Genomic DNA, 57671 nt, shown 5'->3' with positions numbered 1-57671 from the left:
GTGGCGGCGGGCTGACGGGCGGGCGGATCGCGCTAGGCGAGGCGCGCCCATTGCCGCAACCCCGGTGGTGGCGGCTTCCAAGCGGTTCCCGGTGGGTTCCTCTGTCCCCCAGCCGGGAGGAACCTTCGGCGACCGCCCAGGGCGGGCACCACATCGGCTGCGGTTCGCGGCGGGTGCCTCGGTAGACGCGCCCCGACTCCTTCCCCGCCCGGTCCGCGCACGCGAAAGGCCCCCGGCGGTCCGAGGACCGGCCGGGGGCCGGGGCGCGGGCGTGGCCCGCAGCCGGGGTTCGCCGCTCGCCTAGGCTTCGGCGTCCACGGTGATCTCGTCCTGCTTGCTGTGCTGGCCCTTGTCGTCGAAGCCGTAGATCTGGAAGGTCGCCGAGGTGACGTTGCCGTCCTCGTCGAAGTTGATCGGACCGCTTACACCCTGGTAGTCGATGTCCTCGCCGTCGGCGAGCAGGTCCTTGCACTCCTGGAAGCTCGAGCACTCGGTGCCTTCACGCGAGACCGCGCGGACCTCGTCGACGAACACGGCGGGGTCGTTGGTCTCGGCCTGCTGGGCGGCCAGGGCGGTGACGATCGCGCAGTCGTAGACCTGCCCGGAGAACTGGAACACCTCCAGATCCGGAGCGAAGGACTGCAGGCCCTCCATGAACTTCTGCTCGCCGTTGTCGGGCGCGGTGCCCTGGAAGCCGGAGATGCTGCCGGGGTTCTGGGCGTCGACCTTCTCGGCCAGCGTCTCGTCGTTGAGGCCGTCGGTGCCATACATCTGGTCGGCGCCGACGCCGGCCTCGATCAGGCCGGTGATGATCTGCACGCCCTCCTCGAAGGAGACCAGGACCACCGCGTCGGCGTCGGCGTCGGCGACGTCGCTGACGACCGAGTCGAAGTTGGCGGTGTTGGGGTCGTAGCCCTCGTTGAAGGCGACATCGATGCCGTTCTGCTTCAGCGCCTCGGCCGTCGCGTTGGCCAGGCCCTCGCCGTAGTCGTCGGCGCGGTAGGTGATCGCGACGCTCTGGTGGCCGTCGGAGGCGATCTTCTGGGCGAGGACCGGCCCCTGCATCGTGTCGCTGGGCGCGGTGCGCCAGTAGTAGCCCGTGTCGTCCTCGGAGGCCAGGCCCGGCGCGGTGTTGGAGCCCGAGCACTCGACGACCTCGGCGCCGGTGACGGTGTCCATGATCGCCTGGGTCATGCCCGAGGCCGCAGCGCCCAGGATGATGTCGGCGTCCTGGTCGACCAGGCGCTTGGCGGCGTCGTTGGCCTGGGCCGCGTCGTTGGCCTCGTCCCCGCTGAGAATGGCGGGCACCTCGGCGCCGTTGACCCCGCCGGCCTTGTTGATCTCCGACAGCGCGTATTTGGCGGCCTGGATCTGCGGCGGCCCGAGGTGGGAGAGGTCCCCCGTCTCGGGGAAGACGTATCCGAACTGGAGCGGATCGTCACCGCCTCCGCCTTCTGCTCCGCCTCCGCCGCCGCAGGCGGTCAACCCAAGGGTGAGGGCCGCGGCCGCCGCGGTGAGGCTGAGGGCCTTCTTGCTTGGCATTGAGGTCTCTCCGTTCAACCGGCTGGGTAGCGCTGGGGGACGCCCTGGCCGTGGCGAGGGTGATCGCGCTTAACCACGGGCGTTAGCGGAGCTTAATCACACGCGTTCACGTTCCGGTAGATCGGATCTCATGTCGGTGCCGAGTCGGATTCATGCCGTTATCTCTCCGTAGTCATACGCCGGAGGGAAATCCGCTGATCAAAGCCGCTTTTCACGATTCGCGCCGTAACAATAGCCCTCGGTGACCACGCCCTGTATGCGGCGGCGCGGCGCCGAGATGCCTGCGGCACCGCTGCGGTCGGCGGTCGTGAGAAGTGGGGGCGGCGAGCGGGGGCAGCGGGTCGGCCGCCGCGGCGCGCCGGTCCCGGCGGCCGCGGACCCGCCCGGGGGCGGGTGCGTACACGCGTCCGCCCGGGCGCGAGTCGCGGCGCGCCCCGCGCCCGGGCGGACACAGGGTGGTGCGGAGGTTCGGCTCAGGCGTCCCGCAGCGCGCAGGTCAACCGCGACGTGCACACCCGGCGCCCCTGGTCGTCGGAGACGACGATGTCCCAGGTGGCCAGCGTGCGGCCGAGGTGCACCGGGGTGGCCACGCCGGTGATGTGGCCCTGCGTCGCGCTGCGGTGGTGGGTCGCGTTGATCTCGATGCCCATCGCGATCCGCCCCTCACCCGCGTGGATCATGGACCCGACCGACCCCAGGGTCTCGGCCAGCACGCAGGAGGCGCCCCCGTGCAGCAGGCCGTAGGGCTGGGTGTTGCCCTCCACGGGCATCCGCCCGACCACCCGCTCGGTCGAGGCCTCCAGCATCTCCAGCCCGAGGCGCTCACCGAGGGTGCCGCCCATGTTCCCGCCGCCCGTGATCGCGGCCAGTCCGTCCGCGTCGATCGCCATGCTCTCTTCCGCCTCCTGTGTGAAGCCGGGGCCGGCGCCTCCGGCGCCCTGCGCCGGGCGCCCCGCGCCCCTCCCGTCGCTGCCGCCGGCCGTGCCGGCCCTGCGGACCGCCGCGGCCCCGACCGGCGGGAACCGATGGCCCGCCTGTATGCCGCAACGCGCGAATGTCCGCACGGCATCCTAGGATTCACCTGTGGCGACGACACAGCAGACCCCCGGACAGAACGGCACCTCCCCGGCGCAGCAGGCGCCGCCCGAGTGCGGGCGGCTGCTCCTGCTGGACGGGCACTCCATGGCCTTCCGCGCGTTCTTCGCGCTGCCGGTCGAGAAGTTCACCACCAGCACGGGCCAGTCCACCAACGCCGTATACGGCTTCACCTCGATGCTGATCAAGCTGCTGCGCGACGAGCAGCCCACCCACATCGCGGTGGCCTGGGACCTCTCCGGCCCCACGTTCCGCGACGAGATCTACACCGACTACAAGGCCGGGCGCGCCGACACCCCCCCGGAGTTCCCCGCCCAGGTGGAGTTCGTCCAGGAACTGCTGAAGATGCTGGGCATCACCAGCGTCTCCGCCCCCGGCTACGAGGCCGACGACGTCATCGCCACCCTCACCGCCCGCGGCCGCGAGGAGGGCATGGAGATCCTCATCGCGTCCGGCGACCGCGACGCCTTCCAGCTCGTCGACGACACCTGCACGGTCCTCTACCCGGGCCGGAGCATCTCCGAGCTCACCCGCATGACCCCCGAGGCCGTCGAGTCCAAGTACGGCGTGCCGCCCGAGCGCTACCGCGATCTCGCCGCCCTCGTCGGCGAGAAGGCCGACAACCTGCCCGGAGTGCCCGGGGTGGGCCCCAAGACCGCCGCCAAGTGGATCACCAAGTACGGGTCGCTGGAGGAGCTGGTCGCCCGCGCCGACGAGCTGACCGGCAAGGCCGGCCAGAACCTCCGCGACCACCTCGACCAGGTGCTGCGCAACCAGCAGCTGAACCGCCTGGACCCCGACGTCGAGCTGGAGCGGTCCGTCGGCGAGCTCACGCGCACCGACGCCGACCGCTCCGGCGTGCACGCCCTCTTCGACAACCTGGAGTTCGCCTCCACCCTGCGCGACCGCCTCTTCGCCGTGCTCGGCGACGACGAGGGAGCGCCCGAGGCCGTCGAGGAGGAGTTCACCGTCGAGCTGACGGTGCCCGCACCCGGCGGACTCGGTGCCTGGCTCGCGGCCCACGCCGCCGACGGCGCCCGCTGCGGCGTCGCGCTCGCGGGCTCCTGGGGGGCCGGCACCGGCCGGATCACCGGCCTGGCGATCGCCGCCGCGAGCGGGCCCGCCGCGTTCGTCGACCCCGCAGAACTCGGCGCCGAGGACACGTCCGCCCTGGCCGCCTGGCTCGCCGACCCCGACCGCCCCAAGGCCCTGCACGACGCCAAGGGCCCCCTGCTGGCGCTGTGGGCCCACGGCTTCGAGCTGCGCGGGCTCACCAGCGACACCGCACTGGCCGCCTACCTCGTGCAGCCGGGCGGGCGCAAGTTCGAGCTGGGCGACCTGTGCCGCCGCTTCCTCAACCGCGAGCTCGGCGAGCAGCAGAGCGACTCCGGACAGCTCTCGCTCGACATCGCCGGCGACGGCGCGGACGATCCCCGCACCGCCGAGCGCACGGAGCTGGCGGTGCGCGCCCGCGCCACCCTCGACCTCGCCGCGGGGCTCGACCAGGACCTCGACAAGCGCGGCGGAGCCGCCCTGCTGCGCGACCTCGAACTGCCGCTGCTGCGGGTGCTGGCGAGCATGGAGCGCACCGGTATCGCCGCCGACCGCGCCTACCTCGACTCGCTGGAGGAGGAGTTCGCCGCCGCCGTGCGCCAGGCGGTCGACGAGGCCCACCGCGTGGTGGGCCGCGAGTTCAACCTCGGCTCGCCCAAGCAGCTCCAGCAGATCCTCTTCGACGAGCTCGAACTGCCCAGGACCAAGAAGATCAAGACCGGCTACACCACCGACGCCGACGCGCTGGCGTGGCTGGCCGAGCGCACCGACAACGAGCTGCCCGTCATCCTGCTGCGCCACCGCGACCAGACCCGCCTGCGCACCACGGTCGAAGGCCTGATCAAGACCATCGCCGAGGACGGCCGCATCCACACCACCTACAACCAGACCGTGGCGGCCACCGGCCGGCTCAGCTCGGTCGAGCCCAACCTGCAGAACATCCCCGTGCGCACCGACGCCGGGCGGCGCATCCGCCGTGCGTTCGTGGTCGGCGAGGGCTACCGCGACCTCCTCACCGCCGACTACAGCCAGATCGAGCTGCGGATCATGGCCCACCTCTCCGAGGACGCGGCGCTCATCGAGGCCTTCCAGACCGGCCACGACTTCCACGCCGAGATCGCCGCGCGGGTCTTCGACATCGGCGTCGGCGAGGTCGGCCCCGAGGCCCGCGCCCGGATCAAGGCGATGAACTACGGACTGGCCTACGGGCTCAGCGAGTTCGGCCTCTCCCAGCAGCTGGGGATCACGCCCAAGGAGGCCAAGTCCCTCATGGACGACTACTTCGTCCAGTTCGGCGGGGTCCGCGACTACCTGCGCGCGGTGGTCGAGCGCGCCCGCCGCGACGGCTACACCGAGACCATGCTGGGCCGCCGCCGCTACCTGCCCGACCTCACCAGCGACAACCGCCAGCGCCGCGACATGGCCGAGCGCATGGCGCTCAACGCGCCCATCCAGGGATCGGCCGCCGACATCATCAAGGTCGCCATGCTGGACGTCGAGGCCGGGCTGCGCGAGGGCGGCTACCGCTCCCGGATGCTGCTGCAGGTGCACGACGAGCTCGTGCTGGAGGTCACCGACGACGAGATCGACGCCGTGCGAAAACTGGTGTCGGAGAAGATGGCGGGCGCCTATGATCTCCGGGTGCCGCTGGCCGTCTCGGTGGGCGTGGGGCGCGACTGGCACGACGCCGCGCACTAGGCGCTCACCGGGCGACCGCACCCCCTGCGGCGCAGGCGTGTCGCCCGCGGCGACGGCGGGCAGGCGCACACCAGAGCAGGGAGCGGACCGGCGGCGCCGGCGGCCGGTCCCATCCGGTCGGAGCGGGAAGGAGGGCCACGCCATGGCCGAACCCCGGAGCGGGCCCGGCGGCCCGCGGCGCGCTGGACCCCCGGTCCGGTTGCGCGAAGGCGAGCTGGCCTGGCGGTTCTCCCGCTCGGGCGGACCGGGCGGCCAGCACGCCAACACGGCTGACACGCGGGTCTCGCTGTCTGTGGACGTCGCCGCCACCGAGTCGCTGACCGCCGAGCAGCGCGAGCGCGCTCTGCGGCGGCTGTCGGGGCGGCTCAGCGGCACCGTGCTCACCGTCACCGTCGAGGAGCACCGCTCCCAGGCCCGCAACCGCGATCTCGCCCGCGAGCGCCTGGCGGGCCTGCTGTCCTGGGCCGTCGCCCCCGGTCCCCGGTCGCGGCGGCCCACGCGCCCCACGCGCGGCGCGACCGAGCGCAGGATCGCCGCGAAGAAGCGCCGTTCGCAGGTGAAGCGGATGCGCGGGCGCGGCGGCGCGGAGGAGTGATCCGCCCCGGGGCGCCCGCAGGGCGGCGACGGGCACCGGGCGCGGGGCGTGTCGCGCGGCGGCCGGATCCGGCCCCCGCGGAGGGGGCGCGCGGGCGCCCGAGTACCATGCGCAGGTTGTGCTTCAAGCCGGTATGTCGGGCCGCTTCCGATTGACCTGGAGGGCCGCGTCTCATATTGTGGCAAGAGCGTTGTGGACTCGCGTGCGCAACTCGACCTCGGAGATCGTGCCGGTGTGACAGCCAGATCGCATACTCGACTCGACCCCCCGGGGACTTCGGGGGGCGTTACGGCTGGTCGGCACCCTGGGATTCGCGATACGGCCCAAGCTGCGGCTTGGGTCCGACGTCGTCTCGGACGGTGGTGATTCGGCCGCGTGATTCCGCGGCGCGCCTATTCTGCCAATGTCCGTATCCGGAGTCCACCCACACATGACGAGCAGCACAGAGGTAACCTCGACACCCCAGGTAGCGGTCAACGACATCGGGTCCGAGGAAGCCTTCCTCGCGGCGATCGACGAGACCATCAAGTACTTCAACGACGGTGACATTGTCGAAGGCACCATCGTGAAGGTCGATCGAGACGAGGTCTTGCTCGATATCGGCTACAAGACCGAGGGTGTTATCCCGTCCCGGGAACTGTCGATCAAGCACGACGTCGACCCAGGCGAGGTCGTGACCGTCGGCGACCACGTCGAGGCCCTCGTCCTCCAGAAGGAGGACAAGGAAGGCCGCCTCATCCTGTCCAAGAAGCGCGCCCAGTACGAGCGCGCCTGGGGCACGATCGAGAAGATCAAGGAGGAGGACGGCGTCGTCACCGGTACGGTGATCGAGGTCGTCAAGGGCGGTCTGATCCTCGACATCGGACTCCGCGGCTTCCTCCCGGCCTCGCTGGTGGAGATGCGCCGCGTGCGCGACCTCCAGCCCTACGTGGGCCGCGAGCTCGAGGCCAAGATCATCGAGCTCGACAAGAACCGCAACAACGTCGTGCTCTCCCGCCGCGCCTGGCTGGAGCAGACCCAGTCCGAGGTCCGCCAGACCTTCCTGAACACCCTGCAGAAGGGCCAGATCCGCAAGGGCGTCGTGTCCTCCATCGTCAACTTCGGCGCATTCGTCGACCTCGGCGGTGTCGACGGCCTGGTGCACGTGTCGGAGCTGTCCTGGAAGCACATCGACCACCCGAGCGAGGTCGTCGAGGTCGGCCAGGAGGTCACCGTCGAGGTCCTCGACGTCGACATGGAGCGCGAGCGCGTCTCCCTGTCCCTCAAGGCCACCCAGGAAGACCCCTGGCAGCAGTTCGCCCGCACGCACCAGATCGGCCAGGTCGTTCCCGGCAAGGTCACCAAGCTGGTCCCCTTCGGCGCGTTCGTCCGCGTCGAGGAGGGCATCGAGGGCCTGGTGCACATCTCCGAGCTGGCCGAGCGCCACGTGGAGATCCCCGAGCAGGTCGTCCAGGTCGGCACCGAGATCTTCGTCAAGATCATCGACATCGACCTCGACCGCCGCCGCATCAGCCTCTCGCTGAAGCAGGCCAACGAGAGCGTCTCGCCCGACCAGGTCGACTTCGACCCGACGCTCTACGGCATGGCGGCTGACTACGACGAGCAGGGCAACTACAAGTACCCCGAGGGCTTCGACCCCGAGAGCGGCGAGTGGCTCGAGGGCTACGAGGCCCAGCGCGACGAGTGGGAGCGCCAGTACGCGCTGGCCCAGGCCCGCTTCGAGGCGCACCGCAAGCAGGTCGAGGAGGCCCAGGCGGCCGAGGCCGAGGCCGGGACCGAGGCGCCCTACGAGGGCGGCGAAGCCCCCGCCGCGCCGAGCGCGCCCGCTGCCGAGCCGGCGGACACCGGCGGCGCCCTCGCCTCCGACGAGGCGCTGGCGGCGCTGCGCGAGAAGCTGGCGGGCGGCTCCGAGGGCTGAGGCCCCGCCGGAGATCCGGCACGCGAATCGCCAAGGGCCGCTCCCGGCAACGGGGGCGGCCCTTCGCTATGCTCGCCGCAGCCGCGTCCACCGAACCCACCACGGGAGCCGCGATGCGCACTGCGCCCGAGCCGGTCGTCGCCGCCGCCGCGGCCGAGGACGCCGGCGAGATCTGGACGCTGCAACGGGCGGCGTTCGTCGACGAGGCCCAGCTCTACGGCGATCCGTTCGTGCTGCCGCTGGCCGAGACCCTCGACAACATCCGGCGCGGCATCGAATCGGGCGGGTGCGTGCTCAAGGCCCTCGCCGGGCACCGGATCGTCGGCGCCGTGCGCGGCCGGGTCGAGGACGGCACCGGGCTGGTGAACCGGCTCTGCGTCGCCCCCGACCAGCGCCGCCGGGGCATCGCCCGCGCGCTGATGCGCGCCCTGGAGGAGCGCCTGGCCGAGGCCCATCCCGACCTCGCCGAGCTCCGCGTCTTCACCGGCCAGCAGAGCGAGCCCAACCTGCGGCTGTACCGGAGCCTGGGCTACGCCGAGACCAGCCGCGAGCGCATGTCCGACCACCTGGCGCTGGTGCACATGCGCAAGGCGGTCCCCGGCCGCGCGGCCCGTCCGGCGGCCCTCTAGAGTCGCCGGCATGCTGCGAGTAGGACTCACCGGAGGGATCGGATCCGGCAAGAGCGCGGTGGCCCGGCGGTTGGCCGACCACGGCGCCCTGATCATCGACGCCGACCGGATCGCCCGCGAGGTGGTGGAGCCGGGCACGTCCGGCCTGGAGGAGATCGTCGCCGAGTTCGGCACCGAGGTGCTGACCGACGACGGCCGGCTGGACCGGCCCCGACTGGGGGAGATCGTCTTCTCCGACTCCGCGCGGCTGGCCAAGCTCAACGCGATCGTCCACCCGCGCGTGGGCAAGCGCACCGAGGAGCTGATGGCGCGGGCCTCGGCCGACGCGGTGGTCGTCTACGACGTGCCGCTGCTGGTGGAGAACGACCTCGGCGGGCTCTACGACGTGGTCGTGGTGGTCGACGTCGGCGAGGAGGAGCAGGTGGCGCGCGTGGTGCGCGACCGCGGCATGCCCGAGGACCAGGTCCGTGCCCGCATCCGCGCCCAGGCCACCCGCGCCCAGCGCTGCGCCGCCGCCGACATCGTCATCGACAACTCCGGCACCCCCGAGGAGCTGGACGCCAAGGTCGCCGAGGTCTGGGAGCAACTGCGCAAGCGGGCGTGAAGTGCCCCCGGCGGCGGCGAGGGTCCGGAATACTTCGAGCATGCGCACGATGACCGCGGCGGAGGCCTCCCGCCGCTTCGCCGACGCCGTCCCCGACGACATCGCCGACGCCCTCGCGGCGGTCGCCGACAAGCTCGATCCTCCCGAGGGCTACCGGGGGGGGAGATCGTCGACGGCAATGGGGCTGTGATGCGCGAATCCCGCCCGTCACCCGCCACCGCCCCTAACGGAGGCGCTGCGCGCCGCGAGCTCATCGTGCCCGTCACCCGCCACCGCCCCTAACGGAGGCGCTGCGCGCCGCGAGCTCATCGTGCCCGTCACCCGCCACCGCCCCTAACGGAGGCGCTGCGCGCCGCGAGCTCATCGTGCCCGTCACCCGCCACCGCCCCTAACGGAGGCGCTGCGCGCCACGTACCTATTCAGAGCCGGCTTGCCGCCGAGCGGAGGTGCACCTTCGCATCAGTGGCTCGCCATCGGTGGCACGGCTCCGCCCGGTAAGTTCCGCGTGCGCTCGGCGGCAAGCTGCGACCGCGCTACGCGAAGCGCGCCCATTGCCGCAGCCTCGGTGGTGGCGGCTTCCTTGCGGTTCCCGGTGAGTTCCTCGGTCTTGGCGACCGGGAGGCACCCACCGGTAACCATTCGGGGTCAGTTGCCACAGAGGTTGCGGCAATGGGGCTGTGGTGTGCGAAGCGCTGTGCGCCGGCTTGCCGCCGAGCGCACGGTGCACTTTTGCGCTGGAGGCCCGCCATCGGTGGTGCGGCTCTATCTGGCGGGGAGCGCGTGCGTTCGGCGGCAAGCTGCGGCTGCGCTTCGCGGGGCGCGCCCATTGCCGCAGCCTCGGTGGTGGCGGCTTCCCTGCGGTTCCCGGTGGGTTCCTGGGCCCTGGCGACCGGGAGGCGCCCACCGGTAACCATTCGGGGTCAGTTGCCACAGAGGTTGCGGCAATGGGGCTGTGATGCGCGAAGCGCTGTGCGCCGGCTTGCCGCCGAGCGCACGGTGCACTTTTGCGCTGGAGGCCCGCCATCGGTGGTGCGGCTCTATCTGGCGGGGACCGCGTGCGTTCGGCGGCAAGCTGCGGCTGCGCTTCGCGAGGCGCGCCCATTGCCGCAGCCTCGGTGGCGGCGGCTTCCTTGCGGTTCCCGGTGGGTTCCTCGGTCTTGGCGACCGGAGGGTTCCTGGAACGTCGGCCCGGCCGGTCTCACGGTGACGCGGCCGGGGGAGCGGTGAGGTGGGCCTGGGCGGCCTTGCGGAACGCCGCGACGAGGCGGTTGGTGTCGCCCGCGCGCGTGGCCAGGGCGACGTGGCTCGGTTCGACGCCCTCCAGCGGGACGGTGGTGAGGTCGGGGCGCAGGCCGGTGATCCCCGAGCAGATCGGGACGACGGCCACCGCCTGGCCGCCGGCGACCAGCTCGAACTTGTCCTCCACGGAAGCCATGAGAGGGCCGTCCGGGGCGCGGCTGCCGTCGGGCCGGGGGTCGATCCGCCAGAAGGCGTCCCATTCGGGGTCGGGCGCCCGCGGCAGGGGCTCGTCGGCGATGTCGTCGAGGGTGACGGACTCCTTGCCCGCCAGGCGGTGGTCGAGAGGTACCAGCAGCTCGCGGGGCTCGTCGTAGAGGACCACTACGGCCAAGCCGTCCGTGGGGAACGGCAGTCTGGCCACCGCGGCGTCCACGCGGTATTCGAGCAGCGCCGCCGACACTTCGCTCCAACCCAGGTGCCGGGTGCGCACGTCGGCGTCGGGATGGCGGCGCCGGAGTTCGCGCACCGCCGGCGTGACGATCAGGTTCGCGGCGTAGCCGACGGTGATGCCGCTGGGCCGGGCCGCCGCCCGAGTGCGCGCGGCGGCCCGGTCAGCCGAGCGCAGCAGCGACTCGGCGAGTGGGAGGAAGACCTTGCCGGCCTCGGTGAGCCGGCTGCCCTGGGGCGTGCGGTCCAGTAGGCGCGCGCCCAGCCGGTGCTCGAGGCTGCCGATCTGCCGGCTCAGCGACGACTGCGTCGTGTGCAGGGCGGCGGCCGCCCGGCCGAAGTGCAGGTGCTCGGCGACGACGGTGAAGCACCGCACCAGCCGCAGATCCAGGTCCGCCGGGGGCGGTGGCGAGTCGGACATGGTCCAACAGTAGTCGGCGAGCGGTCGGCGCCGACGCCGCACACCCGCCGAGGGAGGCCGACGACCTGGTGTGATGCGGAATCCGGGATGCGCTTGGCGAAACAATCATTGGACCGCGGGCGCCGCGCGGCCGCAGGCTGGACGCACCGGCCGGACACCGCGGGGTGCCGGGCCGGGCTCCCACCACCTGCATCGAATGGAGTACGCCATGCGCGTGTTCGTCACCGGCGCGTCCGGGTTCGTCGGTAGCGCTGTCGTCCGCGACCTGCTGGACGCGGGCCACGAGGTCCTCGGCCTCGCCCGCTCCGATGCCTCCGCCGCCGCCGTCTCGGCGGCCGGGGCCGCGGTGCACCGCGGATCCCTGGAGGACCCGGACGCCCTGCGTGCCGGGGCGGCCGCCGCGGACGGCGTGGTCCACACCGCCTTCGTCCACGACTTCTCCGGCTACGCGGCCGCCGGCGAGCTGGACCGGCGCGCGATCGAGGCGCTGGGCGAGGAGCTCGCGGGCTCCCAGCGGCCCTTCGTCGTCACCTCGGGCATCCTCGCCCGCACACCCGGCCGGCCCGCGACCGAGGAGGACTCCGCCGACCCCGGCTTCCCCCGCGTCTCCGAGGAGGCCCTTGCGCTCGCCGGGCGCGGCGTGCGGGTGTCGGTGGTGCGGCTCGCGCCGACGGTGCACGGCGAGGGCGACCGCGGCTTCGTGCCGCACCTGATCGCCGCCGCCCGAAGCGCGGGCGTCTCGGTGTATCCGGGCGACGGCGCCGACCGCTGGCCCTCGGTGCACGTCCTCGACGCCGCCCCGCTGTTCCGGCTGGCCCTGGAGCAGGCGCCCGCGGGCGCGCGGCTGCACGGGGTCGACGAAGAGGGGGTGCCGGTCCGCGAGATCGCCGAGGCCATCGGCGGGCGCCTGGGCGTGCCGGCGATGTCCGTCCCCCCGGAGGAGGCGGCACAGCGGCTCGGCTTCGTCGGGAGCATCATGGCCATGGACATTCCGGCCTCCAGCGAGCTCACCCGCAAGCGCTTCGACTGGCACCCCGCCCGACCCGGCCTCATCGCCGACATCGAGGCCGGCCCCTACTTCGCCGAATAGCCCGACCGGCGCCGCGCCGGCCCGGTCCGCCCGGCGGGGCGCCGCGCAGATCGGCTCAGCCCGGCCGAACGTCGGGCCGGCACGGACGGTCGTCTTCCGTTGCGGGTGCCGGTGGTGTCACCCTGCGGCGTGCAGTCCCGCTTCACCGGGCCCGTCGACACGGCACGGGCCGACTGACCCCCCGCCGAACGCGTGGTCGACGCGGATCCGCTCGGCCGAGGGCGTCGGTGGCGCCGCAGACACCGGCGAGGGCCGCACCGCAGTCACCCCCGGCACCTGCGATACACCCCCTGACCTGGGAATCCGCCGCGGGCGGGCGATGTTGTCACCGGCGGGTTATAGCGTGGGGGAGACGTCGGCAAACGCGAGGGGAGCTGAGGCGACGTGCGGCCGGTGACCGATATCCAGCGCAAGAAGGCGCCGTTCGAGGTGGTCTCGGACATGACCCCCGCCGGCGACCAGCCTTCGGCCATCGCCGAGCTGACCCGGCGGGTGCAGGCCGGCGACCCCGACACCGTGCTGCTGGGCGCCACCGGTACCGGCAAGACCGCCACGGTGGCCTGGCTGGCCGAGCAGGTGCAGCGGCCGATGCTGGTGATGCAACCCAACAAGACCCTGGCCGCGCAGTTCGCCAACGAGCTGCGCGAGATGCTGCCCAACAACGCGGTCGAGTACTTCGTCTCCTACTACGACTACTACCAGCCCGAGGCCTACGTCCCCCAGACCGACACCTACATCGAGAAGGACTCCTCGATCAACGACGAGGTCGAGCGGCTGCGCCACTCGGCCACCAACTCGCTGCTCACCCGGCGCGACACGGTCGTGGTCTCCTCGGTCTCCTGCATCTACGGCCTGGGCACGCCCCAGGAGTACGTCGACCGCATGGCCGAGCTGGAGGTCGGCATGCAGGTCGACCGCGACGAACTGCTGCGCAAGCTCGTCGAGATGCAGTACACCCGCAACGACATGGCCTTCACCCGGGGCACCTTCCGGGTGCGCGGCGACACCGTCGAGATCATCCCGGTGTATGAGGAGCTGGCCGTCCGCATCGAGATGTTCGGCGACGAGATCGAGCGGCTGCAGACCCTGCACCCGCTGACCGGCGAGGTGCTGGGCGAGGACGAGCACGTCTACCTGTTCCCCGCCTCCCACTACGTCGCCGGGCCCGAGCGCATGGAGCGCGCCATCGCCGCCATCGAGGCCGAGCTGGCCGAGCGGCTGAGCGAGATGGAGGACCAGGGCAAGCTGCTGGAGGCCCAGCGGCTGCGCATGCGCACCACCTACGACCTGGAGATGCTGCGGCAGGTGGGCAGCTGCTCGGGCATCGAGAACTACTCGCGCCACTTCGACGACCGCGCGCCCGGCAGCGCCCCCAACACCCTGCTCGACTACTTCCCCGAGGACTTCCTGCTGGTGGTCGACGAGTCCCACGTGACCGTGCCGCAGATCGGCGGCATGTACGAGGGCGACGCCTCCCGCAAGCGCACCCTGGTCGACCACGGCTTCCGGCTGCCCTCGGCGCTGGACAACCGCCCGCTGAAGTGGGAGGAGTTCACCGAGCGCATCGGGCAGACGGTCTACCTCTCGGCCACGCCCGGCCCCTACGAGCTGCGCCAGAGCGGCGGCGACGTTGTCGAGCAGGTCATCCGCCCCACCGGCCTGGTCGACCCCGAGGTGGTGGTCAAGCCCACCGAGGGCCAGATCGACGACCTCGTGCACGAGATCCGCGAGCGCGCCGAGCGCCAGGAGCGCGTGCTGGTCACCACGCTGACCAAGAAGATGGCCGAGGACCTCACCGACTACTTCGCCGAGCTGGGCGTCCGCGTGCGCTACCTGCACAGCGAGGTCGACACGCTGCGCCGCGTCGAGCTGCTGCGCGAGCTGCGCGTGGGCGAGTACGACGTGCTGGTGGGCATCAACCTGCTGCGTGAGGGGCTCGACCTGCCCGAGGTGTCGCTGGTGTCCATCCTCGACGCCGACAAGGAGGGCTTCCTGCGCTCCTCCAGCGCGCTGATCCAGACCATCGGGCGTGCGGCGCGCAACGTGGCCGGCCAGGTGCACATGTACGCCGACAACGTCACCGACTCCATGCGCAGCGCCATCGACGAGACCAACCGGCGCCGCGCCAAGCAGCTCGCCTACAACGAGGAACACGGCATCGACCCGCAGCCGCTGCGCAAGAAGATCGCCGACATCCTCGACTCGCTGGCGCGCGAGGACGTCGACACCGAGGAGCTGATCGGCTCGGGCTACCGGCAGGGCGGTGCGAACAAGGCCCCGGTGCCCAAGCTCGGCGCGGCCGGCTCGGAGCGCTCCGAGGACATCTCCCAGATGCCCAGGGCCGACCTCGCCCAGCTCATCGACCAGCTCGGCGAGCAGATGCACCAGGCGGCCGCCGACCTGCAGTTCGAGCTCGCGGCCCGGCTCCGCGACGAGATCAAGGAGCTCAAGCGCGAACTCCGCGGCATGGACGCCGCCGGGGTGAGCTGAGGCGTGTCGAAGGACGGCGGGGGCGCGGGGGCGCGGCTTTCCAGGAACCCGCCGGGTAAATGGGTGCGGTTCGCGTAGCGCGGCCCGCCCGTCAGCCCGCCGCCACCCCATCGGAGACGCCGCGCGTCACGTGTTTCCTTGCCGCCGAGCGCACGCTGAACGTGTCAGGTGGAGCCGTGCCACCGGTGGCGGGCCTTTGACGTGAAGGTGCACCGCCGCTCGGCGGCAAGCTGGCGCACAGCTACGCGCAAACCAGCCCCATTGCCGCAGCTTCCGTGGTGACCGACCACTCATACACACCGCAGGCGTGTTCAGGAACAGCGGTGGTGCCGCTTTCCAGTAACCCGCCGGGTACCGCCTGGGGTGGGCCACCGTCGGGGTTGCGGCAATGGGCGCGTCTCGCGTAGCGCGGCCCGCCCGTCAGCCCGGCGCCACCCCATCGGAGACGCCGCGCGTCACGTGTTTCCTTACCGTCGAGCGCACGCTGAACTTGTCGGCCGGAGCCGTGCCAAACAGCGGTGGTGCCCGGTGGGTGCCTGACTGCCCGGGTGGAGGCAGGAAGCTCCCCCTGGACCCGTGCCGGCGTGCCGCGCGCGCATGCCGCGCCTTCCTGCCGAGGCCCGCCGCCTCAGCGGAGGACGCCGCGCAGGCGTCCCGCGACGGCGAACACGGCTTTCGGGCGTCGTCACCCGGCGTGCACGCGTCCCCTGCACGGCCGTCTGCATGTGCGGACGGTAACGCAACTGCTGCGACGCAAAACATCATCGCAGGCCAGAGTGCATTTCGGGAGGAACCGCCCCGCATGCCCTCACACGCGGCGAATCCGCTACGGTTGGACCTACCGGGCTTTGCCGCCCTGAAATTGCATAGCGACAATTTCAAAACGATCAGGGAAATTCTCGTCGCAATCGCCAGCGAAGTGACTCCTGAGGCGCTACGGTCTTCGTGTCCGTGTTGCGACGTTACGTGACCACTGATCGGCCGCCGACAGCCGCGCCGGCGAGCCGAGGGCGGGTGAGTGCGGGTATGCGCGGCCCTGGGAGGTGGGATGGGCGGTTATGTCACCCGGGTGCGGAACGACGAGCTGCCCGGCAGCGGCGCGGAGTTCGACCTGCTCGTCGAGTCCGTCGCCGCGCGCTGGCGCGAAGTCGACCATCTGCTGCCGGCGCCGACGCGCCCGCGCAAGAGCACCTATCCGCTGCTGACGGTCAGCGACGAGGCCGGGCGGCCGGTCGCCACGGGCACCATGCGCTACTCCTGGTACCAGCCCGGCGAGGTCGGCCGGACCTGGGGCATGCCCGACCAGCACTGGCTGACGCCCATCGTCGGCGGCCCCGACCCCGGACGCGCGCTGGACTCGCTGCTGTCGAGCTGGCGCGACCAGTTGCAGCAGCTGCCCACAGGCACCGGTTCGGAGTCGGCCGCGCAGCTCACCTGGCCCGCGCGCGACGTCGTGGGCGTGCCCGCGCTGCAGGCGCACGGCCTGCAGCCCTACAGCGTGCTGGCCGCGCGCGAGCGGCGCCGCGGGGTGCCCCCCTCGCTTCCGCCGCGCGACGTGGCCATCCGGCTGGCCGACTCCCAGGACCTCACCCAGATCGTGGGCCTGCTCATGGAGGAGCACCGCTACGAGGAGTTCTTCGGCGGCGTGTTCATCCAGCCCGAGACCCCTGAGCAGACCCGCCGCGTCGCGGCGCGCGCCCTGGCCCGCTCGCCTTCGTGGGTGTGGCTGGCCGAGCGGCGCGGCCGGCCGGTCGGCCTGATCTGGGTCTCCCCGCCCGACCGCGCCCGCTGGGCCGCGCCGCTCGTGCGCACCGCGCCCACCGCCCACATCGGCTACGGCGTGGTGGCCGAGGAGGAGCGCGGCCGCGGCATCGGCACGGCCCTGGTCAACGAGGCCCACCAGGCCCTGGACGCCCACAACGTCCAGGTGACCGTGCTGAACTACGCCATGATGAACCCGCTGTCCGGGCCCTTCTGGAACCGCATGGGCTACCGCCCGGTGTGGACGACCTGGGAGGCCCGCCCCTCGCTGGCACTGCGCTGAGCGCGGGACGGGGGCGGCGCGTGCCCCCGCTGCGGGCGGCGCTCGGAGAACCCTGCGAGCCCGGGGCCGCGGCCGCGGGGATGGGATGATCCCCTCCCGCTGCCGGTCGGTGCGCAGGGCCCCGACTATCCTGGGCTGTGCGGGCGCGCCTGCACGGGCGCGCGGCACGCGCGTGCGCACCCGGGACGCCCCGGCGCCGGCGGCGCACCGCCGAACGCAGTCGTCGCAACGGGGAGAGGCGCAATGGCCGCGCAGCAGGTGGAGATCGTCGAGGTCGGACCGCGCGACGGGCTGCAGAACGAGCAGACCCCGCTGTCGGTGGACCAGAAGGTCGAACTGATCGAGCGCCTGATCGCCGCGGGCGCCCGCCGCATCGAGGCGGTCAGCTTCGTCAACCCGCGCCGGGTGCCGCAGATGGCCGGCGCCGAGGAGGTCATGGCCGCCGTCCCGCGCCGCGAGGACGTGTCCTACATCGGCCTGGCGCTCAACCGCAGGGGCCTGGACCGCGCGCTGGAGGCGGGCGTCGACGAGGTCAACGTCGCCCTCCCCGCCACCGACGGATTCTGCCGGCGCAACCAGGGCTGCTCCGTCGACGAGATGACCGATGCGTTCGCCGGCATCGCCGCGGCCGCCGCCGAGGCGGGCATGCCGGTCAGCGCGACCGTCTCCACCGCCTTCGGCTGCCCCTTCGACGGCGAGACCGCCCCCGACCGGGTGGTCGAGGTCGCCCGGCGCGCGGTCGACGCGGGGGCCGTGGAGATCGCCCTGGCCGACACCATCGGCGTGGGCGTGCCGCGCCAGGTGGCCGACCTGGTCGAGCGGGTCCGCAAGGTGGCCGGCGGCGTGCGGCTGCGGTGCCATTTCCACAACACCCGCAACACCGGCTACGCCAATGCCCACACCGCGACCGAGCACGGCGTCACCGTGCTCGACGCCAGCGTCGGCGGTTTCGGCGGCTGCCCCTTCGCCCCGGGCGCGGCCGGGAACATCGCCACCGAGGACCTGGTCTTCCAACTGGAGCGCAGCGGCATGTCCACGGGCGTCGACGTCGCCGAGACCGCCCGCACGGGCATCTGGCTGGGGTCGGCCCTGGGGACGCCTCCGACGGCCCTCCTGGGCCGCGCCGGCGGCTTTCCGGCCGGAGGCTAGCCCGGTGGTCGCGGCGGTGGAAGCCCCCGTCCGTCCGGCCCGGGTGTTTGGATCCGGTCCCGGCCGGTGCGGTGCGCCGCGGCCGCTGCGCCGGGGCGCGGTGTCCTGATCGTTCTGCCGCGCGGGAATGCGGGAGGCGGCGGCGCGCCGGGGTTCCCGCCGCGTTCGGCGGCGCCGCGTCCGCCGTCGCAGCAGCGCAGCGCCCGCATCCGGCGGCTCCGGCCGATCGGGCGGGTACCGGCGCGGGTGCCGGGCACTGTTATCCTGGTGGCCCGTGGAGTCCGAGGTCGCGGACGGGGTTCAGCCCCCTCCGGCGCCGGGCACCGCACGGGCCTCCGAGCCGAACCGGGCGCCCGTCGCCGTACGACCACGGGAGCAACCTTTGGCAACCGCCGCGAGCACCAAACACCTCTTCGTCACTGGCGGGGTCGCCTCCAGCCTGGGCAAGGGCCTGACCGCCTCCAGCCTCGGGCGGCTGCTGAAGTCGCGCGGCCTCCGCGTCACCATGCAGAAGCTCGACCCCTACCTCAACGTCGACCCCGGCACGATGAACCCCTTCCAGCACGGCGAGGTGTTCGTCACCGACGACGGGGCCGAGACCGACCTCGACATCGGCCACTACGAGCGCTTCCTCGACACCGAGCTGTCGGCGTCGGCCAACGTCACCACCGGCCAGGTCTACTCCAGCGTCATCGCCAAGGAGCGCCAGGGCGCCTACCTCGGCGACACCGTGCAGGTCATCCCGCACATCACCAACGAGATCAAGGCGCGCATCTACGCGATGGACGCCGCCGACGTCGACGTGGTCATCACCGAGATCGGCGGCACCGTCGGCGACATCGAGTCCCAACCGTTCCTGGAGGCCGTGCGCCAGATCCGGCACGAGATCGGCCGCGACAACTGCTTCTTCCTGCACGTCTCGCTGCTGCCGTTCCTGGGCCCCTCCGGCGAGCTGAAGACCAAGCCCACCCAGCACTCGGTGGCCGCCCTGCGCAACATCGGCATCCAGGCCGACGCGATCGTCTGCCGCTCCGACCGGCCCATACCGCAGAGCCTGAAGAGCAAGATCAGCCTGATGTGCGACGTCGACGAGGGCGGCGTGGTCTCCACCCCCGACGCCCCCTCGATCTACGACATCCCCAAGGTGCTGCACCGCGAGGGCCTGGACGCCTACGTCGTGCGCCGCCTGGGCCTGGCCTTCCGCGACGTGGACTGGACCGAGTGGGACAACCTGCTGCGACGCGTGCACCAGCCCGACCACGAGGTGACGATCGCGCTGGTGGGCAAGTACATCGACCTGCCCGACGCCTACCTGTCGGTGACCGAGGCGCTGCGCGCCGGCGGGTTCGCCGAGAACACCCGCATCGACCTGCGCTGGGTCGCCAGCGACGACTGCGCCACCCCCGAGGGCGCCGAGCGTGAACTGGGCGGTGCCGACGGCGTGCTGATCCCCGGCGGCTTCGGGGTGCGCGGGATCGAGGGCAAGCTCGGCGCGATCCGCTACGCGCGCGAGAACCGCATCCCGCTGCTGGGCATCTGCCTGGGCCTGCAGTGCATGGTCATCGAGTACGCCCGCAACGCCGCCGGCCTGGTCGGCGCCAACAGCTCCGAGTTCGACGACAAGGCCGAGCACGCGGTCATCTCCACCATGGCCGACCAGACCGACGTCGTCGCCGGCGAGCGCGACATGGGCGGCACGATGCGGCTGGGCCTGTACCCGGCCGAACTCGCCGAGGACTCCCTCGCCCGCGACCTCTACGGCGGCGACCGCGCCTACGAGCGCCACCGGCACCGCTACGAGGTGAGCAACGCCTACCGCGGGCGGCTGGAGGACGCCGGGATGGTCTTCTCGGGGCTCTCACCCGACGGGCGGCTGGTGGAGTACGTGGAGCTGCCCCGCGACCGGCACCCCTTCTTCATCGCCACCCAGGCCCACCCTGAGCTGCGCTCCCGGCCCACCCGCGCCAACCCCCTGTTCCGCGGGCTGATCTCGGCCGCGCTGGGCCACGCCGCCGCGGCCGGCGCCGTGCCGGCGGCGGCCGCGGCCGCCGAGCCCGCGGGTGAGGCCGCATCCGCCGACGCCGCCGAGCGCGCATGAGCCGGGCGCAGCGGCCGGGGGAGCCGACCCCGTTCGAGACCGATCCCGCCGGCGAGGTCGCCGACCGCCCCGAGACCTGGAAGGTGGAGCACAGCGCCGAGGCCTACCGCGGCGCGAAGACCGCCACCCGCGTCGACCACGTGCACATGCCCGGACCCGACGGCGACGAGGTCGTGGCCCGGGAGTTCCTCGACCACCCCGGCGCGGTCGCCGCACTGGCGCTGGACGAGCGCGACCGCGTGCTCATGGTCAGCCAGTACCGCCACCCCGTGGGCCACCGGCTGTGGGAGCTGCCGGCCGGAGTGCGCGACGAGGAGGGCGAGCCGCCCCTGGCCACCGCCCAGCGCGAACTGCGCGAGGAGGCCGGCTTCCGGGCGGAGCGCTGGTACGAGCTGGCCGACTTCTTCCCCTCGCCCGGCTTCTCCAGCGAGCGCATCCACATCTTCCTGGGACGCGGCCTGACCCGGCTGGACGAGGCCGAGGTCGGCTTCGACCGCGTCCACGAGGAGACCGACATGGTGCTGCGGTGGGTGCCGCTGGAGGAGGCGGCCGAGGCCGCACTGGCCGGCCGGCTGCACAACGGAGCTGCGGTCGTGGGCGTCCTCGCCGCCGCGAAGGCCGCCGCCGACTCCTTCGCCTCCCTGCGGCCGGCCGTCGCCTGACGGCTCCCGCGTCGGCGCCGCGGCAGGCGCCGACGCCGGGACCGGCGGCGCGGGCGGGTTGTCGGCGGTGCGCCCCTTGCCCGTGCTGCCGGCGGTATCGCCGTGTCGGCCGCCGGATGTCGGCGGGGTGTGGCATGATCGCCCCGAAATCCCCCCGGATGCGGCGGAAGGCGGGTGATCCCCCCGGTGGCCACAGAGCACGAGACCGCCCGCACGCAGCCGGGCGCCGCCTTGGGTTCGGCGCTCGCGGGCTATCTGGACCACCTGGCGGTCGAGCGCGGCCTGGCCGCCAACACGCTCTCCTCCTACCGCCGCGACCTCCGCCGCTACCTCGAATTCCTGGCCGGGCGCGGGGTCGGCTCGCTGGCCGAGGTCGCCGAGTCCGACGTCACCGAGTTCCTGCGCCGGCTGCGCGAGGGCGACGGCGACCACCCGCCGCTGGGCGGAAACTCCGCGGGGCGCGCCGTGGTCGCCGTGCGGGGGCTGCACCGCTTCGCCCTGCGCGAGGGGCTGGCCGCGACCGACCCGGCGGGCGGGGTGCGTCCGCCCACGCCCGCGCGGCGGCTGCCCAAGGCGGTGTCGCTGGAGGCCATCGAGTCGCTGCTGGGCGCCGTGCCCGCCGGAGGCGACGCCCGCGGCCTGCGCGACCGCGCTCTGCTGGAGCTGCTGTACGGCACCGGAGCGCGCATCTCCGAGGCCGTGGGCCTGGACGTCGACGACATCACCCGCCTCACCCCCGAACCCGCCGATGCCGCCGCCGATCCGGCCCCCGACTCCCCGGACGGCGGTGTGGCCGCGGTCCGCTTCCGCGGCAAGGGCGGCAAGGAGCGGCTGGTGCCCATCGGGCGGTTCGCCCGCGCCGCCCTCGACGCCTACCTGGTGCGGGCCCGGCCGGTCCTGGCCGCCTCGGGCCGGGGCGCGCCCGCGCTGTTCCTCAACGCCCGCGGAGGCCGGCTCACCCGCCAGGGCGCCTGGGCGGTCCTGCGCGCCGCCGCCGAACGCGCCGGACTGAACGACGTCTCACCGCACACCCTGCGCCACTCCTTCGCCACCCATCTGCTCGACGGCGGCGCCGACGTCCGCGTGGTGCAGGAGCTGCTGGGCCATGCCTCGGTGACCACCACGCAGGTCTACACCATGGTCACCGTCGACCGGCTGCGCGAGGTCTACGCGGCCAGCCACCCGCGGGCCAACACCGCCGGGTGAGCCCCGCGACGACCGGGGGCGGTCCCGCCGGAGCAGCCCCGCGACCCCGTAGAGTGTCGCGTTGAACGATTGTGCGCGGACGTTCTAGAGTCGCGGCACGACGGTTCGTTGCTGTCGACATATTGAGTTTTTCCGACGGCCGGAACGCCGGCGGGCGCCGCTGCGCTCGGCGGGGCCGGTCCGTAGGGAGGTCAAGGGTTGTGAGCTGGTCGGAGTACGACGATGCGGAGCCGGGCGGCCCCATCGACGAGAACGTGCCGGACTCCCCGGCGAGCAACCCATGGGGGGAAACGCGCAGCACGGGGGCTGAACTGCAAGCGAACAGACCTAAACCGGACTATCCGGAACCCGAGCCGTTGGACAGCCACGGTCCGGCACGGATTGTAGCACTGTGTAACCAGAAGGGCGGGGTCGGTAAGACCACCACGACGATCAACCTCGGCGCCGCGATAGCCGAGTACGGCAGGCGGGTGCTGCTCGTCGACTTCGACCCCCAGGGGGCGCTGTCGGTGGGCCTGGGGCGGCTCGATCCGCGCGAGCTCGACCTGACCGTCTACAACCTGCTCATGCAGCGCGACGTCGCCGTCGAGGACGTGCTGCTCAAGACCGACATCGACGGCCTCGACCTGATACCGAGCAACATCGACCTGTCCGCGGCCGAAGTGCAGCTGGTGGGGGAGGTCGCGCGGGAGCAGATGCTCGCGCGGGCCCTGCGCCCGGTCGTCCAGGACTACGACGTCGTGCTCATCGACTGCCAGCCCTCGCTGGGGCTGCTCACGGTCAACGCGCTGACCGCGGCCGACGGGGTCATCGTGCCGCTGGAGTGCGAGTTCTTCGCGCTGCGCGGTGTCGCGCTGCTCATGGACACCATCCAGAAGGTGCAGGAGCGCCTCAACGAGGACCTGGTCATCGACGGGTTCCTGGGCACCATGTACGACCCGCGCACCCTGCACGCGCGCGAGGTGCTGGCCACCATCATCGACGGATTCGGCGACAAGGTCTACGGCACCGTCATCAACCGCACCATCCGCTTCCCCGACGCCACGGTGGCGGGCGAGCCGATAACGCGGTTCGACACCACGTCGGCCGGTGCCAACGCCTACCGAGACCTGGCGAAGGAGGTGCTGGCCCGGTGGCCAAACAGCGGTCACGGCGCGTGACCCTGCCCGGGGCCGACGAGCTGTTCTTCCGCTCCTCCGGCCCTGACGAGCCCGAACCCGAGCCCGCACACTCCACCGCGACGACAGAGCGGCCGCCCGCACCGCAGCCGGCGGCCCGGCAGAGCGCGTCCGGCGCCGCGCCGCCCGCGCAGGCGCAGCGGGGTCTGCAACCGACCCCGCCCCAGCCCAGCGGCAGGCAGCGCCACGACGAGAAGATCACCGTCTACATCTCCGCACCCGAGCTGCTCGCCTTGGAGCAGGCCCGGCTGGCGCTGCGCGGCAACCACGGGCTGGCCGCCGACCGCGGCCGGATCGTGCGCGAAGCCGTGGCGGTGCTGCTCGCCGACTTCGAGGAGCGCGGGGAGTCGAGCCTGCTCGTCCAGCGCCTGCACGACAACTGAACCGGCCGCCGCCTCGGCGGCCGCCCCGGCGGGGCCGAGTGCCACCGCAGGAGCGCGGACATCGAGCCCCCGCAGCCGGCGCGGCTGCGGGGGGCCTCGTCGCCCGACCCCGACCCCGGCCGCCGGCACGGGCGGGCGCGAAACACATTCGGCTCGCGGCCGCGCAGCGCAGGCGTGCCGCAGTAGTCTTGACCCGTTCCCAAGGCGTGTCACGAAGGGCCACCCGTGCAGATCGACGACCCCTCCGGGGAGAGTCCGCACGACCCCGGAGCGGACGGCGAGAACCCGGCCGACCAGGGGTTCCAGGTCCACCTGGACAACTTCGAGGGGCCGTTCGACCTGCTGCTGGGGCTGATCTCCAAGCACAAGCTGGATATCACCGAGGTCTCCCTGTCCAAGGTCACCGACGAGTTCATGGCCTACATCCGGGCCCACGGCGACACCTGGGACCTGGACCAGGCCAGCCACTTCCTGCTGGTCGCGGCCACGCTGCTGGATCTGAAGGCGGCCCGGCTGCTGCCGCGCGGGGAGATCGAGGACGAGGCCGACCTCGCGCTGCTGGAGGCCCGCGACCTGCTGTTCGCGCGGCTGCTGCAGTACCGCGCCTACAAGGAGGTCGCCGCCGTGCTGGCCGAGCGGCTCGCCGCCCAGGGGCGCCGCTTCCCGCGCGCGGTCCCGCTGGAGGAGCGCTTCGCCGACGCGCGCCCCGACGTCCTCATCAAGCTCGGCCCGCAGGAGTTCGCGATGCTGGCGGCGCGGGTGTTCACCCCGCGCGAGCCGCCGAGCGTCCCCGTCACCCACATCCACCAGACGCGCACCTCGGTGCGCGAGCAGGCCGACATCGTCGTGCGCGCGCTGCGGGAGAGCGGCACCCTCACCTTCACCGAGCTGACGGCCGACTGCACCGGTACCTTCGAGATCGTCGCGCGGTTTCTGGCGCTGCTGGAGCTCTACCGCGCCGGCGGCGTCGGCTTCGAGCAGCCCGAGCCGCTCGCGGAGCTGACGGTGACCTGGACCGGCAGCGCCGAGGGCGAGGTCGCCGTCTCCGACGAGTTCGACCAGGCCGAGCAGGACAGCGAGGAGGACGCGTGAACACCGCAGAACGGCCCGGGGCCGCATCCGCGACCGGAGGCGGGGCCGAGCAGGCCGAGTCGGGGGAGCGGGCGCACAGCGCGGCACCGGAGGACCGACCGCGGGCGGCCGAGACGGCCGGCGGGGGGCGGCGCGAGGCCGATATGCGCCGCGACCTGGAGGCGGTGCTGATGGTCGTCGACCAGCCGGTCGCCGAACTCGACCTCGCCCGCGCCTTCGACTCCTCGGTCGAGGAGGTCTCCGCGGTGCTGGAGGGGCTTTCCCGCGAGTACACCGAGCAGGGGCGCGGCTTCGACCTGCGCCGGGTCGCCGACGGATGGCGCTTCTACACCCGGCCGGAATGCGCGGACGTCGTCGAGCATTTCCTCAAGGAGGGCCAGGAGGTCCGGCTCACCCAGGCGGCTTTGGAGACCATGGCGGTGGTCGCCTACCGCCAGCCCGTCTCCCGCGGCCGGGTCTCGGCTGTGCGCGGTGTGAACTGCGACGGTGTTATGCGTACCCTCGTGTTGAGGGGACTCATCGAGGAGGCCGGGCAGGACCCGGAGTCGGGCGCGCACCTGTACCGCACCACCAGCTACTTCCTGGAGCGGCTCGGGCTGCGCGACCTGGACGAGCTCCCCGACCTCGCCCCTTTCCTGCCTGACGACATCGAAGGTTTTGACGACACCGGTGAACACGCCACGTAAGAACTCCCGGTCCCGCGGTGCGCGGGACTCCGACGACCGCCGCGCCGACCGCGGCCGGTCCGCCCCGCGCGGTGAGCGCGGCGACCAGGAACACCCCGACTCGACCCGGCGGCGCGGCACCGGCTCGGCTCCGCGCGGCCAGGGCAAGGGCCGCCCCTCGGCCCGCGGCGGCAGCGGCGACGCCCGGTCCCGCCAGGGCGGCGAGCGGCCGGGTCGTCAGAACCGCGGCGGCGCCAGCGGGCGCGACCCCGTGCTGCGCGCCGAGTCCAACCGCTCCCAGCGCTCCGGCGAGCGCGGCCGGCAGGACGCCGGCAAGCGCGATACCGCCCGCGACTCCCGCGGCGGGCAGCGCTCCGAGCGCCCCGACTCGCGCACCTACACCCGCCGCGAGGACCGCGGCGGGTTCCGCGCCTCCGGCCGCGGCCCCGCGCCCCGCGACTTCCGCGACAGCCGCGTCCCCCGCGGCGGCGGGCGCGCCGAGCGCGACCTCTCGCCGGCCGCCCGCTCCCGGCTCAACACGCTGCGCTCGGAGTACGACCCCGGCGACGAGGAGAGCCCCGGCGACGACCGCGACGCCTACACCGACGTCCCCGGCGGCATCCGCCTGCAGAAGGCGCTCGCCCAGGCCGGCGTGGCCAGCCGGCGCGCCAGCGAGGAGCTGATCGTGGCCGGGCGCGTCACCGTCGACGGGCACACGGTGCGCCGGTTCGGCGCCCGCGTCGACCCCGACACCTCCGAGATCCGGGTCGACGGCATGCGCGTCGTCGTCTCGCCGGACCGGCTCTACTACGCGCTGCACAAGCCCCGCGGGGTCGTCAGCACGATGTCGGACCCCGAGGGCCGCCCCACGCTCGCCGACTACACCGGCAACACCGAGGAGCGCCTGTTCCACGTCGGCCGCCTCGACACCGAGACCGAGGGCCTGATCCTGCTCACCAACGACGGCGAGCTGGCCAACCGGCTGACCCACCCCCGCTACCAGGTCGTCAAGACCTACGTCGCCAAGGTGCCGGGCCCCGTCCCCCGCGAGGTCGCCCGCCAGATCCGCGCAGGCGTCGAGCTGGACGACGGCCCGGTGGAGGTGGACTCCTTCCGGATCGTCGAGAACGGCGAGCCACAGGCGCTGGTCGAGATCGAGCTGCACGAAGGGCGCAAGCACATCGTGCGCCGGCTGCTGGACGCCGTGGGCCACCCGGTGAAGGACCTTGCGCGCACCCGGATCGGCCCGATCGGCATCAAGACCCTCAAACCGGGCACGATGCGCGCACTGACGGCCGCGGAGGTCAGCGAGCTCTACACTGCCGCGGGAATGTAACCGGCGACGCGGCTCACCGCCGCCGGCGGCACGTGCCGCCGGCGGCGGACCCCAACACGACGCGGAGAAGGACGGGCGAGAAGTGGCAGTACGAGCGATCCGGGGTGCGGTGCAGGTCGAGGCCGACGAGCGCGACGCCATCCTGGAGGCCACCGCCGACCTCGTGTCGGAGGTCCTCCGGCGCAACGAGCTGACCACCGACGACGTGATCAGCGTGCTGTTCACGGCCACGCCCGACCTCAACGCCGAGTTCCCCGCCCTGGCCGCGCGCAAGCTCGGGTTCACCGAGGTTCCGCTGATGTGCGCGACCGAGATCGCCGTACCGCGCGCCCTGCCCCGCGTCGTCCGCCTGATGGCCCACATCGAGACCGACAGGCCCCGCGCCGAGCTGCACCACGTCTACCTCCGCGGTGCCCAGGCGCTGCGGCTGGACATCGCGCAGTAGGCCGACGGGGGCGGGCTCCCGACTCGCCGCGTTCAAGGACGGAGGGCGCCGCTTCCAGGAACCCGCCGGGTACCGCCTGGGGCGACCGACTTCTTGGACTCGACGTAGGCTGGTGGGATACCCGGGGGGCGCGTGCGGCGCAGGGCGATACCGCCGACGCCGCCGACCCGGGCGAAAGGCCGGAAGCGGACCAGGGAGCGACGTGGGCGGGATCGAACGCGCGGTGATCGTCGGCGCCGGGCTGATCGGCACCTCGATCGCACTGGCCCTGCGCGAACACGGCATCGGTGTCGCGCTCAGCGATCCCGATGCCGCGGCCTTGCGCCTGGCCTGCGAACTGGGCGCCGGGACCCCGCTGGACGAGGACGCCGCCTCCGCCCGGCCGGCCGACATCGCCGTCATCGCAGCGCCGCCCTCCGCCGTGCCGGCGGTCCTGCGCAGCGCCCAGGACCGCAGCCTGGCCCAGGTCTACACCGACGCCGCGAGCGTCAAGGACGGCGTGGTGGCCGCGGCCGAGAGCGCCGGCTGCGATATGGCCACCTTCGTCCCCGGCCACCCGATGGGCGGAGGAGAGCGCAGCGGTCCCAGCGCCGCCCGCTCCGACCTGTTCCTCGGGCGCTCCTGGGCGCTGTGCCCCACCGGCAAGGCCGATCCCGGAGCGATCGCCGCGGTACGCGAGCTGATCCGGCTCTGCGGCGCCGAACCCGTGCTCATCGGCGCCGCCGCCCACGACCGCGCCGTCGCCCTGGTCTCCCACGCCCCGCACGTGGCGGCGGCCGCCGTGGCCGCCCGCCTGCTGGAGGGCGACGAGACCGCGCTGTCGCTGGCCGGGCAGGGGGTGCGCGACGTCACCCGCATCGCCGGCGGCGACCCCCGGCTGTGGTGGGAGATCCTCAGCCACAACAGCGGCCCCGTCGCCGATGTGCTGGAGGCCGTCGCCGCCGACCTCGCCGCCTCGGCCGCGGCGCTGCGCGAAACCCGCGCCGACGGCGCTGCGCGGGCCGCCGGCGAGGCGCCGGAGGAGGTCCGCGGCCTGTTGGAGCGCGGTGTAAGCGGCCGCGGGCGCGTTCCCGGCAAGCACGGGGGCGGCCGCGCCCCCGAGTACGCGGTCGTGCCGGTGCTCATCCCCGACGAACCCAACTCGCTGGGCCGGCTGTTCCTCGCCGCCGGCGAGGCCGGAGTCAACATCGAGGACGTACGCCTGGACCACTCCTACGGCCTGCCGCTGGGTGTGGCCCAACTCTCCGTGGTGCCCGAGGCCGCGGAGCGCCTCGCCCGCGTACTCCGCGAGCGGGGGTACTCCGTGCACGCCTGAGCGGATCCGTCCGGCGGTCCGCCCGTGCCGGGCGGCCGGGCGGTGCCGAAGGGGCGGCGGCGCCTGTAGGCTGAGCCGTTGAGATGAGATGGACGCAGTACACCCCGGAGGAGAGCACCACGTGAGCGCGCAGGGCAGCGCCGAGGGCGTCGTCGTCGCCATCGACGGACCCTCGGGGTCGGGCAAGTCCAGCACGGCCAGGGGCGTGGCATCGGCGCGCGGTCTGCGGTACCTCGACACCGGGGCGATGTACCGGGCGATGACCTGGTGGATGCAGCACCATCGGATCGACATCGGCGACGCGGCGGCGGTCGCGGAGGCCGCCGGGCGCCCGGACATCACCATGGGCACCGACCCTGCCGCACCCACGGTCCGCGTGGACGGCACCGACGTCGCCCGTGAAATCCGCACACAGCAGGTCACCGCGCAGGTCAGCGCCGTCAGCGCCGTGCCGGCGGTGCGCGAGCGCCTGGTGGCGATGCAGCGCGAGATCATCGCGCAGGCCCGCCGCAGCGGAGGAATCGTCGTCGAGGGGCGCGACATCACCACCGTCGTGGCCCCCGACGCCCCGGTCAAGCTCTACCTGACCGCCAGCGCCGAGGCGCGGGCGCACCGGCGCAGCGGTGAGCTGAGCGGCAGCGACGTGGCCGCCATCCAGGCCGATCTCGCCCGGCGCGACCTGCTCGACTCCAGCCGCGAGGACTCGCCGCTGACCCGGACCGCCGACGCCCTCGAACTGGAGACGACCGGCCTGGGGCTCGACGAGGTGATCGCGCTGGTGGTCGAACTGACCGACCGGGCCGCCGCGGCGGCCGGCGAGGCCGAGAGGTCCGCCGCCTCCTAGGGGCGGGCCGGCGGTGATCCGGGGGCGCCACGTGCTCCCGGCAGCGCCGATCCCGCAGCAGGCGCCGCTGGCGGCGTGCCGCGGCGGCAACCGCGGGATCGGCGGGAACGCGGACCGGTGAAGGTCTGCCGCCACAGCAGCAGGCGCCGCCCCGGCGCCGGATCGGGCGCCGGGTAGCCGCCGGTCGGCGGCGCGGCCCAACGGGCCGTCGGACACCGTGTCCGGCGGCCGACAATTCCGCCGTGCCCGAAGCGGGCGCGGCCCGTCATTCCGCTCCACGGCACGCGATCCTGGGCGCGTGGGGCGGCGAAACCGGGAGTAGCGCAATGAGTGAGCACAACCCCGCCCTCGACGGCCCGCCCGACGGCGCCGACGAGGAGGTCGAGGTCAAGCCCGTGGTCGCCGTCGTCGGGCGGCCCAACGTCGGCAAGTCGTCCCTGGTGAACCGGGTTCTCGGGCGCCGCGAAGCGGTGGTCGAGGACGTCCCCGGCGTCACCCGCGACCGCGTCGCCTACGACGCGTCCTGGCAGTCCCGCGAGTTCACCCTGGTCGACACCGGCGGCTGGGAGACGGGCGCCTCCGGCCTGGCCGGAATGGTCGCCCGCCAGGCGGAGTACGCGGCGCGCGCCGCCGACGCCATCCTGTTCGTCGTCGACGCCACCGTGGGCATCTCCGACGCCGACGAGGCGGTCGCCCGGGTGCTGCGCCGGTCCGGCAAGCCGGTCGTGCTCGCCGCCAACAAGGTCGACGGCGAACTGCAGGAAGCCGACGCCATGGAGCTGTGGAACCTCGGCATCGGCGAGCCGTTCCCCGTCAGCGCGCTGCACGGGCGCGGCACCGGCGACATGCTCGACGCGGTGACCGCGGCCCTGCCCGAGGCGCCGCCTGAGCGCGAGGAGGAGGGCGAGGACGAACCGCGCCGGATCGCCCTGGTGGGGCGGCCCAACGTCGGCAAGTCCAGCCTGCTCAACCGGATCGCCGGGGAGGACCGGGTGGTCGTGGACGCGGTGGCGGGCACCACCCGCGACGCCGTCGACGAGGTCGTCGAGCTGGGCGGGCGGCCGTGGACCTTCATCGACACCGCCGGCATCCGCCGCCGGTTCCGCGCGCTGCAGGGAGCCGACTACTACGCCACCGTGCGCACCTCGACGGCGCTGTCGCGGGCCGAGGTCGCGGTGGTGCTGATGGACGTCAGCGAGCCGCTCGCCGAGCAGGACATCCGCGTGGTCGAGCAGGTCGTGGAGGCCGGCCGCGCTCTGGTGCTGGCGTTCAACAAGTGGGACAGCCTGGATGAGGACCGGCGCTACTACCTGGAGAAGGAGATCGACCGCCAGCTCTCCCGGGTCTGGTGGGCGCCGCGCGTGAACATCTCCGCCCGGACCGGCCGGCACGTGGAGCGCCTCGTTCCCGCCCTGGAGACGAGCCTGGCCGGCTGGGACACCCGCATCCCCACCGGCAGGCTCAACAGCTGGCTCAAGGAGCTGGTGGCGGCGACCCCGCCGCCGGTGCGCGGCGGCAAGCAGCCCAAGATCCTCTTCGCGACCCAGGCCGACGCCCGGCCCCCGCAGTTCGTGCTGTTCACGACCGGGTTCCTGGAGGACAACTACCGCCGCTTCATCGAGCGCCGCCTGCGCGAGGACTTCGGCTTCGAGGGCAGCCCGATCAAGCTGACGATGCGCATCAGGGAGAAGCAGGGCAAGGGCGGCGGCCGCAAGGCCTCGCGCGGCAGCACCCGCCCCGACTGGCGCCGCTGAGGCACCGGGGCCGGTGCCGCGGATCGGTCCCGGCCCCGGCCCCGAGTTCACGGTCCCGGGCTTCCGCCGGCCGCGCGCGGTGCGGTGCCTGCACCGCGCCGATCCGGGCAACGGTCGGATGACGGGGCGGCTGTAGTCTGCATCCGGTAAGCGCCCCGTGGATCACGCAGCCATCGCCCCGTGCACACGGGAGCGGCCACGCGGGCAGGGAGAGCGGAGCAGCATGCCCTCACACGCCGACATCGACCTCGTCGTGTTCGACATCCTGGGAACCCTCGTCAACGAGCCCGGCGGACTGCACGCCGCCATCGGGGACCTGGCTCCCTGCTCCGGCCCCGAACGCATCGACGACCTGGTCGCGATGTGGCAGAGCCACGTCGCCGAGCAGCAGCAGCGGATGATCGACGGGCGGCGCCCCTACGCCGACAGCGACGTCCTCGACCGCGAGGCGGCACAGGTCGTGGCGGCCGAGTGCGGCGTGACCGACCCCGCGGCCGTCGACCGGCTCGCCACCGCCGAAAGGCGGCTCGATCCCTGGCCCGACACGGTCGGCTCCCTCGAACGGCTCGCGCGGCACCTCCCGCTGGTCGGCCTGTCCAACGCGAGCCGGGCGACGCTGGTGCACCTCAGCGCCCGCGCCGGACTGCGATGGCACTACGTGCTCTCGGCGCAGGACGCGCGCAGCTACAAACCGGCCTCCGACGTCTACCGGCTCGCCGCCGGCCTGGCCGCCGGTGCGCCCGAGCGCGTCCTCATGGTCGCCGCCCACGCCTGGGACCTGCGGGGCGCGCAAGCCCTGGGCCTGCGCACCGCCTATGTCCAGCGGCCGGTCGGCGACCCGCCTCGTGACGCCGACTCGTTCGACTTCCACACCACCGGCCTCGCCGACCTGGTGACCGCGCTGCTGGCCGACTGAGCCCGATAGTCGCCGTAACCCCACCGATTCCGTCCCTTCCGGGAACCTGTATGCATACGTATCGTTTTTCCGGGAAGTAATACATTGCTCCCAGCGCACCCCGCTTCGGTGGTGCCGTGCGCGGGAGCCGGCCCCAAAGGAGGGGTGGGGTCGGCAGGAGGCGCCGCTTCGGCGGCGCCTCCTTTTCCTGGCCCGGCGCCGGCTCGGCGACGCCCGGCGCGCGTCTCTCCCGCCGCGTGCCGCGGACTGGCAGACTCGGCGGTGCGGCACATTCGTGTCCCGTACACCCCTATGAGGGAGGAAGCCGGTGCCCGACTACGGCAATCCGCTGCGCTTCGGAGCCTTCCCCGCGCCCGACGCCGCCGCTCTCGACGAGACGCTGGCGATCGCCCGGGCCGCGGAACGCGGCGGGCTGGACCTCATCGGCATCCAGGACCACCCCTACCAGCGGCGCCACCTCGACACCTGGACGCTCATGGCCACGATCCTGGCCCGGACCGAGCGCGTCACCGTCTTCCCCGACGTCGCCAACCTCCCCCTCCGCCCGCCCGCCGTGATGGCCAAGGCCGCGGCGAGCCTCGACGTCGTCTCCGGCGGCCGCTTCGAGCTGGGACTGGGCGCCGGGGCCTTCTGGCAGGCCGTCAGCGCGATGGGCGGCCCCTCCCGCACGCCGCCGGAGGCGGCGGGTGCGCTTGAGGAGGCGGTCGAGGTCGTGCGGCTGATGTGGTCCGACCGCAGCTCGGTGCGCTTCGACGGCCGCCACTACCGCCTCGCCGGAGTCAAACCCGGCCCCCGGCCGGTGCACGACATGGGGATCTGGCTGGGCGTCGGCGGCCCGCGCCTGCTCGCCGCCGTCGGCAGACTGGCCGACGGCTGGATCCCCTCCAACACCTACTTCCCGCCGGAGAAGCTGCCCGCCATGAGCGAGCGGATCGACGCCGCGGCCCGCGACGCCGGCCGCGACCCGGCGCGCATCCGGCGGCTCTACAACGTCATGGGCACCGTCGACGGCAGCGGCGACGCCCCGCTGCAGGGCCCGCCCCGGGCCTGGGTGGAGGAGCTGTCCCGACTCGCCGTCGAGGTCGGCATGGACACCTTCGTCTTCGCCCCCGAAGACGGGAGCCTGGCCCAGGTGGAGCGCTTCGCCGCCGAGATCGCGCCCGCCGTCCGCGAGGAGGTTGCCCGCCTGCGGGGACGCGGGTAGGGGCCCTGACAGAGATCGGCACGGGGCGCCGGGCCCCGTCCGCGAGCATCGGCCGGAGAACGAGGAGCCAGGTCCCATGGACATCGAGGTCGCCGACGCCCCCGAGCGCAAGCGCTATGAAGCACGCACCGGCGGCGCCGTCGCCGGATTCGCGGAGTACCAGCTGACCGACCAGCTCGCCGTGTTCACTCACACCGAGGTCGACCCCGCCTACGAGGGCCAAGGCGTCGGCGGCGCCCTGGTGCGCGGCGCACTCGACGACGTCCGCACCCGCGGCCTGGCGGTGCTGCCGGTGTGCCCGTTCGTCAAGAGCTGGATCCAGCGCCACCCCGACTACGCCGACCTCGTCTACCAGAGCGGGCCCGGCGACCAGGGCGACTGACAGCCGGCGGCGGGGCGCCTTCCGCCGGGCGGGGCGCCGCCGGTTCCCGGCCCGCCCGGGCCCCACGGCTGCGCCGCTGCGCTCCCGCCGCCGGGGCACCCGGACCCGCCGCGGAACGCCGAGTGCGCCCATGGCATGATCGTCGTCATGGCCTCGACCGTAGCGGCGGAGCGCACCGCCGTCCTGGCGCTGCACTGGCAGGTGAACACCGTGCGCCCGGAGGGCTTCTTCGGCGGCATGCTCAGCGAGCCCGTGCGCGCCAGCGGCGTCATCGGGCGCGCGGCGGGCTTTCATGCCGCGGCCCGCGCGGCCGGTGTGCCCGTCGTGTTCACCCGGTTCACGATTCCCGAAGGCGAAGGCGACCTGGTCCGCAACACCGGATTCATGAACGCCGTCGGCGAGGCCCAGGAGTGCTTCCGCCCTGACGCCCCCGCGACCGCCCTCATCCCGGAGATGGCCGAGCTGGGCGAGCGCGACTTCGTCGTCGACAATCAGCGGCTGTCGGGACTGGCGAGCGGGCTTCCCGCGCGCCTGGCCGCACTGGGCGTCGACACCCTGCTGGTGACCGGCGTGGCCACGAACCTCACCGTCGAGCAGACGGCGCGCCACGGCACCGACCTGGGCTTCACCGTGCACCCGGTGTCCGACTGCGTCGCCGCGGCCGAGACCGCGGTGCACGAGGCGTCCCTGGCGAACCTGGAGTTGACCACCGCCGGCTGCCTCACCGCCCGACAGGTCCTCGACCGCCTGGCGTGAGGTGCTTTCCCGCGGGCCTGCGGGGTCCTTGGGTCGCGGTTAAGAACAGCAAGGGCGCCGGTTTCCAGGAACTCACCGGGTACCACCGGGGGTGGCCGCCATCGGGGTTGCGGCAATGGGCGCGTCTCGCGTAGCGCGGCCCGCCCGTCAGCCCGCCGCCACCCCAACGGTGGCGCTTCGCATCGCAGTTCTTCTTTCCGTCGAGCGCACGCGCAACTTGCCGGCCGGAGCCGTGCCACCGGTGGCGGGCCGTCGACGCGAAGGTGCACCGCCGCTCGGCGGCAAGCCGGCGTCAGCGCTTCGCGCGATCCAGCCCCATTGCCGCAGCCTCGTGTGGTGACCGACCACTCAAACTGGACGTCGGCGTGTCCAAGGACAGCAAGGGCGCCGCTTGCCAGGAACCCACCGGGGTCCACCCGGGGCGGCCACCGTCGAGGTTGCGGCAATGGGCGCGTCTCGCGTAGCGCGGCCCGCCCGTCAGCCCGCCACCACCCCAACGGAGACGCTTCGCGTCGCAGTTCTTCTTTCCGCCGAGCGCACGCAGTTCTTCCCAGGTGGAGCCGCGCCGCCGGTGGCGGGTGACGGGCGGGCGCTTCGCGGGATCCAGCCCCATTGCCGCAGCCTCGTGTGGTGACCGACCACTCAAACTGGACGTCGGCGTGTCCAAGGACAGCAAGGGCGCCGCTTGCCAGGAACCCACCGGGTACCACCTGGGGCGGCCACCGTCGAGGTTGCGGCAATGGGCGCGTCTCGCGAAGCGCGGTCGCAGCTTGCCGCCGAGCGCACGCAGTTCTTCCCAGGTGGAGCCGCGCCGCCGGTGGCGGGTGACGGGCGGGCGCTTCGCGGGATCCAGCCCCATTGCCGCAACCTCTGTGGTGACCGACTTCTCAAACACGACGTAGGCGCACCCCTCCGACCCGCTCGTGAGCACGCTGCGCGCCGCCCGCCTCAGTGCGCGCCGCCCGTGCCGACCGGCAGCACCTCGGTGAGCGCCGCCAGTTGCACGCGTCCCGGCCCTCTGGCGCCCGCGAGGGCGCCCGGCGCCAGCAGCACCCTGCACCCCGCCCGCTCGGCGGCCAGGGCGCCGCTGGGGGAGTCCTCCACCGCCCACGCCTGCGCCGCGTCCGCCTCCAGCAGCTTGGCGGCCAGCAGGTAGGGCTCGGGGTCGGGCTTGCGGCAGGCGACGTCCTCGGCGGTGACCACCGCGTCGAACACGTCCGCGCCCAGCGCGGCTAGGGATATCTCGGCGATGCGCCGCGGCGAGGAGGTGACCAGGGCCAGCGGGATCCCTGCCGCGCGCAGGCCCAGCACCGCCTCTACCGCCCCCTCCAGCACGGGCACCTGCGCCTCCAGCAGCCCGGCCACGCGCGCGATGACGCGGTCGCCCAGCGCCGCCAGTTCGGCGTCGGTGGCGGCGGTGCCGGTGTGGGCGCACAGCAGCCGCATCGTCGTCCGGTCGTCGGTGCCGGTGATGGCCTCGCGCACCTCCGGGGTGAGCGGGCGGCCCAGCTCCGCGGCCACCTCGTCCAGGGCGACGCCCCACAGCGGCTCGGAGTCCACCAGGGTGCCGTCCATGTCCCACAGCACCGCACCCGGTCGCGGAGCACCGGTCAGCTCGGACGTCAACGCCATTCCTCCCCCATCAGCGCGCCGCTCGGCGGCGCGGTCGTCCCTGCCCGGCGCGGGGCGGTCCGCGCTGCCGGGTTCGGCACCAGCATCGCATCCGCCGCGGCGCGCCCGGCGGGCGCCTCCTGCCGCGGCAGGAGGCCGCTCCGGGCACAGGCATCGGCGGCTCCCGCGGGCCGGGCCCCGCCCTGCAGGATAGGGCCCGGCCCCAGTGCCGCCGCCCCGCCGCGGAATACCCGAAAAGCGCGGGGGAAACAAAGGTAAAGTTCTCCCCCTGTTTGGATTTTCTTCGGTTATTTCCTATAGTGGATCGCGAAGACGCGAATCCCGCAGCGCTGATTGAGAAGATCGAGGTAACGGCATGTCTCGGAAGGTTGAGGTCCTGCTCGTCGACGACCTGGAGGGCGGCCCCGCCGACGAGTCGGTCGAGTTCGGTATCGACGGGAAGAGCTACCAGATCGATCTCAGTTCCGCCAACGCCAAAAAGCTCCGCGAAACCCTGTCCCCGTATTTGAGCGGAGCGCGCAAGGTCCCGCAGGCGGGACGCAAGGGCCAGGGGCGCAAGAAAAGCTCCGGAGGAAGCAGTCGGCGGGCTGCCGAGATCCGGTCCTGGGCCAAGCAGGCCGGCAAGTCGGTAAACGACCGCGGGCGCATTCCCGCTGAGATCGTGGCTGAATACGAGGCCGCTCACCGCTGAAGCCGAATACGGCCGCTCACACTCCGAGCGGAGGCGATGACGCGAAGTCTGCGGAGGCGGGCCGACGGCGCCCGCCTCCGCCTTCTTTCAGTTCTTCTTGAGTCCGATTCCGGCCATCCCCAACTGCTCGCCGGGCGCCAGGTTGTTGGCGTCGATCAGTTCGTCGGGGCGCCACAGCGCGGTGTAGGTCACGCCCGGTTCGACGAGTTCGAAATCACCGAAGTGGTACTCGATCTCCTCGGGGGTGCGCGCCCAGCCCTCTTCCAGGCTCTCCCGCGTGATGCGCGCCAGCTCCTGCTGGGCGGGCAGTCCGGTGTCCACCAGCGAGGTGATGAACAGGTAGCTGCCCGGTGCGAGGGCGTCGCGGTAGGCGCTGACCACCTCGTCGGCGATGTCGGGCGACAGGTAGTGCAGCATCCCCACGAGCATCAGCGCAACGGGCCGGTCGAAGTCCAGCAGCCCCCGGGCTTCGGGGTGGCCCAGCACGGCCGCGGGGTCGCGCACGTCGCCGGTGAAGACCTTGGTGTTGTCGTTCTCGGCGAGGATGGCCTGCCCGTGCACGGTGACCAGCGGGTCGATGTCGACGTAGACGACCTTGGCGTCGGGGTTGTGCGCCTGGGCGACCTCGTGGGTGTTCTGCACGGTGGGCAGGCCGCTGCCCAGGTCGAGGAACTGGTCGATGCCCGCCTCGGCCGCCAGGAAGCGCACGCCCCGCACCAGCACCTTGCGGTTCTCCCAGGCCGACTCCTTGAGGCCGGGGATGTTCTCGGTGGCGAAGGCCGCCAGCTCCCGGTCGGCCGCGTAGTTGTCCTTGCCCCCGAGCAGCGCGTCATAGGCCCGCGCGATCGTCGGCTTGCTGAAGTCCATGCTCGGCGGCGGCCACTGCGCGCCCGGCACGTCGTCGCTGTGCTCGGTCATGATCGGAGTCCTCTTCGACCATAGGGGGAAGGATTTCCGATCATCGTAGGCCAACCGCACGCGGATCCGCGTGCAGGGAGGGGCTCTGGCTGCGGACCCGCGCGGTCGTCGGCGGGTGTCAGGGGGTGCGGGGCGGCGGCAGCGCGGGCAGCCCGTCGATGGTGGCGCCGTTGAACTCCTTGCCGGCGCAGTACTCGGCGAACTCCGCCTCGGACTTGCGACCGAAGAGGTCGGAGCGCAGCGTGCGCTCGGCGCGGCAGTCCATCGGCGGCACCGCGTAGCGGCAGGAGTCGCTGATGCGCTCGGCCGCGACCAACGACCACCGCGCGCACCCCGGGAGCGTCGGCACCGCCGGATGCGGGGATCAGGCCGGCGAAACCGGGGTCGTCGCGGAAGACGGGGCGCCCGCGCCCGTGCACGCGCAGGACCTTGGGCGGGCCGGAGAACGCCCACCACATGAGCGTGATCCGGCCGTTCTCGCGCAGGTGGGCGAGAGTCTCGGCGTGGCTGCCGCCGAAGTCCAGGTAGGCCACGGTGTGCTCGTCCAGTACGGCGAGCGAGTCGAAGCGGCCCTTGGGGGAGAGGTTGACGTGTCCGCTTCCGGTCAGCGGCGCCGTCGCCACGAAGAAGACCGGCTGCTCGTCGATGAAGTGGTGGAGGCGTTCGTCGATCCGGTCGTAGACCTTGCCCGTTCCGGCTCCATCTTCCCATATTCTGAGACGAAGATCCCATTCACCGAGAAACCCTGGACGTCGAGGGAAGGGGCGGGCAAGCCGGTTCCACAGCGGCGGCGGAGTTGAAGCGTCGGTGAATTCCCCTTTCCCGGGCCCCTAAGCGGCTGGACAGTCGGCGCCTCCGGGCCAAAACTTGGTTTCCCCCGTCGGCGGGGCGCCCGCCGTTCCACGACTCGGCACCGGCGCCCGCCACCAAGCGAACAGGAGCACGAAGGTCCCCGATGCCGGACAACACGAGGTCGGCGGAGGCGGGCCGAGGCGCGCTCCGGCTGCGCTGGCGGCTGATCCTCCTGCTGGTCGCCATCGGCGCCTGCGCCGGAGCCCTGGCGGTCATCGGCGACGTCTTCCCCCATGCGCCCATGGTCACGGTGCTCTCCGGCGGCGCCGCCTCGGGCGTGCTCGGCACCGTCGGCGAACTCCTGCGGATGCGCCGCGAACGCCTCGACGCCGCCGAGGCGCGCCCCCAACCCCTGTCTCCCGCCGCCGCAGCGGCGGCCCGGCAGCAGGACGTGGAATTCGACAGCCCCGTGTTCGTCGGGCGCGAGGACGCCCTGGAGGACATCCTGCGCCGGTTCGGGCCGCCGGTGCGCCAGGGCGCCCGCCGCCGGTTCGGGCGCCGCCGCGCCGCCGCCGGCGACGCGCGCTCGGGCCCGCTGGTGGTCGCCGTCACCGGCGAGCCGGGCATCGGCAAATCCGAACTGGCCTCCCAGGTCGCCAAACGGGTCCAGCACCGCTTCCCCGACGGCCGGCTGCGCTGCGACCTGTTCGGCGCCCCCGCCGGCACCGCCCGCGCCCCCCGCCGGCCCGAACGCGTCCTGGCCGAACTCCTGCGCAGCATCGACGCGGCTCCGCAGCGCGACGACATCCCGCTGGCCGCGCTGCGCCGCACCTGGCGCACGCTGACCCGCGGACGCCGGCTCCTGCTCATCCTCGACGACGCCGAGGACTTCGACCAGGTCGAGCCGCTGCTGCCCGGCGGCGACGGCTGCGCCGTGCTCATCACCAGCACCAACGCCCTCTCCGACGCCCGCATGTACGTGCACCGCCACCCCCTGGGCCCACTCTCGGTGCAGGCGGGCGTGCGGCTGCTGGCCCACCCCCCGGGAGCCGGCCCCGCCGAAGCGCCGCCAGGCCCGTCGGCTGACCTGGCCGAGATCGCCCGCGAGTGCGGAGGGCGCCCGCTCTCCCTGGCCCTGTGCCGAGGAGTCCTGCACAACGGGGTGAGCACCCGGCAGTTGCTGCAGGAGCTGCGCCAGGACGGCGGCGAGAACCTGTTCACCGACCACAGCGTCGCCACCGCCTTCCGCATCCTCTTCCGGGAGCGGCCCGCCGACGAGCAGCTGCTGCTGGGCCGCCTGGCCAAGAGCGGCCTGACCTCCATCGCGCCGTGGGCGGCGGCGGCGCTGCTGCGCAGGCCCGTCCCCGAGGCCGGGCGGCTGCTGGAGGAACTGCGCAACCGCCACCTGCTGCGCCGGGCGCCCAGCGCCCACGGCTCCCTGCGCTACCAGCCCGTCAAGGAGCTGAACTCCATCCTGCGGCGCAGCACCTCCCGCGAGCTGGGGGTGGCCGCGCTGGAGCGGCCGCGCTGGTCGGGCCCCGCCACAGTGCGGGCGATCGACCGGCTCCTGGCCGCATACGCCTGGCTCGCCGAACGCAGCGCGATCGGGCGCGCCCCCCGCGAATGGGGCTTCACCCAACCGCGCCTGCCGGCCCCCGAGCCCGACCCCCGGTTGGGGCTGGCGCCCAGCGAGCGCCCCGCCGACTGGTTCACCGACGAGCGCCAGCAGATCCAGGCGTGCCTGAAGCTGACCCACAGCGGCGCCCCGCTGGCCGTCGAGTGGCGGCTGCAGCGCGCCCTGGCCGCGCACTGCCGCGCCGGACGCGTCTACTGGGCCGACTGGCGCGCCGCACTGGAGCGGACCTCGCAGCTGGCGCAGCGGATGAACAGCTCCGCGGCCTACGGGATCTCCCTGCTAGAGCGCGCGGAACTGGCCGGCAACGAGGGCCACCACGGCCGTGCGGTCGAGCTGGCCCGGGAGGCGCGCTCGGTGCTGGCGGGCGGCGACGAGCGCTGGGAGGCGCGGGCGGCCCGGGCGATCGGGGTCAACCTCTACCGGATGGGCGACAGGGACAAGGGGGAAGGCGAGCTGCGTGCCGCCGAGGACTCCTTCGCCCGCCGCGGCGAGCGCTGGTGGCGCGCACGCACCCGCTGCAACCTCGGCGAACTCCACCGGTTCCGCGGCGACTACGAGCAGGCCCACCGGCTGCTGGCCGAGGCGCGCGCCGAGTTCGCCGATCTCGGCGATCCCGAGCAGGCGGCAAAGGCCGGCCTGCTGCTGGGCGAGGTGCGCGGCCACATGCGCCGCGACCTGGAAGCATGGCTGACCCTGCGCGGCGTGCTGGAGGAGCTGGAGCACGCCTCGGGCGGATCCTGGTACCGCGCCCGGTGCCTGCGCTCCATGGGCCGGCTGGACAACGCGCGGCTGTGGCTGCAGTACGACGACTGCGACATGGTGCTGGCCCCCGAGCGGCAGCAGGAGCGCACGCAGAGCCTGCGCGACTTCGTTTTCCGCGGAGTCCTGGGCGACTACAGCGACCGGGCGGCGGTCGCCGCGCTCGTCGCCCAATGGCGCCGGATCCACCGGGACCGGGTGCGCCGCAACCTCGGCGACGACCACTGGCCCGGATGTACCGCGGGCTGGGAGGGCGGCGGCCTGCCGCGCTGGGACGGCGCCGGCGCCCGCAGGCTGCGCGCCGACCAGAGCGGCTGGAACGACCGGGCCGGCGTCGCGCGCGTGGAGGAGGCCCATCGGCTGCTGGAGGCGGCCGGCGACACCTGGGGCAGCTACCGAACCCTGCTGATCCTCGGGGAGCTGCGGATGCGCACCGACGTGCAGGCCGGCCTGCGCGACATGGACGAGGCCGCCGCCGGGTTCGCCCGCCTGGGCCACCGCTGGTGGCAGGCCCGCGCCTGGCGCCACTCCGCGGAGGCGCTGTACCGCCAGAAGCACTACCGGCAGGCCAAGGACAAGGCACGGCTGGCCAAGGAGGGCTACCAGGGGCTGAGCAACCTCTCCGGCCGGCTGCGCGCCCAGGTGCTGCTGGGCTGGACGCTGTCGGCCCTGGGGGAGGACCGCGCGGCCCTGGACGAGCTGAACGAGGCGCGGGCGGATGCGCTGCGCGGCCACGAGCAGGGGATCGTGCCCGCGGCCCTGCTGCACGACGTCGAGGACGCGCGCACCCACGTCGTCGGCGAGGACCTCCACGACCTTCACGTGGGGCCGGCCGCGGCGCGGGGGTAGCGTGCCGCCGCCGGCACCGGCCGCGTCGGGTGTGCGCTCCGCCGCCGGGAGGCGTTCCCACCGGGGCCGCGGTGCGCGGCCCCCGGGGCGGCCGAGCGCGCTCAGCTGCTCAGGCCGCCGCGTCGTCGGTCTCCGCCGGCACCAGGAACCGCCAGGCGGCGGGCAGCACCCGCCAGGTCCGCCCGGTGACGTTCTCCTTCAGCTCGCCGTCGGCGCTGGCCGGGCACCGCTCGCCCGTCACCGAGATCCGCCGCACCCGGCGGTGGTAGACGTCCACCTCCAGCGGGTGGGTCCCGCGGTGCAGGCGCACGGCGTGCACGGCGCGCTTGGTGAACCCGCGCGAACGCGAGACCACGAGGTGGATCAGCCCGTCGTCCAGCACCGAGTCGGGAGCCAGCAGGGCGGTGCCGCCCCCGATGTAGCGGCCGTTGGCCAGCCCGACCATCAGCACCTTGTGGTTGGTGTCGATGAGGACCTCGCCGTCGGCCTCGACCCGCAACCGGTAGCCGCGCGCCGCGAATCCGGCGATGACCCCGCCGATCGGGAAGCTCGCCGGTCCCAGCAGCCGCTTCCAGCGGGAGGCCGCGCGCGTGCTTTCGGCGCCGACGCCCAGGTGGACGGCGTTGACGGTGACCTCGCCGGTGTCGTCGACGATCAGATCCAGCGGACGCGCCCGCGCCGCGCGCAGGGCCGCCGCGGCGGCGTAGGGGTCCAAGGGCATGCCGAGGCCGCGGGCGAAGTCGTTGCCCGTACCCATGGGCAGCAGCCCCACCGTGCGCTCGCCGAGTTCGCCGCGCCGGTGCAGCGCGTTGGCCAGCGCGTGCAGGCTGCCGTCGCCCCCGGCGGCGATCAGCGATTCGTGGTCGCCGGCGGTGTCCAGCGCCTTGTCCAGCTCCTCGGGCGTGGAGCAGAACGCGGCCTCGGCGTCGTCGCCCAGCGCCGCGACGACATCGTGCAGCACGTTCGCCTCGGTGCTGCCGGCCTCGGTGTTGGTGAGGACGAGAATGATGGCGCTCCGTTCACTCGGCGCGCCCGCGGTCTGATGCGCGCTCGGCTCGAACCTGGTCGACCTGAACAGGAGGGGGATCGGGAGTGATGTCCCTTCCTGCATTATCCGTCATCGCCGGACATCTGCGGTACCGAGCTGCCCGCGGAAACGCGGGGGCAACCCCGGTGTGAGCGCAACCACGCAGCACCGCCGACCGCGGCCGTGCCCGCGGCGTCCCGCCCTGCTCCGGCACGCGACCGGTGCCGCGCACGGCCCCCGCCGCCGGCCGGCGCGGCCCGGCGCGGGCGCTGCCGCGCGGCCGCGTGCCCGTGAAGCGCCGGAGCGAGCGCCCTGCGCTGCGTCGCGCATAGGCGTCCACGCGTTGTGCAGAGCACAACCTTCCTCGGAGGCTCTTCAGCCCGGGCCCGCCGCCTGCCTAGGTTCGGTGCTCGCGGTCTGGTCCGGTATAGACCGACCAGCACCTCCACCCCCAGGCGAAGGAGTTCTGATGCGATACCGCCGCACCGCACGCGTCGGCGCCCTGGTCGCGCTCGCGGCGCTGCTGGCCGCCTGCGCACCCGCCCAGACCGACACCTCCGGCCCCGGTGCGGACCGGATGGAGGGCACCCTGCGCGTGTGGCTGTTCTCCGAGGTCGACCAGGAGCCCAAGGAGCGGGTGGTCGACGACGCGATCGCGGAGTTCGAAGCCGCCCACGACGGAGTCGACGTCGAGGTCCAGTACATCCCCGTCGACTCCCGCGCCGAGCGCTTCCAGGGCGCCTTCAACGACCCCTCCTCGGCTCCCGACGTCGCCGAGTACGGCAACACCGACCTGGCCGGATACGTCGAGGCCGGCGGATTCGCCGACATCGGCGACGAGCTCGCCGACTGGGACGCCTACAGCGGTATCTCCGCCGACGTCGCCGCCACGGCCCAGGTCGGCGACGGCACCTACGGCGTGCCCTGGTTCCTGGGGGTGCGCGCCCTCTTCTACCGCAGCGACGTCTTCGACGAGCTGGGCATCGACACCCCGCAGACGCTCCAGGAGGTCGTCGAGGCCGGGCGCACCGTGCGCGAGGAGAAGCCCGACATGCTCGGCCTCTCCGCCGGCGGCGCCTACACCTACGGATTCCTCCCCTTCGTGTGGGCCCACGGCGGCGCGATCGCCGAGCGGGACGGCGGCTCCTACACCGCCGCCATCGACTCGCCCGAAGCCAAGGCGGGGCTGGAGCTGTACTCCCAGGTGCTGTCGCCGGACGTGTGCCCGCCCCAGACCTGCGCCCAGATGACCGGCAACGAGAGCGTGCAGAACTTCATCGCCGGCGAAGCGGCCATGACCATCGGCGGCAACTTCAACATGAACGCGGTCCAGGAGAGCAAGGTGGCCGAGGACACCGCGGTGGTGCCGCTGCCCGGCACCGAGCCGGACTCCGTCGCTCCGGCCTTCGCGGGCGGCAACAACCTCGGCGTGCTCGCCGGCACCGACCACCGCACCCTGTCCGTGGAGTTCGTCAAACTGCTGGCGGGCAAGAAGTACCAGCAGCGGATGTACGAGGCCATGGGCAACCTGCCCACGCTCAGCGGCGTGCAGAGCGACATCGCCGCCCAGGACGAGGACGTCGCGCCCTTCATCGAGACCCTGGACGCGGGCACCCGCTTCGTCCCCGTCACCGGCGCCTGGGCGAGCATCGACGCCGAGGGCGTGCTGCCCACCATGGTCCAGCGGGTCGCCTCCGGCGACGCCTCGGTGGACAAGGCCGCCGGCGACGCCGCCGCCTCGCTCGACGAGGCCTTCGGCGGGGAGTGACAGGCAGGTATGGCAACCCCCGCACCGCCGCTGCGCGTACCCGGGCGGATGCTCGCCCGGGTACGCAGGAGCGGCCGCCTGGAACCCTGGATGTACCTGGCCCCCGCCCTGGCGGTGCTGGGGGCCCTGCTGGTCTACCCGCTGTACCAGCTCGTCCTGGTCTCCTTCTACGACTACCGCCAGCCGCAGGTCACCGGCGCCGAACCGCTGCGCTTCATCGGCTGGGGCAACTACCGCGCCCTGCTGGGCGACCCGCAGTTCTGGGAGGTGCTGGCCAACACGGTCGTCTTCGCCGGCGCCTGCGTGGCGGGCACGCTCGCCGTCGGCGGGAGCCTGGCGGTGCTGGCCACCCGCCTGTCGGCCTGGGTGCGCACGCTGCTCTTCCTCGCGGCCCTGGGCGCGTGGGCCACTCCCGCGGTCACCGGCAGCGCGGTGTGGCTGTTCCTGTTCGACCCCTCCCTGGGCCCGGTCAACCAGGCGCTCGCCGCGATGGGGCTGACGGGTTTCGAGGGGCACTCCTGGACCTACACCAAGTGGTCGGCCTTCGGGCTGGTCCTCAGCCAGGTGGTCTGGTGCTCCTTCCCGTTCGTCATGGTCACCCTCTACGCCGGGATCCGCGCGATCCCCTCCGAGGTGATCGAGGCCGCCCGCCTCGACGGCGCCTCGACCGGCCGGATCGCGACCAGCGTCATGCTGCCGATGCTGCGCCCGGCAATGGCGATCGTGACCATCCAGTCGATCATCTGGGACTTCAAAATCTTCACGCAGATCTACATCATGACCGGCGGCGGAGGCATCGCCGGGCAGAACCTCGTGCTCAACGTCTACGCCTACCAGCAGGCGTTCGCCTCGGGCCAGTACGGACTGGGCTCGGCCATCGGCGTGGTCACCACGCTCCTGCTGCTCGCGATCTCGCTCGCCTACCTGCGCGCCCTGCGCCGGCGGGGGGAGGTGCTGTGATGCTCCGCCGACTGCGGACCGACTCCGCGGGACTGCTGATCACCCTGGTGGTGGCCTTCCCGCTGTACTGGATGGTGCTCTCGGCGCTCAAGCCGCGCACCGCTCTGGAGGCGGGCGACCCCGCGCCCTACACCCTCAGCCCCACTCTGGACTCCTTCCGCCGGGTGCTGGTGGTGGAGGACTTCGGCCGCTACCTGCTCAACAGCGTGGGGGTGGCCGCGGCGGTGGTCGTCTGCTCGACGCTGTGCGCGTTCCTGGCGGCGGTGGCCCTGACCCGCTACCGCTTCCGCTCCCGCGCTACGCTGCTGGTCATGGTGCTCATCGCGCAGATGGTGCCGGTGGAGGCGCTGACCATTCCGCTGTTCTTCCTCATGCGCGGGATCGGCCAGAGCGTCCCGCAGCTGGGCCTGAACCACCTGGGTTCCCTGGTGCTCGTGCACACGGCCTTCGCCACCCCGCTGGCGATCTGGATGCTGCGCGGCTTCGTCGCCGCCGTCCCCCGCGAGCTGGAGGAGGCGTCCTGGCTGGACGGCGCAGGCAGCTTCACGTTCGTGTGGCGGGTGCTGTTCCCGCTGACGGCGCCGGGCGTGGTGGCCACCAGTATCTTCGCGTTCATCATGACCTGGAACGACTTCCTGTTCGCCACCACCTTCATCATCTCCGCCCAGGAGAACCAGACCCTGCCCGTGGCCCTGCTGTCGTTCTTCCGCCCCGACGAGAACGACTGGGGGGCCATCATGGCCGGCTCGGTGCTGATGACGCTTCCGGTCCTGGTCTTCTTCCTGTTCGTGCAGCGCCGCCTGGCCTCAGGACTGGGAGGCGCTGTCAAGGGATGAACGCCGACACCGCGCCGCGGCGCAACGCCGCCGTGTCGCTGCGCCGGGCGCTGGCCATCGTGGAGTTCGTGCGCAGCCGGCCCGCCGACACCGGCGGCGCCACCCTGACCCAGCTCGCCGACGCGGTCGGCATCAACAAGAGCTCGGTGCTGCGCCTGGCGACCCCGCTGATGGAGTCGGGGCTGCTCGACCGCGACAGCGCGAGCGGCCGGTTCCGCCTGGGCCCGGCCGCGCTCGGACTGTGGCAGGCCTACCTGGACCAGCTCGACCTGCGCTCGGTGGCCTCCGACCACCTGCGCGGGCTGATGCGCCGCACCGGCCACACCTGCCATCTCGTCCTGCTCGACGGGCACGACGTCGTCTACGCAGACAAGGTCGAGAACACCACGACCGTGCGCATGGCCTCGCGCATCGGCGCCCGGATGCCCGCCTACCGCACCGCCGTGGGCAAGGCGATCCTCGCGTTCTCCCCGGCCGACCTGGTGGCCGACGTCCTCGCCGACGGGCTCGCGGCGGCGACCGAGCACACCATCACCGACGCCGCGCTCTTCCACGAGGAACTGCGGCGGGTGCGCGGGCGCGGCTACGCCATCGACGATCGGGAGAACGAGCCCGAGGTGCGCTGTGTGGCGGCGCCGGTCTTCGACCACAACCGCGACCCGATCGCCGCGCTCAGCGTCTCGGCCCTGGTCAGCCAAATGCCGCCGGTCCGGGTCCGCGAACTCGGCCCCCAGGTCGCCGAGGTCGCCGCCCGAGTCTCCACTCAACTGGGCGCCCCAGCGGTGCAGGGGGAGTAGGGGCGGCCGTTCCGGCTCGGGGTGCGGGCCGGGCGGTCACCGGTTGCTGAACCCCCGCCGAGCTGCCGGGCGGCCCGCCGGCCGCCGCCGACCGGCCGGGGCCGCGCGTCGCCGGTGCCGCGCCGGGCGACAGCCTCACCGCGCGCCCGGCCGGGTCCCCCTACGCCTCTCGGCCTCGGCCGCGGCCGTCAGCGCCAGGTGAGGCGAGCCGCGGTGGCCAGCCCGCAGGGGTCGGTGCCGTAGTGGACGCGCAGGACGTCGGCGCCGGGGGAGCCGGCGTCGGCCGTGTACAGCGCGTCCCCGGCGGAGACCCAGCGGTTCCACGCGCGGGCGAAGGCCTGGGCGCCGGCCCGGTTGCGGGCCAGCGGCGCCGGCACGGCGTGGTAGACGACCGGGTTCGACGGGCAGGAGCCGCCCAGCCACTGCGCGGCGGCCGCGCGCCGGCCGCCGGTGCCCGCGGGCGGCTCGAACCGGTAGCGGGGGACGACGTAGCGGGGCGTGCCCACCAGCGGCGAGAGCACGTCGTCCAGGGAGTCGCGGAAGAGTTCGGCCGCCTCGGCGCCGCCGCCGACCAGCGTCAGCCGGTAGGCGCCCGTGGAGTCGACGTGCAGCCGCACCCCCGAGGCGCCGACCGGGGAGCGGCCGGCGTCGGCGAGCGCGTCGGCCACGGCCCAGGCGAAGCGGGCGGTGTCGGGCGCGAGCGCCGCGTCGGCGACCAGCCGCGCCGCCGCCCGGACCCGCAGCAGGCGGGCGCTCCAGCGTTCGGCGGCGACCGCCGCGACCGCAGCGGCCGCCGCGGAGACCGGTAGCGCAGCGGGAGTCGCCGCCGTCAGCAGCGCCCACACCGCCAGCGCGACCGCGGCCGCCGCGGCGACGGAGCCCGCGCGCGGCGCACGCCCCGGCGAAGATGCCGCGATGCCCCTCGGCGCGGGCACGGCGAGCGGCGGTACGGGCGCCGGAGCCGAGTCGGCGGCAGGGCCGGGTGCCGCCGGCCGCGCCGCCCGGGATGCGGCTCCGGTCACCCGCAGCGTGGGCAGCAGCTCGTCGGAGAAGGGGGCGCCGATGCGCCAGCGCTCCCGGGCCGCCGCCCGGTCCTGGGCGCGGGCGAGCATGCGGGCGTTGAGGGCGTCGAAGCGTTCGGCGGGCGGCGGGCCGTAGGGGGAGAAGTCCGGGTCGACGTGGGTCACCCCGCTGGTGACCTCCCCGTCGGCGTCCACGCCCAGATAGCCGTCGTGCTTGCGGACGAACCGGTCCCAGTCGGCGTCGCCCTTGGGGTGGTCGGCGCTCACGCACACCACCGTCCAGGTGTGCGCCGTCTTCTCCGGCCAGTCGGGGTCGGTGCGCAGGGCCCGCCCGCGGCCCTGCACGACGGCCGTCGGGGTGGTGGCGGTGGTCAGGTCCACGACGGTGTTCACCCGGCGGGCGTCCCATCCCTCGCCGAGCATGCCCCGGGTGCCCACCAGGACCCGGCAGCGGCCTTCCTCGAAGTACTCGGTGACCAGCCGTACCCGGACGCGCGGGCTCCACCGCCCCTCGATGCGCACCGGCCCCTCGGATCCGCCCTCGGCCACGGGGTCCGCGCCGGGCAGCCGCTGGGCCACCCAGGCCGCGAAGTCGGCGGCGGTCTCGGGCGCCGCCGCGACCGTGCGCCCGGTGACCAGCATCGGGCGCAGCCCGCGGGTGCGGTCGTCGCCGCACAGCAGCTCCAGGCACTCCCACGCCGACCCGGCCTCGTCGGCGAGGACGCCGCGCAACCGGGCCGAGGGGCGCGCGCCCGCGCGCTCGTGGTCGCACAGCACCAGCGTGCGCACCCGTTCGCCCAGTGATGCCGACTCCTCGGCGGTGATCTCCACGGCCGCCCGCGCCTTGGCCGCGCTGCGCGCCAGGACCCGGTCCACGGGGGAGCGCCCGGCGCGCAGCCCGCGGCGGGTGAGCCGGTAGCCCACCGCGGGCAGCGCGGCGCGGATGCGCTCGACGGCCTCGCCGTTGCGGCCCTGCTCCTCGGCGGGCAGCAGGCAGTTGCGGACGTAGTCCTCCAGCAGCGCCATCCAGTCCTCAACACGCGGCGGGCGGCGGTGCCGCTCCAGCATGCGGGCCTCGGGCGGCAGCGGAGCCAACCCCGCGTGGTGCAGCCGCAGCACGGCGTCGGTGAGCTCGGGTTCGCGTCCGGCCAGCCGCGACCAGGCCAGGCGCTCGCCGGGAGCGTCGCCGGGCGCGGCGCCGGCGGCGCCGCGCTCGTGGAAGCGCAGCCGGACCCAGTCGAGGAAGTCGGTCTCGGCGAAACCGGGGGCGAGCAGGTCCGTGCAGAATTCGGTGAAGCGCAGTCCGCCGCCGGCGAGGTAGTCGCGTTCGACGGCGGTGGGCTCCACCAGCCAGGCCAGCTCGTCGAACGGCGCCAGGTAGCCGCCGCGCACCAGCGCCGGGATCGAGGCGCCCTGCAACACCTCGCCGAACAACTCGTCCACCAGCTCCGACTCGGCGCGCGTCAGGGAGGCGGGGGGAGTCCCGGTCAGGCCGATGACGCGGGCGTCGCGGAGTTCGGCGAGGATCTCGGCGAGCAGGCGGCCCCAGACCTGCAGCAGGTGGTGGCATTCGTCCAGTACGACGGTCAGTGGACCGGCGTCGTGCAGCGCCTCGACCAGCGCCGCTCCGTTGGGGTGCAGGCGCTGCAGCAGGGGTCGCTCGGCGCCCTGCTCGTCGTTCTCCTGCTCGGGGTCGAAGACGGCCAGGGACTGGTAGGTGAGCACGTTGACGGCGTCGTCCAGCTCGCGCGACGCGCCAGCATCGGCGCCGTCGGGGCGTTCGAAGGCGCGCCAGTGGGAGATCCACTGGCCCTGGATCGCGGTGTTGGGCGTCAGCACGACGACCCGCGCGCCCAGCGCCCGGGCGGCCTCCAGGCCCACGAGCGTCTTGCCGGCCCCCGGCGGCAGCACCACCCAGGCGCGGCGCGAGCCCGCGGCCCAGCCCCGCTGCAGCCGCTCCAGCAGATCGCGCTGGTAGGGCCGGAACGCGCCGGGCCAGCGCGCGCGCCCGACCACCGTGGTCACGTCGGCTGTCGTCATGTGTGCACCCGTCTCCTGTCCGCACGCGGCGTCCCGCCGCTCACCCGCCGCCCGGCAAGTATGCCGCGAGGCGCTGCGAGGCCGCGGCCGAGAGCACGTGGGAACGGCGCGGGCGATGCCGCCGACCCGGGTGCGCGGACCGGGCCCCGGATGGCCGAGGCCGCCGCCCGGTTCTCCGCGGAAGCGGGCGCCCCGCGGCGCAGCGGAGCTTCGGGCGGCGGTCACCCGAAGGGGAGGTGGTGCGCGGCTTTGGCGAGAGGTGAACGGTGGGGGGCCCGGGGTGCTCAGCGCTGCTGCGCGCCCCGCTTGCGCTTGTGCTGTCGGCCCTTGTCCGCCGGCTCCGGCGAGCCGCGTTCGCGTGCCTTCTCCAAGGCGTCCTGGAACTCCTCGCGATATGTGCGGCCGCCGTGGGAGGCGAGGTTGAGCTCGTCGTTCGGTCGGCGCAGCGCCTTCTCGCACACCCGGCGCGCCGCTGCGGGGTTCGTCTTCAGCTGCGCGCGAGCCTGGTGGAGCTGGGCGGCGAGGTAGGCGTTCGCCGCTGCCCAATCCTTCGCCGCCTTCCCGGCCGCCGCTTTGCGCGCGGGCTTGGTGGCCCGCCGGGGGCGAGGCACCGCGGCGCCGGCGCGGGGCTCGACCCGCGTCTCGGCCTCCTCCGAGACGATCTCGCCCGCGATGTCGCCTCGGCGACTCGTGCGCCATCCCTGGAAAGGCAGCCGGAAACCCTCACTGCTGTAGTGCCGCCGGGTCTTCTTGGTCGTCATGCGCCACCCGCCTGTCTGGTCGGCAGAGCCGACTCCAGACATAGCAGGCGGGTGTGCCAGCGGCCATGGGGAGAACGGGCACATCTTTCACTACCCCGAGAAATCCCGAGGCGCCCAGCGCGATCGGCCCAGTGCCGGGCGCGGGCGGTCCGCCGGGAGTAGCTTCATGGGATGCGCATTCTCGTCACCGGCGGTGCCGGGTTCATCGGGTCCCATGTCGTCGCCGCCCTGGCCGGTGCCGGGCATGATCCGGTGGTGCTGGACACGCGGCCGCCGCCCGAGGGCCCCGAGGGCCGGGAGTGGGTGCGCTGCGACGTCCGCGACGCCGCGGGTGTCGGGGCGGCGCTGCGGGGCGTGGACGCGGTGTGCCACCAGGCCGCGATGGTGGGGCTGACGACCGACTTCGGCGACGCGCCCGCCTACGTCGGCGCCAACGACCTGGGCACCGCCGTGCTGCTTGCCGCCATGGCGCGCGCCGGCGTCGGCGACCTGGTACTGGCCGGGTCCATGGTCGTCTACGGCGAAGGCCGCTACACCTGCCCCGAGCACGGCGGCGTGCGCCCCGGCCCGCGCCGCCCGGCCGACCTCGACGCCGGCCGGTTCGAGCCGACCTGCCCGCAGTGCGGGGCCGCGCTGGAGCCCGGCCTGGTCGGCGAGGACGCCCCCGCCGACCCCCGCAGCGTCTACGCCGCCACCAAACTCGCCCAGGAGCACCTCGCCGCCGCATGGGCGCGCTCGACCGGCGGGCGCGCCATCGCGCTGCGCTACCACAATGTCTACGGGCCCCGGATGCCCCGCGACACCCCCTACGCCGGCGTCGCCTCCTTCTTCCGCTCGGCGCTGGCGCGCGGCGAGGCCCCCGCCGTGTTCGAGGACGGACACCAGCGGCGCGACTTCGTGCACGTGCGCGACATCGCCGACGCGAACACGGCCGCCCTGGAGGCCGTCGCCCACCGCGAAGGCGGCACGCTGCGGGCCTACAACGCCGGCAGCGGGACGCCGCACACCGTGGGGGAGATGGCCGAGGCCCTCGCCAACGCCCACGGCGGACCCCGCCCGCGGGTCACCGGCCGCTACCGGCTCGGCGACGTCCGCCACATCACCGCATCCTCCCAGCGCCTCGCCGACGAACTCGGCTGGCGCCCCCGGGTGGGCTTCGCCGAGGGCATGGCGGAGTTCGCCGCGGCGCCGCTTGGCGATCCCTCCGCGTCCGCGTGACCGCATCCGGCCACGCGGTCGCCGCGTGGGTCCCGGCTCCGAACCAGGGGTGAGGCCGGTCGCCCGGCGGCGCGCCGGGCGGTCGGAAACCAGGAGTGAACACGACGCGACGCGGCGTGTTCCGGGGTGCGGCGGGGCAGCACACAGGCAGGACCGGCCGGGGGTCCGGCCGGCCGCCGCCGCACCGGCGCCGCCGCTCCCGCCAGGGGCCGGCTCCGGCGCTCCCGCGCCCTCCGTCGTCGACCGCAGGAGGTCCCATGGTTCCAGGCGAGCCGCGCAGCGGCCCCGAGGCGCAGCCCGCTCCCGATCCCGATCCGGCGCCACCCGCCGGCCCGTCCGAGCACCCGCCGCCCGCCGAGGTGGTGCTGCCCTGCCTGGACGAGGCCGCGGCCCTGCCGTGGGTGCTGGGGCGGATCCCGGCCGGCTGGCGCGCCATCGTCGTCGACAACGGCTCCACCGACGACTCGGGCGCCATCGCGGCGGGGCTGGGCGCGCGCGTCGTCACCGAGCCCCGGCGCGGGTTCGGGGCGGCCTGCCACGCGGGGCTGAGCGCGGCCGAGGCGGAGTTCGTCTGCTTCTGCGACTGCGACGGCTCCCTCGACCCCGCGCTGCTGCCGCCGATGGTCGAGGCCGTGCGCAGCGGCGCCGCCGACCTGGTGCTGGGCCGGCGCCGGCCCACCGGTGCGGGGGCCTGGCCCCTGCACGCGCGGGCGGGCAACGCCGCCGTCGCGCGGATGCTGCGGCGGCGCACCGGCGTGCGCCTGCGCGACATCGGACCGATGCGGGCCGCCCGCCGCGCCGCCCTGCTCGGCCTCGGACTCACCGACCGGCGCTCGGGCTACCCCCTGCAGATGGTCGTGCGCGCCGCCGACGCGGGCTGGCGCATCAGCGAGGTCGACGTCGCCTATCGGCCCCGCAGCGGGCGCTCCAAGGTGACCGGCACCTGGCGCGGCACCTGGACGGCCGTGCGTGACATGCGGGCGGTGCTGCGCCAACCGCCGGCCCCGGCCCCTCCGCCCCCTCCGCCGGGGCGGCCGCGATGAGCGGCCCGCGAGCGGACGGCGGCGGGCCCGCGGCGAAGCCTGCCGCGGGCCGGGCGGCGCCGCACCCCGACCGCGCCGCCGCCCCGCGGCCGGCGGGCCCCACCGGCCCCACTGCCCTGCTGGTCATCGCCAAAGAGCCGGTGCCGGGGCGGGTCAAGACGCGGCTGCAGCCGGACGTCACCGCCGAGGAGGCCGCGGAGCTCGCCGCCGCCGCGCTGGCCGACACCCTGGAAGCGGTGCAGGCCGCTCCGGCGCGCCGCAGAGTACTGGTGCTCAGCGGAACCCCGGGGCCCTGGCTGCCCGAGCCCGGGTTCGAGGTCGTCGCCCAGGCCGGGGGAGGGCTGGACGAGCGGCTCGCGTCCGCGTTCGCCGGGTGCCCCGGGCCCGCGCTGCTGATCGGCATGGACACCCCGCAGGTGACCCCCGCCCTGCTGGCCCCGGCGCTGGGCGACGACGCCTGGGACGGCGTCGACGCGTGGTTCGGGCCGGCCCGGGACGGCGGGTTCTGGGCGCTGGGCCTGGCCGATCCGGACCCGCGGCTGCTGCGCGGCGTACCGATGTCCACCGCCCGCACCGGCGCGATCCAGCGGGCCCGCCTGGTCGAGGCCGGACTGCGGGTGCGCGACCTGGCCGAGCTGGTCGACGCCGACACCCCCGCCACCGCCGCCCGGGTCGCCCGCGCCGCCCCCGGCAGCCGGTTCGCGGCGGCATGGCGGCGCTGCCGCGGCGGGACCGGCTGATGGGCCCGCACGCAGCGCGCCGCCCCGCCGCTTCGGGCATCGCCGATCCCTACGCCGCGGCGCTGGGCACCGGTCGCGGACCGCTGTTCCTGCACTGCGCGGACGGGCGCCTGCTGCCCCTGGACGTCGAACGCTGGTGCTCGGTGCCCGACGCCGCGGACCGCAGCGTCCTGCGGCGCTGCAAGGGCGCGGTCCTCGACGTCGGCTGCGGACCGGGCCGCATGGCGGCCGGCCTGCTCCGCCGGGGCCATCGGGCGCTGGGCATCGACATCCACCCCGGCGCGGTCCGGCACACCCGCGCCGCGGGCGGGCGTGCGCTGCGCCGCAGCGTGTTCGGCAGGCTCCCCGGCGAGGGCGGCTGGCACACCGCGCTGCTGCTCGACGGCAGCATCGGCATCGGGGGCGATCCCGCGGCGCTGCTGGTCCGGCTGGCCGAGGTCGTCGCTCCGCACGGACTGCTGCTGGCCGAGGCCACCGGTGAGGACGACGACGAGCGGATGGCGGTGCGGATGTGCGACGGCCACGGCCGGTGCGGCGCCCCCTTCCCGTGGGCGCGCCTGGGACTGCGCGCGCTGGCCGCCGTCGCCGCGGAAACGCCGTGGAGCCTGGAGGAGACATGGCAGCAGGGGAGCAGGGCGTTCGCGGCCCTGCGCCGGGAGGGGTGAGGCCGGTGCCGGATGCGGTGGCGGTGAGCACGGTGGCCGCAGCGCGCGGGCCGGCCCTGCGGTCGCGGGTCGGGGCCGCCCGGTCCGGCGGCCCGGGCGCCGCCGGACCCCGGCGCGGCACGCGGCCGTGCGGCGGCGGGAGAGTCCGCGACCGGATCTGCGGCGCCCCGCTGGTGTCGCGGCGGCGAGCCGGGCCGGGTGTGCCTACGGTGGCGCCGTGACCGCACCCCGCTACCAGCAGCAGTCCGCCGCAGCGCCTCCAGGAGGGCCCCGGCGGCGGGCGGACGTCATCACGGCCGTGTGCGCGGCGGTGCTCGTCGCGGCCGCCGCGGTCGCGGGCGTGCTGATCGAGCGCGCGGGCCAGAAGCTCTACGTCGACTGGGAACCGCTGTACTCCGACTGGGCGCCGCACGTGGGGCCGGGCACGCTGCCGGCACTGGTCGTGGCCGCGGCGGTGGTGGTGTGGGGGCCCGCGGCCGCCGCCCGGCTGCCGTGGCGCCCCCTGCTGTGGTGCACCTGGGCCGCGGCGACGGCCTGGACCTTCGCCCTGGCCCTGGTCGACGGCTGGCACCCGGGCATCGCCGGCCAGCTCACCGACAAGCACGAGTACCTGCTGGCCATGGGGCGCTGGGAGGACCCCGGAGCCGCGCTGCGCACCTTCACCGACCACATCCTCATCGACGTGCCGCGGAACTGGCCCGCCCACGTCGCCGGGCACCCGCCCGGCGCCATGCTCACCTTCGTCGGACTGGACCGCATCGGCCTGGACGGGGGCGCGTGGGCGGGCGTCTTCTGCATCGTCACCGGAACCTCCGCCGCCGCCGCGATCCTGGTCGCCCTCGGCGCGCTGGGCGCCGGGCGGGCCGCGCGCCGCGCCGCCCCCTTCGTGGTGCTGGCGCCGGCCGCCGTGTGGGTGGGCACCTCGGCGGACGGGTACTTCGCGGCGGTCACCGCATGGGGACTGGCGCTGCTGGCGCTGGCCGGAACGGCGCGCACGCGCGCCCGCTGGGCGGCCGCGCTGGGCGCGGGGCTGCTGCTGGGCTGGGTGCTGTACCTGTCCTACGGCCTGACGCTGGCCGGGATCCTGGCCGCGGCGGTGATCGCCTGCACCCGCACCCTGCGGGCGCTCCCGCTCGCCGTCATCGGCGCCGCGGCGGTCGCCGCCGCCTTCACCGCGGCCGGGTTCTGGTGGTTCGAGGGCTACGACCTGCTCGTCACCCGCTACTTCCAAGGCGTGGGCGGCAAGCGGCCCTACTCCTACTGGATCTGGGCCAACCTCGCCATCGTCGTGATCACGGCCGGCCCCGCCGCGGTCGCCGGAGCGCGCCGCGCCGCGCTCGCCGCCCCCGCGGCCATCGGGCGGCTGCGCCGCACCCCGCCGAACGGCGACGACGCCCTGGTGGTGATGGCCGCGGCCGCGCTGGCGGCGATCGCCGTCGCCGACCTGTCGGGCATGAGCAAGGGCGAGACGGAGCGGATCTGGCTGCCGTTCGTGGTGTGGGTCGTCCCGGCCGCGGCGCTGCTCCCGCTGCGCGACCACCGCGTCTGGCTGGGCGTCCAGGCGGCGCTGGCGCTGGCGGCCAACCACCTGCTGCTCAACGGCTGGTAGCCCCGGGCCGGCCCGGTCCGGCTGCGCGGCGGCCGCCGCTCACAGGCGGTGGATCCAGGTGTACCAGGGCCCGCTGACGTGCCGGTAGGTATCCTCACCCGGGTGGGGCGGCCTGCCGCCGGGGCTGTAGGCGAAGCCGGCGGTGTCGAGGAACCCCGCGTCCTCCACCAGGAAGCGCGCGCCGCCGCCGTCGAGGTGCTCGGCCCGCAGAACACGGTAGGGGCCGAACCGCTCCGGCGCCTGCGCACCGGGGTCCTCGGCGTAGGCGGTGACGGAGGGCTCGGCCCACATGATGCCCGCGCGCACCGCGAGGTCGGTGGCCAGGAACGAGGAGGCGGCGAATACGAGCACCGGCACCGTCAGCCACCGCGCCGCAAGGCGCCACGGCGACCCGTGCCACTCCCCGAAGAGCGGGTACAGCACCGCCGCCTTCAGCAGGTAGGCGGCGCCGACGCAGACCCAGATCAGCCAGGACCCCAGAGCGAAGTCAAAGTAGACGCCCGGCACCGAGTAGGCCCACGCGGTGACCAGCAGCCCGACCGTGCCGGCCGCCGCCAGCACCCACCCGGGCGGCCCCGCGAACCAGCGCCGAAGCCGAGACCCGCCATCGGGCCGACCGGGCGCCCGCCCGGCGGAGGCGTCAGCCACCATGGTCCGTCCTCCTTCGCCCCGGCCCGTCCCGCAAAGCGCCAATCATGCCAGCAGGCGGAGCCCTACCGCGGCCGCGCACGCAGCAGGAGCTGACCGGATCCGGCCGTTGCCCGCGCCAACCACCTGCTGCTCAACGGCTGGTAGCGCCGGGCCGGCCCGGTCCGCAGCACGCGGTCGCGTCGGTCGCTGATCGAAGCCGCGGTACAAAGAGGATTCGGTCAGTGGCCGAGAGTGGCCAGCGTCTGGAGTCTTGCCGCAGGAGACCTTGCCGAGCCGAAACAATCGGGTCGTCCCGCACCGGCTTATAGCAGGATCCTCGTAACGGGTTCCCCTGCCTGAAGGCGGGGGCTTTCCACCCACCCGGGTGGAGGCCCGTGCAACTACGACACCGCGGACCCGACCGGTGAGCAGCGACGCAGGGAAGTCCGTCGTAACGGGTTCCCCCGCCTGAAGGCGGGGGGCTTTCCGCCCACCCGGGTGGAGGCCCGCCGTTACCAGCACCAGCCAACACCATGGGAGGTGAACCGCGTTGGCTACGTTCCGCACAGGAGAGAAGACCCACCAGGCCGTGCCTCCTCAGCGGCCTACTCTGGAACCCGCCCCAGCAGACAACCCCGGGAACAGGGACGAAACGGGGGGCGGGCGCCGTGAGGCACCCGGTGCGGGACATGTGCGAGAGGAGACCGGCGCCGCTTCCCCCGGCGGCGCCGGCGCCACCCCCGCGCCCTCCGAGGTCGGGGAGCAGCACCGTGAGGTGCCCCCGCACGTTTTCGTGCTCGACACCAACCGCGTGCCGTTGCAGCCGTGCCACCCGGCACGCGCCCGCCAACTCCTGGATAAGGGCCGGGCGGTCGTGCACCGCCGCACCCCCTTCACCATCCGGTTGAAAGACCGCACCGTGGAGAACTCCGAGGTCGACGGCGTCGACGTCGGTATCGACCCCGGGTCCAAGCACACCGGAGTGGCCGTGTTCACCGCCCGCGGGGGCGAGCGGCGCGGCCGGTTCG

At 73.9% G+C, this 57671-nt stretch carries 49 protein-coding genes; 39 read left to right on the top strand and 10 right to left on the bottom strand.

Translation table 11 applies throughout. The annotated features are described in order from the left end of the window. Nucleotides 1-300: 300 nt before the first annotated feature. Complete coding sequence (locus FZ103_RS06170; protein ID WP_155999511.1) at nt 301-1542, bottom strand: ABC transporter substrate-binding protein; 1242 nt, start codon at nt 1540-1542, stop codon at nt 301-303. A 473-nt stretch (nt 1543-2015) separates the two neighbouring features. Beyond that, a complete protein-coding gene (locus FZ103_RS06165; RefSeq protein ID WP_155999509.1) occupies nt 2016-2432 on the bottom strand; it encodes a hotdog fold thioesterase in 417 nt (138 codons plus the stop codon). A gap of 193 nt (nt 2433-2625) precedes the next feature. Here FZ103_RS06165 and polA point away from each other — a divergent pair, with 193 nt between their 5' ends. From polA to FZ103_RS06135, 6 genes are all read left to right on the top strand, one after another. Continuing rightward, complete coding sequence (gene polA / locus FZ103_RS06160) at nt 2626-5388, top strand: DNA polymerase I (RefSeq protein WP_186355890.1); 2763 nt, start codon at nt 2626-2628, stop codon at nt 5386-5388. Nucleotides 5389-5530: 142 nt separating this feature from the next. Further along, entirely contained in the window at nt 5531-5983 is a 453-nt protein-coding gene (gene arfB / locus FZ103_RS06155) for an alternative ribosome rescue aminoacyl-tRNA hydrolase ArfB (RefSeq protein WP_155999507.1), read from the top strand. Between the two features lie 430 nt (nt 5984-6413). Further along, nucleotides 6414-7901, top strand: a complete 1488-nt coding sequence (gene rpsA / locus FZ103_RS06150) for a 30S ribosomal protein S1 (protein ID WP_155999505.1) — start codon at nt 6414-6416, stop codon at nt 7899-7901. Between the two features lie 113 nt (nt 7902-8014). Then, nucleotides 8015-8530: a GNAT family N-acetyltransferase gene (locus FZ103_RS06145; RefSeq protein ID WP_155999503.1), complete on the top strand. Its 516-nt coding sequence runs from the start codon at nt 8015-8017 to the stop codon at nt 8528-8530. 10 nt (nt 8531-8540) lie between these two features. Beyond that, nucleotides 8541-9134, top strand: coding sequence for a dephospho-CoA kinase (gene coaE, locus FZ103_RS06140; protein WP_155999502.1), 594 nt, complete (start codon nt 8541-8543; stop codon nt 9132-9134). Between the two features lie 40 nt (nt 9135-9174). Continuing rightward, nucleotides 9175-9324, top strand: coding sequence for a hypothetical protein (locus FZ103_RS06135; protein WP_155999501.1), 150 nt, complete (start codon nt 9175-9177; stop codon nt 9322-9324). A 1008-nt stretch (nt 9325-10332) separates the two neighbouring features. On the opposite strand, the gene FZ103_RS06130 is transcribed toward FZ103_RS06135, so the two are convergent. Further along, nucleotides 10333-11241: a LysR family transcriptional regulator gene (locus FZ103_RS06130; protein ID WP_155999500.1), complete on the bottom strand. Its 909-nt coding sequence runs from the start codon at nt 11239-11241 to the stop codon at nt 10333-10335. A 208-nt stretch (nt 11242-11449) separates the two neighbouring features. On the opposite strand from FZ103_RS06130, the gene FZ103_RS06125 reads away from it, so the two are divergent. The 20 genes from FZ103_RS06125 (at nt 11450) to FZ103_RS06030 (ending at nt 34250) form a co-directional block, all read left to right on the top strand. Next, the gene (locus FZ103_RS06125; RefSeq protein ID WP_155999499.1) at nt 11450-12331 is read left to right on the top strand and encodes an SDR family oxidoreductase; all 882 of its coding nucleotides are present in this window, start codon (nt 11450-11452) and stop codon (nt 12329-12331) included. Between the two features lie 384 nt (nt 12332-12715). Then, the gene (gene uvrB / locus FZ103_RS06120) at nt 12716-14821 is read left to right on the top strand and encodes an excinuclease ABC subunit UvrB (protein WP_186355889.1); all 2106 of its coding nucleotides are present in this window, start codon (nt 12716-12718) and stop codon (nt 14819-14821) included. A 1048-nt stretch (nt 14822-15869) separates the two neighbouring features. After that, nucleotides 15870-16865 (top strand): GNAT family N-acetyltransferase, encoded by a 996-nt coding sequence (locus FZ103_RS06115; protein WP_155999498.1) that lies wholly within the window; start codon nt 15870-15872, stop codon nt 16863-16865. A gap of 243 nt (nt 16866-17108) precedes the next feature. Next, complete coding sequence (locus FZ103_RS06110; protein WP_155999497.1) at nt 17109-18014, top strand: hydroxymethylglutaryl-CoA lyase; 906 nt, start codon at nt 17109-17111, stop codon at nt 18012-18014. Nucleotides 18015-18396: 382 nt separating this feature from the next. Beyond that, nucleotides 18397-20112, top strand: a complete 1716-nt coding sequence (locus FZ103_RS06105) for a CTP synthase (protein WP_155999496.1) — start codon at nt 18397-18399, stop codon at nt 20110-20112. Beyond that, a complete protein-coding gene (locus tag FZ103_RS06100; RefSeq protein WP_155999495.1) occupies nt 20109-20774 on the top strand; it encodes an NUDIX domain-containing protein in 666 nt (221 codons plus the stop codon). The genes FZ103_RS06105 and FZ103_RS06100 overlap by 4 nt, the downstream gene beginning before the upstream one ends. 186 nt (nt 20775-20960) lie before the next feature. Further along, nucleotides 20961-21980: a site-specific tyrosine recombinase XerD gene (locus FZ103_RS06095; RefSeq protein ID WP_343233407.1), complete on the top strand. Its 1020-nt coding sequence runs from the start codon at nt 20961-20963 to the stop codon at nt 21978-21980. A 200-nt stretch (nt 21981-22180) separates the two neighbouring features. Further along, a complete protein-coding gene (locus FZ103_RS06090) occupies nt 22181-23140 on the top strand; it encodes a ParA family protein (protein ID WP_186355888.1) in 960 nt (319 codons plus the stop codon). Continuing rightward, nucleotides 23113-23541 (top strand): hypothetical protein, encoded by a 429-nt coding sequence (locus FZ103_RS06085; RefSeq protein WP_394350080.1) that lies wholly within the window; start codon nt 23113-23115, stop codon nt 23539-23541. Before FZ103_RS06090 ends, FZ103_RS06085 begins: the two co-directional genes overlap by 28 nt. Before the next feature lie 312 nt (nt 23542-23853). Then, nucleotides 23854-24633 carry a ScpA family protein gene (locus tag FZ103_RS06080; protein WP_156000003.1) on the top strand — a complete coding sequence of 260 codons (780 nt, stop codon included), beginning with the start codon at nt 23854-23856 and terminating at the stop codon, nt 24631-24633. A 143-nt stretch (nt 24634-24776) separates the two neighbouring features. Further along, nucleotides 24777-25319, top strand: a complete 543-nt coding sequence (scpB, locus tag FZ103_RS06075; RefSeq protein ID WP_156000002.1) for an SMC-Scp complex subunit ScpB — start codon at nt 24777-24779, stop codon at nt 25317-25319. After that, entirely contained in the window at nt 25303-26634 is a 1332-nt protein-coding gene (locus tag FZ103_RS06070; RefSeq protein ID WP_186355886.1) for a pseudouridine synthase, read from the top strand. Before scpB ends, FZ103_RS06070 begins: the two co-directional genes overlap by 17 nt. Before the next feature lie 82 nt (nt 26635-26716). Beyond that, on the top strand, nt 26717-27079 hold the full coding sequence (aroH, locus tag FZ103_RS06065) for a chorismate mutase (RefSeq protein WP_186355885.1): 363 nt from the start codon (nt 26717-26719) through the stop codon (nt 27077-27079). 202 nt (nt 27080-27281) lie between these two features. Beyond that, the gene (locus tag FZ103_RS06060; RefSeq protein ID WP_186355884.1) at nt 27282-28394 is read left to right on the top strand and encodes a prephenate dehydrogenase; all 1113 of its coding nucleotides are present in this window, start codon (nt 27282-27284) and stop codon (nt 28392-28394) included. Nucleotides 28395-28515: 121 nt separating this feature from the next. Then, nucleotides 28516-29238, top strand: coding sequence for a (d)CMP kinase (cmk, locus tag FZ103_RS06055; protein WP_186355883.1), 723 nt, complete (start codon nt 28516-28518; stop codon nt 29236-29238). Between the two features lie 326 nt (nt 29239-29564). Beyond that, nucleotides 29565-30992, top strand: a complete 1428-nt coding sequence (gene der / locus FZ103_RS06050; protein WP_155999491.1) for a ribosome biogenesis GTPase Der — start codon at nt 29565-29567, stop codon at nt 30990-30992. Nucleotides 30993-31215: 223 nt separating this feature from the next. After that, nucleotides 31216-31908, top strand: a complete 693-nt coding sequence (locus tag FZ103_RS06045) for a haloacid dehalogenase type II (protein WP_155999490.1) — start codon at nt 31216-31218, stop codon at nt 31906-31908. Between the two features lie 307 nt (nt 31909-32215). Further along, nucleotides 32216-33112, top strand: coding sequence for an LLM class flavin-dependent oxidoreductase (locus FZ103_RS06040; protein ID WP_186355882.1), 897 nt, complete (start codon nt 32216-32218; stop codon nt 33110-33112). A 76-nt stretch (nt 33113-33188) separates the two neighbouring features. After that, nucleotides 33189-33494 (top strand): GNAT family N-acetyltransferase, encoded by a 306-nt coding sequence (locus FZ103_RS06035; protein WP_155999489.1) that lies wholly within the window; start codon nt 33189-33191, stop codon nt 33492-33494. A 147-nt stretch (nt 33495-33641) separates the two neighbouring features. Beyond that, entirely contained in the window at nt 33642-34250 is a 609-nt protein-coding gene (locus FZ103_RS06030; protein ID WP_155999488.1) for a cysteine hydrolase, read from the top strand. Nucleotides 34251-35198: 948 nt separating this feature from the next. On the opposite strand, the gene FZ103_RS06025 is transcribed toward FZ103_RS06030, so the two are convergent. Continuing rightward, complete coding sequence (locus FZ103_RS06025; protein WP_155999487.1) at nt 35199-35882, bottom strand: HAD family phosphatase; 684 nt, start codon at nt 35880-35882, stop codon at nt 35199-35201. Between the two features lie 355 nt (nt 35883-36237). On the opposite strand from FZ103_RS06025, the gene FZ103_RS06020 reads away from it, so the two are divergent. Beyond that, a complete protein-coding gene (locus FZ103_RS06020) occupies nt 36238-36573 on the top strand; it encodes an Lsr2 family protein (protein ID WP_155999486.1) in 336 nt (111 codons plus the stop codon). 87 nt (nt 36574-36660) lie between these two features. Here FZ103_RS06020 and FZ103_RS06015 read toward each other — a convergent pair whose 3' ends face one another. Both FZ103_RS06015 and FZ103_RS06010 read right to left on the bottom strand, forming a co-directional pair. Beyond that, on the bottom strand, nt 36661-37491 hold the full coding sequence (locus tag FZ103_RS06015) for an SAM-dependent methyltransferase (protein ID WP_155999485.1): 831 nt from the start codon (nt 37489-37491) through the stop codon (nt 36661-36663). Further along, nucleotides 37488-38114, bottom strand: coding sequence for a pyridoxamine 5'-phosphate oxidase family protein (locus tag FZ103_RS06010; protein ID WP_343233406.1), 627 nt, complete (start codon nt 38112-38114; stop codon nt 37488-37490). The genes FZ103_RS06015 and FZ103_RS06010 overlap by 4 nt, the downstream gene beginning before the upstream one ends. Between FZ103_RS06010 and FZ103_RS25985 the strand changes: the two genes are divergently transcribed. Then, nucleotides 37995-38291, top strand: coding sequence for a hypothetical protein (locus tag FZ103_RS25985; RefSeq protein ID WP_343233438.1), 297 nt, complete (start codon nt 37995-37997; stop codon nt 38289-38291). The genes FZ103_RS06010 and FZ103_RS25985 overlap by 120 nt on opposite strands. 155 nt (nt 38292-38446) lie before the next feature. Further along, nucleotides 38447-41527, top strand: a complete 3081-nt coding sequence (locus tag FZ103_RS06005; RefSeq protein ID WP_155999484.1) for a tetratricopeptide repeat protein — start codon at nt 38447-38449, stop codon at nt 41525-41527. 109 nt (nt 41528-41636) lie between these two features. On the opposite strand, the gene FZ103_RS06000 is transcribed toward FZ103_RS06005, so the two are convergent. Further along, on the bottom strand, nt 41637-42638 hold the full coding sequence (locus FZ103_RS06000) for a diacylglycerol kinase family protein (protein ID WP_155999483.1): 1002 nt from the start codon (nt 42636-42638) through the stop codon (nt 41637-41639). 385 nt (nt 42639-43023) lie between these two features. Here FZ103_RS06000 and FZ103_RS05995 point away from each other — a divergent pair, with 385 nt between their 5' ends. The 4 genes from FZ103_RS05995 to FZ103_RS05980 are packed head-to-tail and all read left to right on the top strand — an operon-like array spanning nt 43024 to nt 46915. After that, nucleotides 43024-44322: an extracellular solute-binding protein gene (locus tag FZ103_RS05995; protein ID WP_155999482.1), complete on the top strand. Its 1299-nt coding sequence runs from the start codon at nt 43024-43026 to the stop codon at nt 44320-44322. A gap of 9 nt (nt 44323-44331) precedes the next feature. Next, nucleotides 44332-45282 (top strand): carbohydrate ABC transporter permease, encoded by a 951-nt coding sequence (locus FZ103_RS05990; protein WP_186355881.1) that lies wholly within the window; start codon nt 44332-44334, stop codon nt 45280-45282. Beyond that, entirely contained in the window at nt 45282-46118 is an 837-nt protein-coding gene (locus FZ103_RS05985) for a carbohydrate ABC transporter permease (RefSeq protein ID WP_155999481.1), read from the top strand. The genes FZ103_RS05990 and FZ103_RS05985 overlap by 1 nt, the downstream gene beginning before the upstream one ends. Continuing rightward, a complete protein-coding gene (locus FZ103_RS05980) occupies nt 46115-46915 on the top strand; it encodes an IclR family transcriptional regulator (RefSeq protein WP_155999480.1) in 801 nt (266 codons plus the stop codon). Before FZ103_RS05985 ends, FZ103_RS05980 begins: the two co-directional genes overlap by 4 nt. A 188-nt stretch (nt 46916-47103) precedes the next feature. Here FZ103_RS05980 and FZ103_RS05975 read toward each other — a convergent pair whose 3' ends face one another. Both FZ103_RS05975 and FZ103_RS05970 read right to left on the bottom strand, forming a co-directional pair. Further along, nucleotides 47104-49977, bottom strand: a complete 2874-nt coding sequence (locus tag FZ103_RS05975; RefSeq protein ID WP_155999479.1) for a DEAD/DEAH box helicase family protein — start codon at nt 49975-49977, stop codon at nt 47104-47106. Between the two features lie 284 nt (nt 49978-50261). Then, entirely contained in the window at nt 50262-50738 is a 477-nt protein-coding gene (locus tag FZ103_RS05970) for a hypothetical protein (protein WP_155999478.1), read from the bottom strand. Between the two features lie 171 nt (nt 50739-50909). Here FZ103_RS05970 and FZ103_RS05965 point away from each other — a divergent pair, with 171 nt between their 5' ends. The 5 genes from FZ103_RS05965 (at nt 50910) to FZ103_RS05945 (ending at nt 56013) form a co-directional block, all read left to right on the top strand. Next, a complete protein-coding gene (locus FZ103_RS05965) occupies nt 50910-51956 on the top strand; it encodes an NAD(P)-dependent oxidoreductase (RefSeq protein ID WP_155999477.1) in 1047 nt (348 codons plus the stop codon). Between the two features lie 257 nt (nt 51957-52213). Beyond that, on the top strand, nt 52214-52999 hold the full coding sequence (locus FZ103_RS05960) for a glycosyltransferase family 2 protein (RefSeq protein ID WP_155999476.1): 786 nt from the start codon (nt 52214-52216) through the stop codon (nt 52997-52999). Then, the gene (locus tag FZ103_RS05955; RefSeq protein WP_155999475.1) at nt 52996-53739 is read left to right on the top strand and encodes a DUF2064 domain-containing protein; all 744 of its coding nucleotides are present in this window, start codon (nt 52996-52998) and stop codon (nt 53737-53739) included. The genes FZ103_RS05960 and FZ103_RS05955 overlap by 4 nt, the downstream gene beginning before the upstream one ends. Beyond that, the gene (locus FZ103_RS05950) at nt 53739-54404 is read left to right on the top strand and encodes a bifunctional 2-polyprenyl-6-hydroxyphenol methylase/3-demethylubiquinol 3-O-methyltransferase UbiG (RefSeq protein WP_155999474.1); all 666 of its coding nucleotides are present in this window, start codon (nt 53739-53741) and stop codon (nt 54402-54404) included. The genes FZ103_RS05955 and FZ103_RS05950 overlap by 1 nt, the downstream gene beginning before the upstream one ends. A gap of 217 nt (nt 54405-54621) precedes the next feature. Next, the gene (locus FZ103_RS05945; RefSeq protein WP_222936540.1) at nt 54622-56013 is read left to right on the top strand and encodes a hypothetical protein; all 1392 of its coding nucleotides are present in this window, start codon (nt 54622-54624) and stop codon (nt 56011-56013) included. A 39-nt stretch (nt 56014-56052) separates the two neighbouring features. On the opposite strand, the gene FZ103_RS05940 is transcribed toward FZ103_RS05945, so the two are convergent. Next, complete coding sequence (locus tag FZ103_RS05940) at nt 56053-56664, bottom strand: hypothetical protein (RefSeq protein ID WP_155999473.1); 612 nt, start codon at nt 56662-56664, stop codon at nt 56053-56055. Nucleotides 56665-57418: 754 nt separating this feature from the next. Here FZ103_RS05940 and FZ103_RS25360 point away from each other — a divergent pair. Beyond that, a partial coding sequence (locus FZ103_RS25360; RefSeq protein WP_343233405.1) for an RRXRR domain-containing protein occupies nt 57419-57671 on the top strand: 253 nt, incomplete at its 3' end.

The sequence above is a fragment of the Streptomonospora sp. PA3 genome (genome assembly GCF_009728995.1).
In the GTDB taxonomy this organism is placed as follows: Bacteria; Actinomycetota; Actinomycetes; order Streptosporangiales; family Streptosporangiaceae; genus Streptomonospora.
This window is presented reverse-complemented; position numbering and strand designations above follow the sequence as displayed.

Bases quoted from the DNA above. Each gene is read 5' to 3' on its own strand.
- FZ103_RS05960 (WP_155999476.1), top strand. From the start codon at position 52,214: ATGGTTCCAGGCGAGCCGCGCAGCGGCCCCGAGGCGCAGCCCGCTCCC.
- FZ103_RS06005 (WP_155999484.1), top strand. From the start codon at position 38,447: ATGCCGGACAACACGAGGTCGGCGGAGGCGGGCCGAGGCGCGCTCCGG.
- FZ103_RS05940 (WP_155999473.1), bottom strand. From the start codon at position 56,664: ATGGTGGCTGACGCCTCCGCCGGGCGGGCGCCCGGTCGGCCCGATGGC.
- der (WP_155999491.1), top strand. From the start codon at position 29,565: ATGAGTGAGCACAACCCCGCCCTCGACGGCCCGCCCGACGGCGCCGAC.
- FZ103_RS05955 (WP_155999475.1), top strand. From the start codon at position 52,996: ATGAGCGGCCCGCGAGCGGACGGCGGCGGGCCCGCGGCGAAGCCTGCC.
- FZ103_RS06145 (WP_155999503.1), top strand. From the start codon at position 8,015: ATGCGCACTGCGCCCGAGCCGGTCGTCGCCGCCGCCGCGGCCGAGGAC.
- FZ103_RS05975 (WP_155999479.1), bottom strand. From the start codon at position 49,977: ATGACGACAGCCGACGTGACCACGGTGGTCGGGCGCGCGCGCTGGCCC.
- FZ103_RS05980 (WP_155999480.1), top strand. From the start codon at position 46,115: ATGAACGCCGACACCGCGCCGCGGCGCAACGCCGCCGTGTCGCTGCGC.
- FZ103_RS06115 (WP_155999498.1), top strand. From the start codon at position 15,870: ATGGGCGGTTATGTCACCCGGGTGCGGAACGACGAGCTGCCCGGCAGC.
- FZ103_RS06130 (WP_155999500.1), bottom strand. From the start codon at position 11,241: ATGTCCGACTCGCCACCGCCCCCGGCGGACCTGGATCTGCGGCTGGTG.
- coaE (WP_155999502.1), top strand. From the start codon at position 8,541: ATGCTGCGAGTAGGACTCACCGGAGGGATCGGATCCGGCAAGAGCGCG.
- FZ103_RS06135 (WP_155999501.1), top strand. From the start codon at position 9,175: ATGCGCACGATGACCGCGGCGGAGGCCTCCCGCCGCTTCGCCGACGCC.
- FZ103_RS05990 (WP_186355881.1), top strand. From the start codon at position 44,332: ATGGCAACCCCCGCACCGCCGCTGCGCGTACCCGGGCGGATGCTCGCC.
- FZ103_RS06025 (WP_155999487.1), bottom strand. From the start codon at position 35,882: ATGGCGTTGACGTCCGAGCTGACCGGTGCTCCGCGACCGGGTGCGGTG.
- FZ103_RS06045 (WP_155999490.1), top strand. From the start codon at position 31,216: ATGCCCTCACACGCCGACATCGACCTCGTCGTGTTCGACATCCTGGGA.
- FZ103_RS06100 (WP_155999495.1), top strand. From the start codon at position 20,109: ATGAGCCGGGCGCAGCGGCCGGGGGAGCCGACCCCGTTCGAGACCGAT.
- arfB (WP_155999507.1), top strand. From the start codon at position 5,531: ATGGCCGAACCCCGGAGCGGGCCCGGCGGCCCGCGGCGCGCTGGACCC.
- FZ103_RS06110 (WP_155999497.1), top strand. From the start codon at position 17,109: ATGGCCGCGCAGCAGGTGGAGATCGTCGAGGTCGGACCGCGCGACGGG.
- FZ103_RS05965 (WP_155999477.1), top strand. From the start codon at position 50,910: ATGCGCATTCTCGTCACCGGCGGTGCCGGGTTCATCGGGTCCCATGTC.
- scpB (WP_156000002.1), top strand. From the start codon at position 24,777: ATGCGCCGCGACCTGGAGGCGGTGCTGATGGTCGTCGACCAGCCGGTC.
- FZ103_RS05970 (WP_155999478.1), bottom strand. From the start codon at position 50,738: ATGACGACCAAGAAGACCCGGCGGCACTACAGCAGTGAGGGTTTCCGG.
- FZ103_RS06020 (WP_155999486.1), top strand. From the start codon at position 36,238: ATGTCTCGGAAGGTTGAGGTCCTGCTCGTCGACGACCTGGAGGGCGGC.
- FZ103_RS06170 (WP_155999511.1), bottom strand. From the start codon at position 1,542: ATGCCAAGCAAGAAGGCCCTCAGCCTCACCGCGGCGGCCGCGGCCCTC.
- FZ103_RS06000 (WP_155999483.1), bottom strand. From the start codon at position 42,638: ATGCAGGAAGGGACATCACTCCCGATCCCCCTCCTGTTCAGGTCGACC.
- FZ103_RS06165 (WP_155999509.1), bottom strand. From the start codon at position 2,432: ATGGCGATCGACGCGGACGGACTGGCCGCGATCACGGGCGGCGGGAAC.
- rpsA (WP_155999505.1), top strand. From the start codon at position 6,414: ATGACGAGCAGCACAGAGGTAACCTCGACACCCCAGGTAGCGGTCAAC.
- FZ103_RS06125 (WP_155999499.1), top strand. From the start codon at position 11,450: ATGCGCGTGTTCGTCACCGGCGCGTCCGGGTTCGTCGGTAGCGCTGTC.
- FZ103_RS06030 (WP_155999488.1), top strand. From the start codon at position 33,642: ATGGCCTCGACCGTAGCGGCGGAGCGCACCGCCGTCCTGGCGCTGCAC.
- FZ103_RS05995 (WP_155999482.1), top strand. From the start codon at position 43,024: ATGCGATACCGCCGCACCGCACGCGTCGGCGCCCTGGTCGCGCTCGCG.
- FZ103_RS06035 (WP_155999489.1), top strand. From the start codon at position 33,189: ATGGACATCGAGGTCGCCGACGCCCCCGAGCGCAAGCGCTATGAAGCA.
- FZ103_RS05985 (WP_155999481.1), top strand. From the start codon at position 45,282: ATGCTCCGCCGACTGCGGACCGACTCCGCGGGACTGCTGATCACCCTG.
- FZ103_RS05950 (WP_155999474.1), top strand. From the start codon at position 53,739: ATGGGCCCGCACGCAGCGCGCCGCCCCGCCGCTTCGGGCATCGCCGAT.
- FZ103_RS06015 (WP_155999485.1), bottom strand. From the start codon at position 37,491: ATGACCGAGCACAGCGACGACGTGCCGGGCGCGCAGTGGCCGCCGCCG.